The organism is Streptomyces sp. NPDC055400 (genome assembly GCF_053644375.1).
On the sequence record NZ_JBSHLM010000026.1, the window covers coordinates 1 to 43870 of the forward strand.

36 protein-coding genes and 6 pseudogenes are annotated in these 43870 nt (G+C 67.6%); 16 read left to right on the plus strand and 26 right to left on the minus strand.

The features are described from left to right. A pseudogene (locus ACWIGU_RS43485) lies at positions 1-194 on the minus strand (methylmalonyl-CoA carboxyltransferase); the annotation flags it as partial. A 125-nt stretch (positions 195-319) separates the two neighbouring features. Then, on the minus strand, positions 320-511 hold the full coding sequence (locus tag ACWIGU_RS43490; protein WP_454407433.1) for an acyl-CoA carboxylase epsilon subunit: 192 nt from the start codon (positions 509-511) through the stop codon (positions 320-322). A gap of 295 nt (positions 512-806) precedes the next feature. On the opposite strand from ACWIGU_RS43490, the gene ACWIGU_RS43495 reads away from it, so the two are divergent. Continuing rightward, complete coding sequence (locus tag ACWIGU_RS43495) at positions 807-1799, plus strand: ScbA/BarX family gamma-butyrolactone biosynthesis protein (RefSeq protein WP_454407435.1); 993 nt, start codon at positions 807-809, stop codon at positions 1797-1799. A 98-nt stretch (positions 1800-1897) separates the two neighbouring features. Here the strand turns inward: ACWIGU_RS43495 and ACWIGU_RS43500 are convergent, their stop codons facing one another. Then, the gene (locus ACWIGU_RS43500; protein ID WP_454407476.1) at positions 1898-2776 is read right to left on the minus strand and encodes an NAD(P)H-binding protein; all 879 of its coding nucleotides are present in this window, start codon (positions 2774-2776) and stop codon (positions 1898-1900) included. A gap of 201 nt (positions 2777-2977) precedes the next feature. On the opposite strand from ACWIGU_RS43500, the gene ACWIGU_RS43505 reads away from it, so the two are divergent. Beyond that, complete coding sequence (locus ACWIGU_RS43505; protein WP_454407437.1) at positions 2978-3649, plus strand: ScbR family autoregulator-binding transcription factor; 672 nt, start codon at positions 2978-2980, stop codon at positions 3647-3649. Here the strand turns inward: ACWIGU_RS43505 and ACWIGU_RS43510 are convergent. Then, positions 3642-5150: an FAD-dependent monooxygenase gene (locus tag ACWIGU_RS43510; RefSeq protein ID WP_454407439.1), complete on the minus strand. Its 1509-nt coding sequence runs from the start codon at positions 5148-5150 to the stop codon at positions 3642-3644. The genes ACWIGU_RS43505 and ACWIGU_RS43510 overlap by 8 nt on opposite strands. A 130-nt stretch (positions 5151-5280) precedes the next feature. Further along, positions 5281-5682 carry a DUF6009 family protein gene (locus ACWIGU_RS43515; RefSeq protein WP_356290839.1) on the minus strand — a complete coding sequence of 134 codons (402 nt, stop codon included), beginning with the start codon at positions 5680-5682 and terminating at the stop codon, positions 5281-5283. A gap of 86 nt (positions 5683-5768) precedes the next feature. Between ACWIGU_RS43515 and ACWIGU_RS43520 the strand changes: the two genes are divergently transcribed. Continuing rightward, entirely contained in the window at positions 5769-6965 is a 1197-nt protein-coding gene (locus tag ACWIGU_RS43520) for an RNA-guided endonuclease InsQ/TnpB family protein (RefSeq protein WP_454407440.1), read from the plus strand. Positions 6966-6996: 31 nt separating this feature from the next. Here ACWIGU_RS43520 and ACWIGU_RS43525 read toward each other — a convergent pair whose 3' ends face one another. Then, a complete protein-coding gene (locus tag ACWIGU_RS43525) occupies positions 6997-8505 on the minus strand; it encodes a DNA primase family protein (protein WP_454407441.1) in 1509 nt (502 codons plus the stop codon). Continuing rightward, positions 8502-9590, minus strand: coding sequence for a bifunctional DNA primase/polymerase (locus ACWIGU_RS43530; RefSeq protein ID WP_454407442.1), 1089 nt, complete (start codon positions 9588-9590; stop codon positions 8502-8504). Before ACWIGU_RS43530 ends, ACWIGU_RS43525 begins: the two co-directional genes overlap by 4 nt. Before the next feature lie 590 nt (positions 9591-10180). Here ACWIGU_RS43530 and ACWIGU_RS43535 point away from each other — a divergent pair. Both ACWIGU_RS43535 and ACWIGU_RS43540 read left to right on the plus strand, forming a co-directional pair. Continuing rightward, positions 10181-10414 carry a hypothetical protein gene (locus ACWIGU_RS43535; RefSeq protein ID WP_199842103.1) on the plus strand — a complete coding sequence of 78 codons (234 nt, stop codon included), beginning with the start codon at positions 10181-10183 and terminating at the stop codon, positions 10412-10414. Position 10415: 1 nt separating this feature from the next. Then, entirely contained in the window at positions 10416-10793 is a 378-nt protein-coding gene (locus ACWIGU_RS43540; RefSeq protein WP_454407443.1) for a toxin Doc, read from the plus strand. Positions 10794-10846: 53 nt separating this feature from the next. On the opposite strand, the gene ACWIGU_RS43545 is transcribed toward ACWIGU_RS43540, so the two are convergent. The 6 genes and pseudogenes from ACWIGU_RS43545 to ACWIGU_RS43570 form a co-directional block, all read right to left on the minus strand. Next, positions 10847-12901 (minus strand): hypothetical protein, encoded by a 2055-nt coding sequence (locus ACWIGU_RS43545; protein WP_454407444.1) that lies wholly within the window; start codon positions 12899-12901, stop codon positions 10847-10849. 372 nt (positions 12902-13273) lie between these two features. Continuing rightward, the gene (locus tag ACWIGU_RS43550) at positions 13274-13750 is read right to left on the minus strand and encodes a hypothetical protein (protein ID WP_100598863.1); all 477 of its coding nucleotides are present in this window, start codon (positions 13748-13750) and stop codon (positions 13274-13276) included. 374 nt (positions 13751-14124) lie between these two features. Further along, positions 14125-14646 (minus strand): hypothetical protein, encoded by a 522-nt coding sequence (locus ACWIGU_RS43555; protein WP_454407445.1) that lies wholly within the window; start codon positions 14644-14646, stop codon positions 14125-14127. A 463-nt stretch (positions 14647-15109) separates the two neighbouring features. Next, complete coding sequence (locus ACWIGU_RS43560; RefSeq protein ID WP_100598861.1) at positions 15110-15994, minus strand: ParA family protein; 885 nt, start codon at positions 15992-15994, stop codon at positions 15110-15112. A 1509-nt stretch (positions 15995-17503) separates the two neighbouring features. Continuing rightward, positions 17504-18830, minus strand: a pseudogene (locus tag ACWIGU_RS43565) (RNA-guided endonuclease InsQ/TnpB family protein). Between the two features lie 272 nt (positions 18831-19102). Then, positions 19103-20227, minus strand: a complete 1125-nt coding sequence (locus tag ACWIGU_RS43570) for an NAD(P)/FAD-dependent oxidoreductase (RefSeq protein WP_454407446.1) — start codon at positions 20225-20227, stop codon at positions 19103-19105. 912 nt (positions 20228-21139) lie between these two features. On the opposite strand from ACWIGU_RS43570, the gene ACWIGU_RS43575 reads away from it, so the two are divergent. Beyond that, complete coding sequence (locus ACWIGU_RS43575; protein ID WP_454407447.1) at positions 21140-21304, plus strand: hypothetical protein; 165 nt, start codon at positions 21140-21142, stop codon at positions 21302-21304. 348 nt (positions 21305-21652) lie between these two features. On the opposite strand, the gene ACWIGU_RS43580 is transcribed toward ACWIGU_RS43575, so the two are convergent. The 3 genes and pseudogenes from ACWIGU_RS43580 to ACWIGU_RS43590 form a co-directional block, all read right to left on the minus strand. Then, complete coding sequence (locus ACWIGU_RS43580; RefSeq protein WP_454407448.1) at positions 21653-22882, minus strand: ParB/RepB/Spo0J family partition protein; 1230 nt, start codon at positions 22880-22882, stop codon at positions 21653-21655. Continuing rightward, positions 22879-24120: a ParA family protein gene (locus ACWIGU_RS43585; RefSeq protein ID WP_454407449.1), complete on the minus strand. Its 1242-nt coding sequence runs from the start codon at positions 24118-24120 to the stop codon at positions 22879-22881. Before ACWIGU_RS43585 ends, ACWIGU_RS43580 begins: the two co-directional genes overlap by 4 nt. A 175-nt stretch (positions 24121-24295) precedes the next feature. Beyond that, positions 24296-24754 (minus strand): annotated as a pseudogene (locus ACWIGU_RS43590) (ATP-binding cassette domain-containing protein); the annotation flags it as partial. 183 nt (positions 24755-24937) lie between these two features. Between ACWIGU_RS43590 and ACWIGU_RS43595 the strand changes: the two are divergent. The 5 genes and pseudogenes from ACWIGU_RS43595 to ACWIGU_RS43615 all read left to right on the plus strand — a co-directional run bounded on the left by ACWIGU_RS43595 (position 24938) and on the right by ACWIGU_RS43615 (position 29225). Then, positions 24938-26209, plus strand: a pseudogene (locus ACWIGU_RS43595) (RNA-guided endonuclease InsQ/TnpB family protein). A 7-nt stretch (positions 26210-26216) separates the two neighbouring features. Further along, positions 26217-26474 (plus strand): annotated as a pseudogene (locus ACWIGU_RS43600) (MarR family transcriptional regulator); the annotation flags it as partial. Between the two features lie 361 nt (positions 26475-26835). Beyond that, positions 26836-27087, plus strand: coding sequence for a hypothetical protein (locus tag ACWIGU_RS43605; protein WP_454407451.1), 252 nt, complete (start codon positions 26836-26838; stop codon positions 27085-27087). Continuing rightward, a complete protein-coding gene (locus ACWIGU_RS43610; protein ID WP_454407452.1) occupies positions 27087-28649 on the plus strand; it encodes a helix-turn-helix domain-containing protein in 1563 nt (520 codons plus the stop codon). The genes ACWIGU_RS43605 and ACWIGU_RS43610 overlap by 1 nt, the downstream gene beginning before the upstream one ends. Further along, a complete protein-coding gene (locus ACWIGU_RS43615; protein WP_454407453.1) occupies positions 28650-29225 on the plus strand; it encodes a transcriptional regulator in 576 nt (191 codons plus the stop codon). Positions 29226-29356: 131 nt separating this feature from the next. Here ACWIGU_RS43615 and ACWIGU_RS43620 read toward each other — a convergent pair whose 3' ends face one another. Continuing rightward, positions 29357-30025: a methyltransferase domain-containing protein gene (locus tag ACWIGU_RS43620; RefSeq protein WP_454407454.1), complete on the minus strand. Its 669-nt coding sequence runs from the start codon at positions 30023-30025 to the stop codon at positions 29357-29359. Between the two features lie 252 nt (positions 30026-30277). Here ACWIGU_RS43620 and ACWIGU_RS43625 point away from each other — a divergent pair, with 252 nt between their 5' ends. Together ACWIGU_RS43625 and ACWIGU_RS43630 are read left to right on the plus strand one after the other, a co-directional pair. Then, positions 30278-30562 carry a hypothetical protein gene (locus ACWIGU_RS43625; protein WP_454407455.1) on the plus strand — a complete coding sequence of 95 codons (285 nt, stop codon included), beginning with the start codon at positions 30278-30280 and terminating at the stop codon, positions 30560-30562. Next, complete coding sequence (locus ACWIGU_RS43630; RefSeq protein ID WP_454407457.1) at positions 30559-30687, plus strand: hypothetical protein; 129 nt, start codon at positions 30559-30561, stop codon at positions 30685-30687. Before ACWIGU_RS43625 ends, ACWIGU_RS43630 begins: the two co-directional genes overlap by 4 nt. Before the next feature lie 36 nt (positions 30688-30723). Here the strand turns inward: ACWIGU_RS43630 and ACWIGU_RS43635 are convergent, their stop codons facing one another. From ACWIGU_RS43635 to ACWIGU_RS43665, 7 genes and pseudogenes are all read right to left on the minus strand, one after another. Then, on the minus strand, positions 30724-31101 hold the full coding sequence (locus ACWIGU_RS43635) for a hypothetical protein (RefSeq protein ID WP_454407458.1): 378 nt from the start codon (positions 31099-31101) through the stop codon (positions 30724-30726). A 165-nt stretch (positions 31102-31266) separates the two neighbouring features. After that, positions 31267-31602: a hypothetical protein gene (locus ACWIGU_RS43640; RefSeq protein WP_454407460.1), complete on the minus strand. Its 336-nt coding sequence runs from the start codon at positions 31600-31602 to the stop codon at positions 31267-31269. Between the two features lie 11 nt (positions 31603-31613). Beyond that, entirely contained in the window at positions 31614-32279 is a 666-nt protein-coding gene (locus tag ACWIGU_RS43645) for a hypothetical protein (protein ID WP_454407462.1), read from the minus strand. Between the two features lie 189 nt (positions 32280-32468). Continuing rightward, positions 32469-33122: a LysR substrate-binding domain-containing protein gene (locus tag ACWIGU_RS43650; RefSeq protein ID WP_454407464.1), complete on the minus strand. Its 654-nt coding sequence runs from the start codon at positions 33120-33122 to the stop codon at positions 32469-32471. A 435-nt stretch (positions 33123-33557) separates the two neighbouring features. After that, the gene (locus ACWIGU_RS43655; protein WP_454407465.1) at positions 33558-34370 is read right to left on the minus strand and encodes a class I SAM-dependent methyltransferase; all 813 of its coding nucleotides are present in this window, start codon (positions 34368-34370) and stop codon (positions 33558-33560) included. A 1254-nt stretch (positions 34371-35624) separates the two neighbouring features. Then, positions 35625-35960: pseudogene (locus ACWIGU_RS43660) on the minus strand (transposase); the annotation flags it as partial. Positions 35961-36007: 47 nt separating this feature from the next. Then, on the minus strand, positions 36008-36832 hold the full coding sequence (locus ACWIGU_RS43665) for a helix-turn-helix domain-containing protein (RefSeq protein WP_454407466.1): 825 nt from the start codon (positions 36830-36832) through the stop codon (positions 36008-36010). A 252-nt stretch (positions 36833-37084) separates the two neighbouring features. Here ACWIGU_RS43665 and ACWIGU_RS43670 point away from each other — a divergent pair, with 252 nt between their 5' ends. The 3 genes from ACWIGU_RS43670 to ACWIGU_RS43680 are packed head-to-tail and all read left to right on the plus strand — an operon-like array spanning position 37085 to position 39537. Further along, the gene (locus ACWIGU_RS43670; RefSeq protein WP_454407468.1) at positions 37085-37747 is read left to right on the plus strand and encodes a DUF4097 family beta strand repeat-containing protein; all 663 of its coding nucleotides are present in this window, start codon (positions 37085-37087) and stop codon (positions 37745-37747) included. Positions 37748-37783: 36 nt separating this feature from the next. After that, positions 37784-38749, plus strand: a complete 966-nt coding sequence (locus ACWIGU_RS43675) for an ATP-binding cassette domain-containing protein (RefSeq protein WP_454407469.1) — start codon at positions 37784-37786, stop codon at positions 38747-38749. Continuing rightward, complete coding sequence (locus ACWIGU_RS43680; protein ID WP_454407470.1) at positions 38746-39537, plus strand: ABC transporter permease; 792 nt, start codon at positions 38746-38748, stop codon at positions 39535-39537. Before ACWIGU_RS43675 ends, ACWIGU_RS43680 begins: the two co-directional genes overlap by 4 nt. Positions 39538-40252: 715 nt before the next feature. On the opposite strand, the gene ACWIGU_RS43685 is transcribed toward ACWIGU_RS43680, so the two are convergent. Together ACWIGU_RS43685 and ACWIGU_RS43690 are read right to left on the minus strand one after the other, a co-directional pair. Then, on the minus strand, positions 40253-40582 hold the full coding sequence (locus ACWIGU_RS43685) for a hypothetical protein (protein WP_454407472.1): 330 nt from the start codon (positions 40580-40582) through the stop codon (positions 40253-40255). Positions 40583-40800: 218 nt separating this feature from the next. Beyond that, positions 40801-43416 carry a Helicase associated domain protein gene (locus tag ACWIGU_RS43690; RefSeq protein WP_454407474.1) on the minus strand — a complete coding sequence of 872 codons (2616 nt, stop codon included), beginning with the start codon at positions 43414-43416 and terminating at the stop codon, positions 40801-40803. Positions 43417-43870: the final 454 nt, after the last annotated feature.

Below are 43870 nucleotides of genomic sequence, written 5' to 3' on the forward strand. Positions count from 1 at the left end.
ACCTCGTTGAACGACCCCGCGTCCAGCAGCAGCTCGATCCGCTCACGCGCGGTCAGCTTGCCCTTCGCACGCTGGGCCTCGGTCGCCTTGTCACTGGGCCCGCGCAGCGCCTGCTCACGGATCGCGTGCAACTCGGCCACGCGTCCACACGCGTCGCTGGGCCCCGCCTCGGTCGGTGCAAGGGCAGTCGTCATCGCCATGTCAGTCCCCTCCTGGGACAAGGCCGCGGAGGTCCCACCCCGGGTCCATGCAGCACACATTAACAAACCGCGTACGCGGTTTTAAGGTGGGAACTCGAGGATTACTACAGGCCGTGCGGCTACCGCCAGCTTCCGGGCGGCACAAAGCCCTCGGGCCTCCTCCACCAGGAGGTGGCAACGGCCGCCTCGAGTTCGTCGTCCGGCTTCTCGCGCGCCCGCTGCAGCGCGAGCAACACGGCTGTCAGGGCCGCGAGTTCGGCATCGTCCGCCCGCCCCCGCTCGACACGGAGTACGGCTTCGCCCCTGCTCATCGGTCGCCCTCCTTCCGCAGTCCGTGGAAGAACGGTCGACCGGGGCACTCGAGAGTCGCTTTGGCTTCACTTGAGATGCGGCCGCCCCTGGGTGCACGGCCCGGCCGTCACCACAGGAGCCGCACGTCAGACGCCAGTCGAGGAAACCCGAGAGCTCCGGTCCGCCCGATTCGGAGCAGATCACTCCATATCTCGAGCCTCAGGAGTTCGCGGATCCCTGGAAATTAAACCGGATGGTATGTATCTTTCTCGCTCAGTGAGACACACCCGGTCTCGTATCCGCGCAGGGGGAAGCATGTCCGTGATCACGTTCCGCACCGAGCACGCGTCGATCGACACAGCTGTCGCACCGTCCCTCAGCACAGCGCCTCACCGCGGCGACATCAGCCGCTTCCCCTCCTTGACCACCACGGTGCCCAAGGAGCTCGTGCACCGCGCCGGCGTCGCCGAAGTACTGCTCACCGACTGGGCGCGGCTGGACGACACCCACTTCGTCGCGTCCGCCCAGTGGCCGCGCGGGCACAGCTTCTACACCAACGTCGACGGCTGCCACGACCCGCTCATCGTGGCCGAGACGATCCGCCAGGTCGGAGCTCTCCTGTCGCACGCGGAGTTCGGCGTTCCGCTCGGCCACCACTTCCTCATGTGGGACCTCTCGGTCTCGGTGCGGCCGGAGCACATAGCGGTCGACGGGACACCGGCCGCACTGGACATGGAGATCGTCTGCAGCGACGTCAAGCAGCGCTGCGGCAAGCTGACGGGCTTCCACTACGACGTCACCATCCGCCGTGACGGCCACATCGCCGCGACCGGGAGCGCCGGCCTCACCTGCACCACCCCCAAGGTCTACGAGCGACTGCGCGCCGAACGCCTGAACAGTGGCCGCCGCCCGCTCCCCCTGACCAGCCCGACCGCGCCGCAGAACGTCGGCCGCACCTCCCCCATGGACGTCGTGCTGTCACCCACGGGAGAGCCGGACAGCTGGCAGCTCAGGGTGGACACCCGCCACCCGGTCCTCTTCGAGCACCCGGGCGACCATGTGCCGGGCATGGTGCTGATCGAAGCCGCCCGCCAGGCCACGGCCGCGGCCCTGGGACGCTCTTCCCTGCCCCTCGACGTCACCAGTGAATTCAAGCGCTACGCCGAACTGGACACACCCTGCCTGATCGAGGCGCGGCGTCTGCCGAGGGCGAGCGAGGACAGCACGGAGTCCGTGGTCGTGACCGGCCACCAGGAGGGCGAGCTCGTGTTCTGGTCCACCGTCACCGTGGCAGCGAGCCCGGCCTGATACCGCACAGCGAGCTGCCGCGCGGTGTCCCCGGCGATGTTCCGGCACTCCCCGGGGATGCCGGACCCGCTCCGTGTCACGCCTGCTCCACCCGTCGCTCAGCCCAGCACCCGCGGGCGGAGCGCGGCCGAGTCCGGGGCGAACGCGGCGAGATGGTCCCGTGCCCAGGCGCCGAAAGTGCCCGCCTGGCGCCCGGTGACCGCGCGAACCGTGTCGTCCACACCGGCCTTGGCCCCGCTGCGCTGGCGTTCCGCGCTCTCCAGCAGGGCCTGGACCACCGGCGCCGGCCAGCGCTCGGCCAGGCCGTTGCGCGCCTCGTCGGGAGTCAGTTCCTCGAAGCCCAGCGGGATGCCCAGCAGTCGGCTGAGCTGATCCGTCTGCTCGACCGCTGTGATCGCCTCGGGCCCCGTCAGGGTGTAGGCCTTGCCGGCGTGCCCCTCCTCGGTCAGGACGCGCACCGCGACCTCCGCGATGTCCCGGGGATCCACACAGGCGTTGGCCGAGGTCCCATGGAGCGTCCGTACGACGCGCTCGGAGCGGATGGACGCCGCCCAGGACAGGGAGTTGGACATGAACGCGCGCGGCCGCAGCAGGGTCCACTCCATGCCACAGGTGCGCAGCAGCTCCTCGTTGGCACGCTGCCACCGCGTGATGACGTCGTCGGCGTCCGGGTCGAGGACGGCCGCCGCGGAGAGTTTCACCAGACGCCGCACTCCCGCCGTGGACGCGGCGCGGACAAACCGGGCGTCGTCGTCACCGGCGATGCGGTTGGTGACGAGAAAGGCCGTCCCCACACCCTCCAGGGCGCGGGCCAGCGACTGCGGATCGCCGTGATCCGCAGCGACCGTCTCCACGGTGGCGGGCATGCCCGTGATCCTCGCGGGATTCCTCGTCATGAGCCGGACGCGCAGGCCGGAGGGGAGCCGCCGGACCAACTCCCGGCCCACCGTCCCGGTCGCCCCGGTCACGAGGATCACCGGATCGTCCCCGCTCTCTCTCCGCTGCGACCCCACAGCCGTCGATCCGCTCACCGCAAGTGCCTCCTCATTCGTGGCCGTTTCATGTCGATTCCGATTCCTGCACGGCGGATGGTTCGCGCGAAGCGCCATCCGAAGTAAGATACAAACTGGACGGTTTTTTTATTGGGTCTCCGGGCTCATCGATCGGAGGAGGCCACGATGGCGCAGCAGGATCGAGCCATTCGTACACGGCAGACGCTGCTCTCGGCGGCGGCAAGGGTCTTCGAGGAGCGCGGCTACCAGTCCGCGACCATCAGCGAGATCCTCACCACGGCCGGTGTCACCAAGGGAGCCCTGTACTTCCACTTCCCCTCGAAGGAACACCTGGCGGAGGGGGTCCTTCAGGAGCAGGGCCAGCGGCTGCCCATTCCCGATCGCGCCTGCAAGATCCAGCAGCTCGTCGACACGGTGATGGTGCACGCCTACCGCCTGCAGACCGACCCGATGGTCCGGGCAGGTGTCCGGCTGTCGCTCGACCAGCAGGCCCATGGGCTCGACCGCAGCGCTCCGTTCACGCAATGGGGCGGGATCATCCAGATGCTGCTGGACAAGGCCCAGAGCCAGGGCGAGCTGCTTCCCCATGTCGTGCCGGCGGAGACCGCCGAGGTCCTGGTGGGCTCCTTCGCCGGAGTCCAGGCCATGTCCCAGGCCATGCGCGACTACCAGGATCTGCTGTTCAGGGCCTCCGCCCTGCTGCGCCACGTGCTGCCCAGCGTGGTGCTGTCCTCCGTACTCACCTCCGTGGACCTCACCGAGAGCCGGGGCGCGAAGGTCTCCGCCGAACTGCAGGCGCTGGAGGCCGAGCAGACCGCGCCGACCAGGGTCAGCTGAGCGCCCGCACACGTCCCCTCCCGGCCGGCCGGCCCGGTCCCAGGTACGCCGTCAGGGCCGAGGCCAGCTCGTCGCCGTCCGGGGCCCAGGCGATGTAGCCGTCGGGCCGTACGAGCAGCGCATCGCAGGAGATCTCGGGCGCCGGGGCGGCATGGACGACACGCAGCGACCCGGACCAGTCCCGGACCTGCTCCGCATACCGGCTGCCCCGCTCCCCGAGAAGCAACAGCACCGGCCGGCCCTCGCGGAGCAGCCCGATCACATCGGTGGGCCCCTCCCCCGTGGTCAGCGGAACATTGCGCAGAAACCTTCCTTCCCAGGCGGAGGAATGCCCCGTGCGGCAGGGCAGCACCGTGTCCTGGGCACTGATCATCGCGCCGAGCCTGCTGTTCTCCGCTCCCCTGGACAGCAGATCGCCGAACAGCTCCCGCAGCGGGTCGAGTTCGGCTCCCGGCCGCATCAGGGCGAGCTGGGCCCGCGTGTTGTCGACGACCCGCTGCGCGGCGGGCCTGCGCTCCTGGTCGTAGGTGTCGAGCAGCCCCTCCCCCGCATTGCCGCACACCGTGAGCGCCAGCTTCCAGCCGAGATTGACGGCGTCGAGCAGCCCCGTGCTGAGCCCTTGGCCGCCGATCGGGAAGTGCACGTGCGCCGCGTCGCCCGCCAGCAGGATGCGTCCGGCGCGGTAGGTACGCGCGATCCGGGAGAAGTCGCTGAACCTGCTCAGCCACCGCGGTTCGCTCATGGCGATGTCACGCCCGGCGATCCGGCCGACCTCGCAGCGCAGCTCGTCGAGGGTGGGCGGCCGGTACCGGTCGCTGTGCTCCCGTTGGCAGTTGAGCGTCCGCAGGTGGACCCCGCCGTCCGGGTCCGCCTTGGCGACGATCCAGCCGCGTCGGGTGCGGTGCCAGCCCGGGCGCAGCTCGTCCGGCCGCTGGAGGCGGACCCGGCCCATCATCGCGGACACGGTCGCCGGATACGCACGGCAGCCGATGCCCGCGAGCTCGCGCACCGTGCTGCGCGCACCGTCCGCCCCCACCAGGTACTCGGCCCGCCAGCTCCAGCACCCCTGCGGCCCGCGGGCCGTGATGCGGACCGCGTCGTCCTCCTGCTGGACGTCCGTCACCGACACGCCCCGCAGGATCCGCGCGCCTGCGGTACGGGCCCGCTCTTCGAAGCGCCGCTCGAGTTCGGCCTGCGGGCACTTGAGTACGGGCTCCGGCTCCCCGGCCGGAGCCGAGATCGCGAGACCGGGAATCCCCGCGAAATGGAAGGGACTTGTGGCGGCCCCGCCGGCGGATATCAGGCCCGCGAGGTGTCCGCGCCGGACCAGGGACTGCACCGTCCGGGCGTGCAGCGTGGTCGCCTTGGGGCGCAGGGACACATCGGTACGGGACTCCAGTACCAGGACGCGCACCCCGTGCGCCGCCAGCTCGGCGGCCAGGCACATGCCGACCGGCCCCCCGCCGACTATCGCCACCTGCACATGAATACGACTCGCCACCCGTTCCCCCTACGGTAGGTGCCCTGCAGTCATGCCCTCGGCGGAGAAATATACCGGGCGGACGGTTCTTTGCAATGTCCGTGCGGCACTCCACAGGCTCTCTGACCGGAAACGAAGGGTGCCTGTGGCGTTACAGCGGCAGCGTGATCCCCAGCGCCCGCATGGCCGAGGACGGCGGCCCGCCCTCCGAGCGCTCGGTCTTACGGCCCTTGTCACCGGGCCCGAGCGTGCGCGGGTCCACGGCCTCGGCCGGGGCACCCTTGGCATACAGGCCCTCGGGCTCGCTGTCCCGGTCGTGCGGCAGCAGCCAGAAGACACGGCGGCGGAACGTACCCGAGGACCGCGACGGCTTGGCCTGCGTGCCGAGAACCGCGTAGCCGACCATGCGGCCGTCCCGGTGGTAGGCGGGCCTGCCCCGGCGGGTGGGCAGCCGGTCCAGGCTCTGGCGGACGTAGTCCAGCGTGTCGATGTCCTCGAGCCAGACCAGATCGGTCTCATGCGCGATCTCGTACTCGGTGATGAGGGCGCTCATCGCATACCTCCGTGGATACTCCGCCCTGCAGGGCGGAGAGGAAACGCAGGATTGATGTTTACGTGATCCCGTTCTAGTTTGTGAGCGTGACCGGGGGCCATGTGAAGCGGGCGTTCAAGTACCGCTTCTATCCGAGTGATGCGCAGGCAGCCGAGCTGTCGCGCCCGTTCGGATGTGTGCGCAGGGTCTACAACATGGCCCTGGCGGCCCGTACCGAAGCCTGGGCGCGGCAGGAGCGGATCAACTACAACCAGACGTCCGCACTGCTCACCGAGTGGAAGAAGACCGAGGAACTCGCCTACCTCAGCGAGGTGTCCTCGGTACCGCTCCAGCAGACGCTGCGGCACCTTCAGACGGCATTCGCGCACTTCTTCGCCAAGCGGTCGAAGTACCCGCGGTTCAAGTCCCGGAAGAAGTCGCGCAAGTCGGCGGAGTACACATCCTCGGGGTTCCGCTACCGCGATGGTGTCCTGAAGCTCGCCAAGATGTCCGAGCCCCTGGACATCGTGTGGGCCCGCCCCCTGCCCGAGGGTTCGGTTCCGTCCACGGTGACCGTGTCCTGCGATGCGGCGGGCCGCTGGTTCGTGTCCATGCTGTGCGAGGACCCCACCGTCAAGCCGCTCCCCACCACCGACACGGCCATCGGCATCGACGTCGGCCTGACCCACCTGCTGACCCTCTCGACGGGGGAGAAGATCGCCAACCCCCGGCATGAACGCCGTGACCGGACCCGGCTCGCCAGGGCCCAACGGGAGCTGTCCCGCAAGACGCCGGGCAGCAACAACCGGACCAAGGCCCGCCGCAGGGTTGCCCAAGTGCATGCGAAGATCACCGACCGCAGACGGGACCTGCTGCACAAGCTCACGACTCGACTCGTGCGTGAAAACCAAACGCTCGTCATCGAGGACCTGACCGTCCGGAACATGGTCAAGAACCACACCCTGGCGCGAGCCATCTCGGACGCGTCGTGGGCGCAGTTCCGGAGCATGCTGGAGTACAAGGCGGCCTGGTACGGGCGGGAAGTTGTCGCAGTCGACCGCTTCTTCCCCTCCTCCAAACTGTGCTCCCACTGCGGCGCCTTGCAGGACAAGTTGCCGCGCAACATCCGCACCTGGACGTGCGAGAACTGCGGAACGACCCACGACCGGGACGAGAATGCAGCGAACAATCTTCTGGCCGCCGGGCTGGCGGCATCGGCCTGTGGAGCCGGCGTAAGACCTCAACGGAGAACTCCGGGCGGGCAGTCGGCAGTGAAGCAGGAAACCCCACGGCGCGAGCCGTAGGAATCCTCTCCCTTCAGGGAGACGGGGGAAGTCAAGCTCTCTCCTCGTCGGCCAGTGCCGTCAGTCCGATGCCCGGGTAGTACTTCCGCTGGTTGGAGAGGATCATCGCCTTGGGCGATGCCAGTCCCAGCACTTCGCGGACCCGGGCCGCGAAGGCGCGTGACGAGATGGGCGGGGCTCCCTCATTCTGGCACCACGTCTTATAGGCCGTGTACAGCCACGCTTGTTCGGCCCTCAGTTCGGTGTCCAGACGGCAGGACTCGCTCAGGAAGCGCCCGGTGTGGTCCTCGGTCTCCGCGTACGCGGTGGTGGCGATGCGGACGCGCTCGGGTCCGGTGAGGTCCCGCTCGCCGCCGAGATAGCGACGGGCGCCCTCGATCAGCCAGTTGAGGATGCCGGGGCCCTCCTCCGTGACGAGGAGGTCGGCGAGATTGTCGATCTTCCGGTGGTCGGGCACGACGCGCTCGAACGGGATGAGACGCATCCGCCGCCAGAACGCGAAGCCGCCCGAGCCGACTTCGGGCCGGTGATTGCCCAACAGCCACAGTTTGTGGGTCGGCTGGAAGCTGAAGAAGTCCTGGCGCATACGGCGCGCCTTGATCCGGTCCCCGCCCGTGAGCAGCTTGACCCGCGCCTCGTCGAACCGGTCTCCGGGCTTGACCTCGCTGCACACGATGACGCGGCGGCCGTGGAGTTCGGCCAGGTCGGTGGGGTGACCCTCGTAAGGGCGGGCCATGAGGAAGCCGGGCGGGGCGGCATCGGCGTAGTCGCCGATGAGTTTCATCAGCACATCGAGCAGCACCGACTTGCCGTTCTTGCCGGAGCCGAAGAGGAACGGCATGACCTGCCCGCCGACGTCTCCGGTGAGGGAGTAGCCCAGCAGCAGATGCAGGAAGTCGATCATCTCCGCGCCCTCGGGATCCGCACCGAAGGTGTCCCTGAGGAAGCGGTCCCAACGCGGCGTCGGCATCGCCAGCGGAGCCGCCGTGGTGGAGCGCGAATGGAAGTCCTTGTCGGGGTCGGCGCGGTGGATCGTCCCGGTCCGCAGGTCGACGACTCCGGACGGGGTGCACAGAGCGTACGGATCGGCGTCAAGGCGGGCGGCGTTGAGGACCATGCCGGGCGCGGACTTGGCCTGGGTGAGCATCGCGTTCATGCCGCTGGTGCTCAGCGCGCGTCGACGGTGCTGCTGCAGCGCCTGCGGAGCGAACACACCGCGCGGGTCGCCGGTGGCCAGCGACTCGGCGAGATCACCCGCGGCCCACAGCACGGTGTCGTCCTCGTCGACCTGCCAGCGTGTGCCGTCCCAGCGGAACCAGCCAAGACCCGGCACATGCCGGTAGTCACGCGCGTAGAGACGGACGAAGAGCTTGGCGTTGCCGCGGTCGCTGAGGGTGTCGGGCAGCAGCCCTTCGGCCGTGGCGACCACGCCCTCACCCGGTTCGTGGCGGGGTGGCGGGAGCACCGGATTGGCGAGGATCTGCGTGGCCACGGCCTGGGCATCGAAGTCGAACAGCGTGTCGTTGTCGCGTGCGCTCACTTTCGGCCCCCCGGATGCAGCGGGTGCAGCTGACCCGCACGCAGCCCGCTGCGGATGATCGACGCGCAGCGCCTTTCCTGTCCGCCGCGGGCCAGCGCCGCGGCCTCGGTCAGGGACCGCTCGGCCTCGTCCGCGTCGAGGTGCCCGGCGGCGACAAGCCCTCCGGCGATGTAGGCGGCGCGGTTCAACTTCTCGGAGAACGCGGCCCCTTCGGGTACGGCGGCACACGCGCTCACGTCGGCGAGCGAGGCCCGCAGGACCCGGCTCGCCGTGGTCCGCCCGCCGCCCGCCGCGATGACGGCCTGCCGCGCGCGGGGAACGACCGGCCGGGGCGCGGGCGGCCGCGGCAGATGCCCGGTACGGTCCAGCTCGCGGGCGAGCCAGGCGGGCAGCGCCGCGGGTTCACGCACGGGGCCCATCACTGTGTACGCGCCGGCGTCGGTGACGGTGCCCGGGGCGACGATGTAGCCGCCGTGCGCCCGGACATCGACCTGCCAGACCAGGGCGCGGCCACCGCCGGACCCGGTGGAGCACTGATACCGCCGGCCCGGCTGGGCCCGGTACCACACGTGCAGGCCGCCGGAAGGGGTACGTACGCGCATCGTGGATGTGTCCTGTGCCGGGCTCGTCGCGCCGCGCAGGGCGGCCAGGACGCCGAGCGTGTGAAAGCCGTTCGCGAGGCCGGTCAGATCGACCTGCTCCGCGATGGGGATCCCGGGCAACAGGCTTGTCCTGTCCGGGAGTTGTCGCTCATGCGCGTCGATGTCGATGACGACCAGGCCCGCCGGACCGCAGGAGACCCCCACGCCTAAACGCGGGTTGGCCCCCCACCACCGGTTGATCCGGGCGGCATCGAGCGTGGCGGCGCGGAATCCATGACACCAGCGGCCCTCGACCAGGCAGCCGCATCCTTCGTAACTGTGCCCGGGCGCACGGCAGTCCGCGCAGCTTCCCGCAGGCGTCTTGCGGCCCGGCGACAGCGGATGAACGGGCCAGCCACGACCGGCGAACCAGCGGGCCGTCGCCAGCGCCCGGCGCGCTTGTCCCCCTGAGTCGCTGTCCGGAACCAGCAGCTCAAACGCCATGTGCACCCCCATGCAGCGACTGAAGCGACCGAAGCCGCTGGGACAGATTAGCGAAGCGGGAGATACGCACGAGGTCAGTGAGGAAACAAAGATCGGCAAAGGATCGCTCGGCCGAAGCGACCGTCGTCATCACGCAGCGACCGGCAGGTGCGTGTCCAGCCACCGAGACCGCCCCTCAAAGCACAGCTCAGAGGGGGTACAGCAGAACCAACAGCGACTGAAGCGACCCAAGCTCCCCATATATGACGCACACGCACACCCACCTGCCCTAGGCGGCACCGTCATATATCTGCACCTTCAGTCGCTTGGGTCGCTGATTCGCCGGACCACAACCTCTGACCTGCACTTTTACCCGAGCGACCGACAGTGACCAAAGGCCTGGCCCGTAGCTGGCGCCCGCGTCGCCGCCCCGCGCCGGGCAGCGACCAGCAGCTAACGCACCGGGTCCAGCGACTCAAGCGACTCTGCAGCGAACATGCACTCACGCGCCCCGGCCCGGACAGCAATGTCCTTATTCGGGTCGCTACGGTCGCTCACATCACTGTCCCCGCTCCGCCGCACAGCAGGTACCAATTAGGTACCATGGCGGTATGCCGTCTCTCAATGTGTCCTTCACCGACGAGGAAATGGAAGCCGTACGCGCGGGTGCCGCCGCCGAGGGCAAGAGCCTCAAGGAGTACCTGCACGACCTCGGCGTACGCGAGCTGCAGCGCAAGCAGTTCGTCGCCGGCGCCTCCGCCTGGGCCGACAGGCTGCGCTCCGAGTTCGACGAGGCGTTCCCCGACGAGGCCCCGTCACCCGGCTCCCCGGCAGCGGCCGCCTGACATGATCTTGTACGTGGATGTGGCGTGGCTGCTGGACGTCCAGGAGTTCGCCGTCGGCCGCCAGGACATGAGCGTGTCCGACTACTCGGCGCTCGTGGCGGCCGTGGCCCGCCACAAAACCAGGATGCCCACCCTCGAGGAGTCCGACCCGGACAACGCCTGGCGGGCAGCAGCCCTCCTGCACACCATCGCCCGCCTCGAACCACTCCCCCACCACAACAGCCTGTACGCGGCGTTCGTCGCCGCCCAGTACATGGACCAGTCCGGCGAGACCATCGACCCGCCCTACGGCGCCCTCTCCGACCTCGTACACAAGATCCGCGACACCCGCCTCGACGTCTACACCGTGGCCGGCCACCTGCGCACCTGGAAAATCTGAAGGCGCGCCGGGAGCCCCTCGCGGGGCCACGACGTCCGGTACCTCACCACCGCTCACGCCTGCCCCCAGGCGGTGTAGCCGAGGTCCAGGTGCCCGAGGCCGGACAGGCGCCGCACCTGCGACACGAACGACCTGGTGAACAGGCGCTGCGCCGACCTCTCGCCGTAGCGGTCGATGTGGTCGAACACCACCTGGTGGTCATGAGCTGCGCGATCGCGCCAGTCCAGAACCTGCTCGCGGGTCAAGTCCTCGAGAACCAGATCATGGTCGACTACGACCGGAGCCGGGCGCGGCGCAGGCACCACGACCAGGGCCACAGACGCGGGCGGAACCTCGTCGACAGGCCGGTGTGCCGCAGCTCCGGTACGGGCCTGCGCTGCAGCCGCCTGCCGGGCACGGACCTGCTCCCACTCCCGCTCGCGGGCCCATGCCCTGGCCACGACCGTCTCGTGCAGCTGCTGCTCGGCGGCCGTCCGCCGCTCGGTCTCGGACGCTGAAGGCATCGCGGCATCCACGGCGGCCGCGACCGCGCGGCGCTGCGCACGGCGGTCGGCTCTGCGGTCCTCACAGCGAGGGCAGTCCCGGCCGGAGTCGAGCAGCGCGCCGTCGTCGCACCGCACGTCGCCGCACTCCTGGCGCTGCGGCATGCCCCGGCCGATGAGCCAGCCCACCGGATCCGTGATCGGCCCGCCGAGGCGCAACTGGTCCTCCAGCCGCCGGGCCAGCCGGTCAGCGAGGATCTGCGGGGCGTCGGCGGGACCGGCGAAGCCCACGACCCGGGCCAGCTCCGTACGGGCCCTGGCTTCCACCAGGCGACGGGCGGCCGGACGCTCCAGCTGTTCCCAGACCAGCCGGACCGGAGCCAGGACGGCCAGCAGATCCTGCGAAGGCAGGGCCACCCTTGCCTGCTGCTGCTGCCTGCTCTGGCCGTAGGGGGCCCGCACGCTTGCGCCAGTCACCTGGCCGCGGCCGACCGTCCCGCCTTCGACAACCGGGGATTTCTTCGGCTGTTCCCCGCGCAGCGGGCCACCTTCGGAGTCGACCGGCGTCAACCGGGCAACAGCGTTGCCGTGGCCGGGCCTGTCCTCGCGCGGGCACGCGCGGTCCGGCAGATCACCGTTCCGACCACGGCCTTCGCCGGAAAAGCCACGAGAGAGCGCAAGACACCCACCAGCAGTCACCACAGAAGCGTGGAGAGCGTGGTGCTGTGCAGTTGCAGCGAGGTCTGCCGATCCCGCGATGTCGCCCTGCCCAGGTTCTTCCACGCCAGCAGCCACAAGGGTCTTGCTCGTCTGGCCGGGCTCAAGATCTCCGGATGCAGTAGCGGCGTGCTCTGAAAACACCGCACCGGCCGCCCGGCGGGCCTCCCGCACGGCGAGGCCGTGGGCCCCCGCCACCGGCACCAGGCGCACCCGCGACTTCGCGTGCAGACCCGAGCCGGTCTTGTGCCGCACCACGTCCGCGACGCCGTGCTCCTGGAGCCGCTTGAGCACCTTCGCCCCGGCCGCCGCCGTGCAGCCCAGAAGCCGGGCGACCGTAGCCGCCGGACGCCCCCGCCCGCTGTCCACCGCCCCGGGGCACAGCCTCAGCCAGCCCGTCGAACCCGTCGTCAGCACCATCAGCAGCAAACCGAGCCGGTCCGTCGCCGCACCCCGGCCCGTACGGCCCGCGAGCAGCCCGGCAGGCACCGGATCCTTGCCCTTCGGCGCCCACCCCGGACCGAACAACACCTCGCACAACCGCAACAGCACCGAGAGCTCCGAGCGGGACAACGCCAGCGCGTGCCGCCGGTCGCCGGCCTTCTGCGCCCGGTACACCGGCACGACCCAGCACTTCAGGCCCGTTGCATGCCCTAAGGCGTTGGTCGCGACGCTCGAGGCGAGCACGCCGGAACGACGAAGCTCGGGCAGCACGGTGTGCGCGACCGTTGACTGGGATACGCCGAGCCACCGACCCAGCTCCGATGCCCAGATCGATGTCCGGTACCCGTCCCGGAACTGGGCTTTCGCAGTGAGTACGACGGCCGCGAGGCGGGCACCGTCCGATGCATCCCGCAGGGCGGGGTCCGCCACCAGCGCACGAACCGCTCCCAGGAGGCGGTTGCGCATCGTCTTCGTCAGCTGGAGCGGGTTGCCCAACTCGTATCGAGTGATTTGTGACGTCTTGGGGTGGTTTTCAGAGCCTGTTTGAGGCAGCACTGAACCAGCCCACGCATGGGTAGCTATAATCTGCTCCGGTAGGAGATAGGTGAGTTGGCAAACCCTCATCGCGACTCGGCGGCCCGGCCAAGGACACATGACGAGTTCGGTGAGGCGGTATTCAGCTGGAAGCGTCTAGCTGGCTGTCATCTCCTTCTACTGACGCGCGCGGCCTGGGAATTGCAGATCCCAGGCCGCTTCGCGTCGGTGGGCCGTGGTGGGTTGTGCCGGTCTGGAGCGGCGGCGCGAGGAGCTTGGCGACTGCCCGCGCGTACCACTCCCCTAGGCCGCGGTTGCTGCCTTGGTGCTGGAGCGACGGCGGCGAGTCTTGAGTGAAGCCATGGCGTCGGGAAGTTCTGCCACCCACAGCCCGACGGGGATGCGGATGGCGACCCGGCCCTCAAGCTGTTCCAGGTCGAAGGCCGCCCGCTCACCGGGTGTTGTGACCAGATGAACGGAATCCTCCAGAACCCACAGGACGGTCTGGGGCGTGGTCTTTGAGTCGGAGACCGCCTGGCGGGCGGCTTCGACTGCGGACGACTGCCACAACTCGAGGTCCTGGCGGGCACTGCGTGGTCGGCGCGTCCCGGGCCAGACGATCTGAGAGACGAACGCGTACACGCGAAGGGCCACCACCGAGTCCTCGAAGTGAGGCTCATGGAGGACCCCTTGGTCGCGAGCTTTCCAAGCCCAGGACTCACTGAGGCCTGCTGCTGTGGCAACGGCACTGGTGCTGAGTTGGCCATGGTTCAGCGACATCGCTGGACTCTCCTGACAAGTCTGTTGATCGTGAACACACCCTAGCGCAAACAAGACACACGAATCTGGCGTCACTAGAGACTCGGCGTGTCGCCCATAGCGCAATTCCCGGCCTATGACCGGGTTTTGAGCGGACATCACCTTCAAGTGCCCCTGCCGTCACCCCGTGAGTTCTAGTGACACATGGATCGTGAGATCGCTAGTCTGCTCGTTCGCATGATTGATTGCTCGTCACATCGTTGGTTGCAGCGTTGCAGATAACGTTGCATAGATCGTTGCCGCCGCAGGTTCTGCCTGTGAAAAAGGGGCTGGGGAGAGACAACCGTCTCTCCCCAGCCCCTTTTTCACAGGCCACGCCGCTTCTGGTGGTGCGTCTAGTGGCGACGCCGTTCCGGACGGACCAACGGCCCCTCGGACTCAAGCGCATCCAGGTAGAGCTCCACCTGCGCCGAGATCACCAGAGTGCCCTTGCGCCCGAAGTCGGCCGACTGCAGTGCGTTGCTGAGTCCGGAGACCCACGCGTGAGCCACACTGCCCACACGATACGAAGAAGGCTGTGTCGACTCCGAGTCCCACAGCCGCTCAGTGGCGAAGTCCGTGGCCTGATCGATCCACTGCGGCACGTCTCCCGAGACATGCCGCAAAGCAGCATCCAGGTAGTGGCCGAGCGCGAGCTGCCTGTTTCCGCTGCTCATCCGGTCTGCGCTGAGACGCTCCTTGAGGCGGGCGAGGACATCGGGAGCGATGCGAAAGCCGTAGGACTTCCATTGGTTGGATCGCATCTTGGCATCGGCGAAGGACTCATGCAGTGCAGCGTGAGCCCAGTCCGTGCCGCGTTCCTCCTGCGCCGGTCGGGCGGAAGCCGTACGCGCCTCCCCCTGAGCCGGCTTGTGCACCGCCTTCGCTGACTTCTCCTGTGCTTCTGTCGCGGCTGCGGAGACAGCCGCCTCCTCGGGCCTCGGCTCGGCCGGTGCGGGAGAGGCAGAGCGAGAGGAAACTTCGCTGCTCGGAGAGGAAGCGCGGGTACGCGCGCGCTGACGCGTTGGTTGCGGGGCAGGCGCCTCGTCTTTGGCCGGTGACGCAGAGTCCTCTGCTTCAGGTGCAGGACTTGAGTCCTTGGCCTGCGGTGGAAGACGCAACTCAGCGGGCTCGGCTGTCGCTGTAGGAGCGCTTTGTGCCGCGGGAACAGAGGCAGAAGACGGAGCTGAAGACGGAGCTGAAGACTGTGTGCTGCCCTGTCCCCCGCCGATGAAGGACCGCGTTGCCACGTCGTCGGCGCCTGAGAGAAGGCCTTGTACGAGAGCGGCACCCGCCGGCTTGAACTTCTTCTTCTTCCTCTGGGCCGGAGTCTGTTGCTCCTCAGTCACCGGAGTCCTCGCTCTCGATGCGTTCCGGTGTCTGCCACTTCTCCGCCGGCAACTGCATGCGCTCCACGATCTGGCCCATCAGCTCGCTGTACATCTTGCCGGGTGTGTGGCTGGCGAAGCGGATGACCGAGGGCACCCCGTAGGCGAAGGAGTCGCTGATCCGGTTGTCGAGGCGGATATCGGTCTGGAAGGGGAAGAGGTCTGCATCCAGCATGCCGTTGCGGATGTTGACTTCCTGGGCCTTCCACCTGGACGGAGGGTTCGACCGGTTGAGTACGGCGCCGAGGTACTGCGGCTCACACTCCCCGCCCGTGCGGTCCTTGACGTACTTGACAGTGCCGCGCGTTGCCGCGGCGCCCTTGAGTGCCGGGTACTCCGGGATGCACACAGTGATCACGAAGTCGGCCGCAGCCAGGGCCGTCGCTGACAGGGATGAGACGGCGGGCGGAGTATCGATGACGACGAAGTCGAACTGATCCTCGATCTCCACCAGCATCCGGCGCAGTATGGGGGTCGACTGAAAGCCCTTTTTGTGGATGAGGTCCTGAGCCGACGTCATGGTGGACTCCTCACACGCGAGGAGATGCAAAGTGCCGGCGTCCTCCCACTCTTCGAGCAACTCGCAGCGATCGAACCAAACGCCGGCCAGATCCATGCGCATGCCCTGAAGCCGGGCCTGAAGCACCCAGCCCAGGGAGCGGGCCAACTGGTCCTCCCCGACCAGGTTCACACCGACTGCCGTTCCGGCCTGGGCCTGAGGGTCCAAGTCCACGATCAGCACCCGGGCGCCGGCGAGGGCCAGGCCAGCCGCCAAGTTGACGGTGGTGCTGGTCTTGCCCACCCCGCCCTTCTGCGTTGCCACGGCGATGACCTTCAACGCGTGCCCACCTCTCTAGCGAGTCGCTTCCTCATACAAGTTCGCATCTGTCACCAGGGGAAGAAGGTGAACCTGGAAGGCGCAATGTCCGCTTGATCAGCCGAGTTCGGCAGTTCATCCGGGTTTGCCTACCACTTTCGCCACTACTTCCTCTAGTGACACAGGGATATCAGGCATGACGATAACAGGACTCACGTCACCCGTGCGGAGTGACGCGCGGCTTCGCCTCACTCGGTCCAACTCCCGCCGTCCCAGGCCAGTGCTGCGCCATAGGGGCGACACCACGGTCTGCATGCCGAACGAGGACGAGTCCCAGTGACGGCCATGGAAGGAACCGTCGTTGTGATCGATGGCTCGACTGTCTGCTTGCACGTTGCACACATCGAGCGCATGACCGTGCGTCAGCTCGTACGCAACATAGTTCGCTCGCTCGCCGTATCGCTCGCTGGACTGATTGCTCCTTGGTTAGCAGGTGCGTAAGAAAGTCGGCTCGCTGGTTCGCTTGACGGTTAGTCAGGGCGATCGATCGCTGGTTCGCACGCAAGATGCATCGCTCGTTTGTTAGATAGATGGACTGATAGCTGCGTCGATCGATGGATCGTACGTTGCGTAGATCGACGTGTCGCTCGCTGGATCGCAAGTCCTATCGTTCGTCAGATCGCTTGCACGATCGCACGTCCTAGAGAACGAAATATCGTTGGCTGCAGCGTTGCAGACATCTAAATATTTGTTGTAGCGCGTGATGATGCACCACACGCATCACTCAAACGAGTAGCTGAAGTAGTAGATAACGAAGCAGTTATCGTTGCACTCAAGGTTGTGGTTGTTGTTGCAGTGACAGATCTTCGGCGGCTCTTTGGCTTGGCGAACATCGTTGCACCTGTCGTTGCAGGCTCAGTAGCAGCGTGCAGATTGCAAGGTCTGGTGAGGCTGCACCGACCGAGACCACCTGAGGGTGCGGATACCCCACACGCCAAAAGGGCCGGCCTCCCCTTGCGGCGAGGGAAGGCTTCATGGGCATCGCATGCTGATGGGCTTGTCGATGGGCACTCCCAACACGTCTTCCGCATCAGGAGATGCGCGCTCATGGCGCCGCTGTCGTAGGGAACTTCTTGCCGTCAGCCTCGTGACCGTCCGTGTCCCGCTCCGTCAGTTCGTGAGCCCTGGGCTCGGGGACTGTCTCGGGAGCCGTAGCCGTCGGGGATGTCGGCACCGCTGCCTGCGGAACGTCGCTCCGGGGCGCAGGCTCAGCACCCTCATTCTTTACCGCGGTAAAGCCGGGGGCCGGCTGAGCCGGCTCGGTTGCCGCCGTCGGCGACTCGGTTGTCCTCTCTTACTCAATCCAGTCGTTCTCTCAGCGAACCGAGTTGTTCGGGCTTCTGTCTCAGCGAACCTAGTCACGCGGCTGAGCGCGCTGGGAGTGCTGGGAGTGCTGGATGGCTGTACCGGCTGGGGTGGATCAGGCAGGGCCATGCATCGAGTCGTCGTACGTCGACGCGGTACACGGGGTCAACGACCCGGGACTAAACCCGGGTTTGCACAACGGGCGCCACTGGTTGTGGTGCTGGGTTTGCGTCCTGTCCCACGCCCGGTGTTCGGGGGTGGGTCTGGGGCGGTTGACTGCGCCCCGCATCTCCACAACTCTTCCGCACGGTGGCGGATGTTGCGGGAGCCGTTGCGGTCTGCGTGATCAACAAATCCGCAGGACCAGCATGCGAAGCGGGCCTGGGAGGCCCGGTTCGCCTTGTCGACGTGCCCGCATTGGGCGCAGGTGCGGGAGGTGTACGCCGGATTGACGTGCACCACCGGCACTCCTGCCTTGCGGGCCTTGTAGGCGATGAACTCTCCGAGCTGGGCGAACGCCCAGGAGGAGTGGGTGGCCCTCCCCCACTGCCTTAAGGGCGTGGGAGGTACCCCCAGGCTTGCGAAGCGGTACCCGTGCGCGGATGCCGGTGAGGTCTTCCAGGGCGATTCCGCGTCCGGTGCGTTCTGCCTCGGCCACCACATGTTTCGCGATCTTGTGGTTGATGTCCCTCACCCGCCGCGCCTCCTTGCGGCGCCGCTTCTTCAGGCGCCGTTTGGCGGAGGGAGTGTTCTTCTTCTGGAGTTTCTGACGCAGGACGCGCTCGCGCAGACGCCCGCGATTCAGCTGACGTCCGGCCATGATCTGGCCGTCCGAGGTGGTCGCGATGTTCACGATCCCCAGATCGATCCCGAGGAACTCCGTGATGTTGGTGTTGGGTTCGGCCTCGGGGACCTCGCAGGTGGCGGTGGCGGTCAGGAACCACATGCCGCCGCGGTACAGCAGGTCGGACTCGCCCTTGCGATACAGGGCCAGGCGGGCCAGATGTTCGGGGGCGGCGGTGAACGCCACCTCATTCATCCGGCCCGACAGGGTCCAGATCGACACGGTGCGCTGCGTGTACTGCCAGGACAGCATCCGGTCGTCGTAAGGCTGGGCACCCTCGGGCCGGAAGACGATCGGTTTTCTCGACCGCCCGCCGGTAGCGCTTGGAGGAGGGCTTGCCGAGGTTTCCTGCCTTCAGGTTGGCCTTGAGCGTGCGGTAGGCGTGTCGCAGGTCTTCTTGATGACGTGCTGGGCCGCCTGCGCTCCCAGGTTCCACCGGTCCTTGACCACCGCGTAGGTGTGCTCGCGCAGGGCGAAGTTGCGTTTCACATCTCTTTCGAACGCCACGGACGACACCCAGGTCGCCGCCCTGTTGCAGGCATGCAGGGTCTCCTCAAGTGCCGCCGCCTGCATGGGCGTCGGCAGGAGTTTCACCTGCACAGTCAACTTCACGACCGCGACGCTACCTGCCACCCGACGTACCGGCATTCAAACAGCGCACATTCCTCACCGGGCACTTCGGCCCGGTTTCTTGCGGACTCTCCGCGCCCGTTGTCGCGGCGATGCTCCGCATCGCCGTCACCGGATGCGATTCCTCCCGGGGGTGAACCCCCCGGGGCGCCTCGCAAGAGCCCGCTGAAGCCCGGTCGCCCCGAAGTCAACACCGTGACCAGAAGGGATCAGGGGAGGCACCGGTCACGAGCCTGATTCGGGCGCCGCAGACGCATCTGCCTGTTCGGTACTGGCGTCTCCGCACGCTGTCACTGAGGAAACCGTTCCGGGCGGAAGTCCGCAAGCATCTCGTCCCTCTTCCCGCTGAAGATCTCCGCAGCAAGCAGCCGGCCGATCACCGGCCCGAGCGTGATGCCGCTGTGGGAGACAGCCTCGTAATAGCCCGGCACAGAAGGCACCGCACCCACTGAGGGGAATCCGTCGGCTGGGATAGGCCGGTGGGCTACCCGTGTCTGCGCGATGAGGGAGTTGCCGAGTTCCGGAACGACGTGCTTCGCCGATTCGTGGAGCAGCCGTGCAAGTTCCGCTGGCTCTTCACCGGTGTCGATGAGTGCGTCGATCTCGCGGCTGTGAAGGACTACCGACGCATCTCCGTCAGGACGGATTTCGACGTGGGGCGCGTGCATGGCTCGGCGAACCGGGACCCGAGCACAGTCGATCCGAGTGACGGCGCCGAGTTCCCGGCGCATCGGCAAGTGCCGAGCGATGAGCCGGGCGACCCGGGAAGCGCTGGGCCCTGCCGCGTTCACAACGGCGTCGACGTCGAGACGGCTCCCATCCGACAGAGTCACGGTCCGGATGCTCCCGTCGGCGCCGATGCCGATGTCGCAGACCGCAGTGCCGGACCTGCGTTCGGCGCCGGACTCAACGGCTCGATCGACCAGGCGGCCGACGAGTTGCCGTCCGTGCACCCATGCCTCGTCGGGATAGAACAGGACCGGAGTCTTGCCGGGCACCGCGAGAGCAGGTTCGAGGCGGCGGCGTACCTCGGCCCCCGTGCACACCTCGACCCTGTAGTCCCAACTAGCCAGCAGCTCGGCTGTTTCCAGGAGCTTCGCCTCCGCCGCGGGGTCCCCAGCCCAACGCAGGTGGCCGCTGGGATGCCACCATGAGTCTGGCCCGATGGTCTCTGCAAGCTCCCGGTACGCCGCCATGCCCGCAACGTTCAGGTCGAAGTAGGACCTGCGCCCGGTCTTGTTGCTGGCGTTGACCCACGAGAAAGACCAGTTGGTGACACCTTCGCCTGGCTGGCTGGCGTCGATGAAGACCACCTCGGCCCCGCGCCGCGACAGGTTCCAGCCCACGCTGGCTCCGAGAATGCCCACTCCGATGACAGCAACACGTTCAGGCCGCTGCACGCACCCGACGCTCACGAACGGCCCCCTTCCAGGGTCGCGGCCCAACTCCCACTTCCTAGCATGCCTCGCCCCGTTCGGTGATGAGCGTGTGTTGAGCGGCGATGCCCGGCCAGGACATCGGCCTTCGGATTCTTTACCGCGGTAAAGCCGAGAGGCTTCGCTGCCGACAGGGATTGATCTCTCCTGGGCCCCACTGGATCCACTTGGCCAGCTTCTCCTCGGCCCGGGCCGTCGGCTGGGCGAGCCCGTGGTCATGACTGCCGAAGGCGACTACGGAACCTGGTGATCGGGTTCGATCCCGCGGCCGACCGCGTGGTGCTGCTGGCAGATCCCCTCGGAGTTCAACTGCGGGCTGCAGCGGGCCGGGACTGGCAGAAGGTGCTGACTGGCAGGAGGTGCCGTCGCGGAGCGTGGCGAACAGAACGTCGACCCTGTCCGGTCACAGAGAAGGTTGCTCGCTGCGTGTCGATGATCTGGAACTGCGGGGCGCGGGGGCGGTTCGGCGTAGGAGACGAAGTGGGCGGCGGTCGGAATGCGCTCGTGTCGCTGACGTCGATCCGGACCCGGGCACCGGTTCCATTCCGATGCCGGGCAAGGAGGTCAGGATCTTCGACAGAGGGTGCTCGGCCGCAGTTATTGGATGCGCATCTCCAGGAGCTTGCGCTGGTCCAGGACGCGCGCAGCGAGCGGGCCAGGCCCGGCACCATCAGCGCGGCCGCGTCGGTGCCCGGGACGATCACGGTCGCGCGTCGGGCGTGATGAGGATGTTCTCTACGCGGCGCTTGAGCATGCGCGGCGTCAAGGGTCGGGCGACGGCGCCCGGGCTTGTGCCGGGCGGCCGCGGAACCGAACCGCTCAAGCAGGGGCCTGGACCGCCGCGTAGTTGAGCCGGGGCTCGGGACGCGTTCCAGGTGCGGGTGGATCTGGGTGAGCACGCCTGCGCAGCCGGTTGGCGATGTGGGTGGCCTCGCCGGCCAGGTCGTGGTCGAAGCCGACGATCATTTCCAGTCGGGCGATGGTCTCGCCGGTGGCTCGACGTCGCGCGGGGCGTGCGGCATGGTGCTGGCAGCGTGGGCGTCGGAGATGACGTAGGCGTCGCGGGTGGCGCTGTGGCCTCGGCGGAGTAGAGGTCGGCAGTCGCTTGTTTGGAGTCCGGCTTGCCGCGGGGGATACCGAGTTCCTTGGTGCTCGCCCTTGGCCTTCGGCCCGGTGACATCCCGCGGATCATCCGAGCTACAGGCGGACAGTCATGCCGGACGGGAGGCTGGGAGCCCATTTGCGGGGCCGCAAAAAGGGGTCGAGGGCACCGAGCGAGACCACCTGAAGTTGCGGATGTCCCCATACGCCAAGAAGGCCCGCCTCCACTTTCGATGGGAGCTGGGCCTCCTTGGGCTGAGCGTCGGGCGTTGGCGGGCGTGTCGATGGGTCAGGCCCGACACGTCAGACTGCGGGCCGCTTCCGCAGCTTTGTCGCGACCAGGATGTCGACCATCTTGAAGAACTCCTCATCCGTCTCCATCTTCCGGATCAGGAGGTGCGCGCTCATGGCGCCGCTGTCGTAGGGGAACCTCTTGCCGTCAGCCTCGTGGCCGTTCGTGTCCCGCTCCGTCAGTTCGTGGGCCCTGGGCTCGGGGACAGTCTCGGGAGCCGTGGCCGTCGGGGATGACGGCATCGCTGCGTGGGCAACGTCGCTTCGGGGCGCGGGGTCAGCACCCTCATTCTTTACCGCGGTAAAGCCGGGGGCCGGTTGAGCTGACTCGGCCGGTGCGGTCGGCGAGTCGGTCTCCGGATTCTTTACCGCGGTAAAGAACGGCCCCGGCTGAGCCGGTTCGGTCGGGGCGGTCGGTGGCTCGGTCGGCGGATTCTTTACCGCGGTAAAGCCGAGAGCCTTCGGCGCCGGCGGGGACAGATCTCTCCGGTCTTCTACCGGATCCGCTGGTGCCAGCTTCTCCTCGGCCCGGGCCGCGAGCCGGTTCGCCCAGGCAGTGGCCTGCTCCTCCACCGGCAGCTTCACCAGGTCCCGAGTCTCCCGAACGGGCAGTACACCCGCACTGACGAGGTCCTGGAGTTCCGGAGCGAGCTTCAGCAAGTACAGCTGCTGGGTGACCCACCCGGCCGACTTGCCGAAGTGCTCCGCGACCTTGGCCTTGCCTCCGAGCTGCTCAACCATCGTCTGGATGCCGATGGCCTGCTCGACGGGGTCCAGGTCCTCGCGGTCGTTGTTCTCTGACAGGACCGCGTCCAGGAACGTGGCCCTGGACGCCGCGAGCGTGTCGTCGACGATGACTTCTAGGGTGCCGAGACCTGCCGCCTGGGAAGCGCGGAAGCGGCGCTCACCATTCGCGATGACATACCGATGGGTCCCCACCGCATCGGCTTCTTCCTCCCACAACTTCAGGTAGGCCTCGCGCGTGACCGCAACAGCCGGCTGAAGCTGCTTCACCTCCAGCTTGCGGCCAAACTCCTTGAGGTCCTCATCAGAGCCGAAGTTACGACGCGGGTTGAACCGCGTCGGCACGAGCTGCTCGAGCGGCAGCGTCTGCAGGCGGCTGTCGAGCGCGCCGGTGGTGGCGACGCCGGTCGCTTCCGCGACGGCCTGGCGCCGGGCGCTGACAGGACGCGTCTGGGTGTTGCCGAATCGTCCGCCGCCCAACTGGTCCTTCTTGCTCATGACAGCTCCCGCGCCATGGCCCGCATGCTGATCGCGATTTGGCTCTTGGGCGCGTACGACAGCAGAGGCTGTTTCATTCGGACGGCCTCCTTCTGTTCCTTGCGCTCACTGACGATCGCGACGACGCGCGGATCCTTTATGTCCATCCATCCCTCGAGGGAGGACGTGGCGATGTAGCCGCGCCGCGGGTCGTAGAGGTTGACGACCAGACCGAGGTAGTCGATATCGAGGTCCATGTCGTTGCGCAGGTCTTCGATCTGGTTCGTCAGCAGGTCGTAGGCATCGGCTGAGCTGTCCTCTGCCTGTACGACGACGAGGGGGCCGGACTGGCCGGGCACTTCGTCCTTCCGGCGCCGCCCGTAATAGACGGCGGCGTCCATGCTCAGGCCGAGGCTCGGTGGGCAGTCGACAACGATGACGTCGTAGTCGGCTTCCAGCGGTGCAAGCGCACGCTCCAACGCGGCTTCCCGGGCGCGGACTCCGGAGAGCCGGACATCGAGCAGGAACGCGTCGTTACAACTGGGCAGCAGGTGGAGACGGTCGCCGAACCGTTCCTCGTCGATGGTGACGATGAGATCCCGCAGGTCGCCCTTGGGGGAGCCGCCCATGTGGTTGGTGAGGCTGTCGCCGTCCTGCGAAATGGGCAGAGGTGTTGCACCGAGCTGGTTGGTGAGGTGGCACTGGGGGTCGAAGTCGACCAGGAGGACGCGCAGGCCGATACCGGGAAGGTTCTCGACGCCGAGCGGGTCCTCGTCACCGTCCGGCTCCGAAGCGAGTTGCTTGGCGATCTGGACCGGGTACAGGCTGTTGCGGTCCTCAGCCATGGCCTCACCGAGGCCGGCGGTGATGGCGGTCTTGCCCACGCCGCCCTTCTGGTTACACACCACGAACCGCCGGGTGACGACCGGCCGTTCGATATCCGGTGCCGGATGGCTGTCCAGCCACATGTGCACCGCCTGCGCCAGCCCCTGAGTGAGGGACACGCCGCGCTGCGTGGTGACCACCTTGAAGTCGTTCCACTGACCGTGCGGAAGGAAGGTGGAGAACGAGTCGGCACCGGCCGTGTCGACAGGTTCAAGCCCGGAGGCGAGCCCGGTCCAGGCCCTGACGGCTTGTTCGATGGCCGTCTGGATCTCGAGACCGTGCTGGGCGCACCTGACTTTGAGGCTCTGGCGGAGCCGGCCCGGCAGCTTGGATACGACCTTTTCCCGGTCGCTGGAGGTGGTGGGAGAACTCATGCGTGTCACCTTACTAACGCCGTAGATCAAGTTGCGCCTCGACACGTTAGTTTCTCGGAATGGATTCTTTACCGCGGTAAAGCCCGGGCTCACCCAACGAGTTCAAACCACCCCAAACTCCCCGAACCGCCCCGTGCACCTCCCGGAGCGGCCGGCGCCGCCGATACCGACGGTGCAACACCTCTGCCCAATCAGGTGCGCCCAGCACCCCACCGGAGTAGGTGGAGGCGGGCTTCTTCGCGGCGTCGGTCAGGTCGAACCGCTCCGGGAGTTCGGCGGCGACCCGCCGCCCCTCACGCTTGGACAGGTGGTGCAGGTCCGCCATGAGGAACATGTTCTCCTCGCCGGTGATCAGTGCGTCGACAGCGGAGAACTGCCCGGTGACACCGATCGCGGCGCGTACGGCCTGCGCCTGGGCGGTGAGGTCGTGTCCGCCGACGTGGATCTGGCCGGTGCCGGGGCCGGGGGAGATGAGGGTGGAGAGGATCTTGACGGCGGTGGTCTTGCCCGCGCCGTTCGGGCCGAGCAGCGCGAACACGGTGCCGGCCGGGATGTGCAGGTCGATGCCGTCGAGGACGGTCTTGTCGCCGTAGGACTTGCGCAGCCCGTTCGCCGCGATGGCCAGGTCGTTCATCGTTTCTCCTTCGTGGATGCCCCGGCTTTGGCCGGGGGAGGAGACGAAGCTCCCGCGTGAGTGGGGCAGGGAAGCAGATTCGCGGCCAGGGCGGATCGGCGTAGCCCGAAACCGCTGGCATGGGACACCACCGCAAAGAGCAAGTGGGCTCAACTGTCAGTCCTGCCAGGTAGGTTCCGATGCATGACGACAGAAGCGACCTCGCAGGCGGCCGGCCATTGCCGGTACACCTACCGCGTGCGTCTGTCGGCGTCGGCCCGGACCGCCCTCGAGGCTGAGTGGGACCGGGCGCGTTGGGTGTGGAACGAGTGCGTCGCCAAGTCCAAGGCCGTTCACGCGCACAACCGGGCGAGGGGCGAGAAGACGACGTGCGGGCCGGTCCAGCGCGCGGCGATGCTGACCGAGGCCCGTTCGCGTACGCCGTGGCTGGCTGATGGTGCCTGCGTTCCTCAGCAGCAGCTGATACGTGACTTCGGCAGGTCGCGTGCGAAGGCCCTCAAGGACATCAAGGCGCGGTTGCCGATGCGGCAGCGGGCGGGGATGCCGAAGTACAAGAAGAAGCGCGAAGCGCTGCCCACCCTCGAGTACACCAAGCGAGGGTTCCGCCTCAAGGACGGCCGTCTGCATCTCGCCGGCCAGATCGTGGTGCGGCCGGTGTGGTCGCGCCAGCTGCCCGAGCCGCCCTCGTCGGTGCGCGTGTACCGCGATGCGGTGGGGCACTGGTGGGCGTCCTTCGTCGTCCCCGCCCAGAGCGAGAAGCTGCCCGCGACCGGTCGCGTGATCGGCATCGACTGGGGCGTCAAGGAGACCGCGACCACCACATCCGACGACCACGACCTTCCCCATTCCCAGCACGGGCGGACAGCCGCGCACAAACTTGCCCGTTATCAGCGGATGATGGCCCGGCGCCGCCCTGCGAAGGGACAGGCCGGATCGAAGGGATACCGCGAGGCAAAGCGGCAGAGGGCGAAACTGCACCGCAAGGTCGCGGCCCAGCGGCAGGACACCGGCCGCAAGTGGGCCAAGAAGGTCGTCCGCGACCACGACGCCTTGGCCATCGAGGACTTCAAGCCGAAGTCCTCGCGAAGTCGACCATGGGCAGGAAAGCAGCAGATGCCGCGATCGGCGCCACCAAGGCGGCGCTTGTCGAGATGGCCAGGAAGCACGGCCGGACCATCCATCTGGTACACCCCGCGCACACCACGATGGACTGCGCGCAGTGCGGAGCGAGAACCAAGCACGCACTACCTCTTTCGATACGAACGTATGCCTGCACCGCATGCGGAGCCGTCTCGCCGAGAGACAAGAACTCCGCCCGCGTGATGCTGGTCCGGGCTGGTCTTCCACCCGGCTAGTGCTGATCGTGTAAGACCTGCACCCCCGCCGGGGGGCAGGCGACGTGAGCTAGGAATCCCCCTCGTCTACGAGGGGGAGGAGTCAAGTACCAGTCGATGATGGCCTCCTGGCCTCCGCCCGTTCCACCGCCCACGTCGTCGACATCGCACGACAAGGCGTCGGCGTCCTCGGCCCCGGCACCCCCGCCGCCACCCGCCTCGAAAACATCGCCCGTTTCCTCGACTTCGTCTCCGAAAGCATCGCCCGCGCCGCGGAGCAGGCCCGCGACATCCTCCACACTCAGCCCGAACCGCTCCAGGGCACCCCAGCCCCCTCAGGCCGCGCGCCGACGTCGTCTTCACCGTCACGGGCTCCGCGGTCCTGACCGTCATGCAGGCCGTGCTACGTACTGATGAACATCAGGGTGTGTGCGCAGGTGCCGATGCCGGCGGCCATCGACGATGCGAGGCGTCACGCACGTACCGCCCTCGGCGCGCTTTACCGGTGGTCGCAGTCCCCAAGTGGCCACGGCGGCCTGGAGAGTGACCTGCAGGACGCGTGCACGACCTTCCAAATGACGGCGTGATGCCCCGCTCATACATGTTCCGCACCCGACTACACGTCGAACGCGACCCGTACACCCTCAAGTCGCCCGGTTGATCACTCACTGTCCCGCGATGGCGTGGCCAAAAACGGCGACCGTCACGGATTTAATGTATGTCACTGAAAGTGGTATCGTCTGGAGTGTGTCAGAGGTGGATGACGAGCGTGAACTCGCGGATGCGGTCGAGGTGTTGAAGGACGCCGAGGACCGCGTCGCCGATGCGCTGCGCGCGTACCTGGCCCGTGATCCGGTCACCGGGCGGCCGGTCCACGGCCGGATCGGGCGGGCGGCGCAGATCACCGGGTGGGGCGAGCAGCGGGTCAAGGAGACGGTCACCCCGGCCCTGGCCGAGCGCCGCCGCGCCAGACGCTCGGACAAGGGGGCTGGTCAGTGATGAGCGAGTTCGACGCGATCGACTCCCTGCTCGCCTCGCTCACCCCGCAGGAGGAGCTTCCCGACACCGAGGTACGCCGGAGTCTGCGCGAGCGGGCGGGACTGTCGAAGGCACAGGTGGCCCGGGCGCTCGGCGTGAGCCCCTCCACGGTCACCGGGTGGGAATCGGGGCGCGACCCGGCGGGGGAGACGCGCGCGAAATACGCCTACCTCCTGGACGGCCTGGCCGCGAAGTTCGCACCGCCCGCCGAACCCGAGACCGACGAGGCGGCACCGGCCCCGGTGGCCGCGCCCGAGGCGAGCGAACCCTCACCCGCCGACGACGCCGACGGCACGGACGACGCAGACGACGTCGAAACTCTGGCCACGCCCGAGTCGTGCGTCCTGTGCGGCAGCCCGGCCCGGCAGCGTGTGGCCGGCTTTCCTCAGCACCTGGACCCCGCCGACTGCCGGCCCACCGCCAGCACGACGACGCCGGCGGCTCCGAGCGCTCCGCAGGTCCAGACGGCGCGCACGGTACGTACGGCGCGCCCGTCACACGCCACGCAGCGGCCGAAGAAGCCGGCCCCGCGTGGGCGGGCGTTCCAGGAGTCGTCCGGGCCGGCCGACGTGATCCACGAAGCCGTTCAAGCCGCGCTCGCCGCCCACGAGGGCGACGTCGAAGCCGCGAGTGCAGCGCTGCTCAAGCGGGCGATCCCGGACGCGATGGTTTTGCTGGACGAGACCCGTAAGGGCGCCCGCTACGACGTGATCGCCCACCCCTGGATCCCTGACATCCTGAAGAAGCAGACCGCGAAAGGCGCCGACCGGATCTGGGAAGCCCGCCCCAAGTGGACCCGCCACGAACTCCCGCCCGGTGAGCACGAGGTGACCGCGCTCGACATCAACGGCGCCTACCTGTCCGCCCTCAAGACTCACCTCCCGCTCGGGCAGCTGGAACACTCCACCGGCTTCCACCACGACCGCCGCCGCGCAGGTGTCCACCTGATCACCCCACCACACTGGGAACACGAAGCAGTACTGCCGAACCCGATCGGAAACCGGGACGAACCCGGCCCTCTGTGGGTCACCGAGCCCACCCTGCGCCTCCTGCTGCGCCTGTCCGGCCCGAAGTACGGCTTGTGTGACCCGCCTCAGATCCATGAGTCCTACACCTCCGGCGCCACCGAGAACCTCCTGGAAAAGTTCCGCATCGTCCTCAAAGACGCCCGCGAGCAGGCCATCCGCGAACAGGACGAGGTGACGCTGGAGTACGTGAAGGCGATGTACTCCAAGTTCGTATCCACGATGGGAGAGTCGAACTACAACCGGGAGCTGTACCGCCCCGACTGGATGCACATCATCCGCTCCCAGGCCTTCGCCAACCTGTGGACGAAGGCCTACAAGGCCCACGAAGAGGGCCTGACCGTGGTGCGCGCGATGGGCACCGACGAACTCCACGTCATCGGCAACTGGCACAGTGTCTTCCCCGAGGGCCGCGGTGTTACCGAAGTCAAGGTGAAGGACACCTACACCGCGGGCACCGCGCACGTCGCGGACCCGAGCCCGGGGGAGGGAGAGTAAGTGCCAGACAGAAATCTGGAGTTCGGCAAGTTCGGCGCCCGCGGAATCAAGGGATACCAGGCCGCTGCCCGCCAGCTCGACACCCTCGCCCACTTCATCGCCACGCCTGTCACTCAGCGCCGCGGCATGCTGGCCCGCCTGCACTACCTCACCCGCACCGACCACGCGAAGGCAGCTGCACGCGAGGCCGGCCTGACGGTCACCGACCGCACTCTCAAGCGATGGGCGGAGGGCAAGGCCTCGCCGTCGAGGAAGAGCCTCGCGCAGTTGGAGGACGCCTATCGGCAGGTGCGCCGCCACAACGTCGCCCGGCATCTCCTGCAGCGCCTCAACCGGCAAGGCCGGGGCACCCGCGTCGAGTTCCATCCCCTCAACCAGTCCCAGGTCCCCCGACCGCACCAGCGAGACGTATCTTTCCGCACCCTCAATGTGCGGAACTGGGACCGGATGGTGCAGGCGTGGGCGGCCGATGACGACGAGGCCATGGACGAGGCATGGTTCGACGAGATCACCGTCGACCTCGGCTCCGACTACGGCGCCTACGAGTACGTCATGAACATCGGCTTCGCTGCCTAAGCGGTCGCCCCCGGAGGTCCTTCGGGGGTTGACTGCGGAGGCGGCGGCGTGTGGGGCTGGTCAGATGCCGGGGGCTGCGAGGTAGAGGGAGCAGACGCAGTCCAGGGCGTGCCGCCTCCGGCGCCTGGTCCTCAGTCGGGGCGCTTGGCCATGATGACCACGCCCGGCCCGCTCCATTCATCCGCGGGGAGCCGGAGTTCGGCGACCGGGTGCAGTCCGGCTTGCTGGATCAGGTCCACGAGCTGCTCTGGCTGCCATTTGTGCGTGGTCCAGCGAACGGGTACTCCTCCGTAGGCCTCGGTGCGCACTGCGTCCTCGTCGCCGACGTGTGTGCCGGTGATGAAGTGCCCGCCCGGCTTCAGGGCGTGCGCGAAATGGGCGAGGACCTGCGGAAGGACATTGCGGGGGAGGTTGAACAGTGACCACCATCCGAGCACGCCGCCGAGCGACGCTTCACCGAGGTCGAGTTCAGTGGCGGAGGCGACGCTGAAGCGGCATTGCGGATGAAGACGGCGCGCGTTCTCGATCATGCGGGGAGAGAGGTCCACCCCGGATACGTCGAGTCCACGTTCGGCGAGGTAGCCGGTCACCGTGCCGGGGCCGCAGCCGACGTCGAGGACGGGCCCGAGCTCGGCCACGGTCTCGGCGAAGGCGTCGATCGACGCCTTGAGCCAGGGATGGCGACGGATGTCACCCATACCCGTCGTCTCCACCATGTGGGCGTAGTTGTCGGCCACCTGGTCATAGGAGTCGCGGACCACGTCGAGATCGGCCGGGCGGTCAATGTGGTGTGCGCGCATCAGCTAACAATAGGGCGGTGGCCTTGTGGAACCCGGGGGCGTGGGTATGACGCTCACCCTGCCCGGCGAGTCCCGGCACAGGCACGGCAGACTGCGGCCTCGGTGATCTGCTTCTGCAGTTCCTCTTGCCTGCCATGCCTGTTGCCCTGGCCTGTCCGATCGTCCTGACCAATGCCGAACGTGCGTGACGGTGGAACGTCGAGCCCGCCCCTGCGGCATGGATCAGCTGGGCACGCTGATAGAACCCCCGTCATGACGGACCGATTCACCGCCCGCGCCGCCAGAACCGAGATCGACCCTGACGGCTACGTCACCGAAGCCGCCCTTGCCGAGGAAGGGGACGGAAGCGGCTTCATCTTGATGTTCATGGCGGGAGAGGAAGAGCCCGATGACCAAGAGGTGGCCTTGGGGATGGACACACACTGCTTGGTCACAGCCGGACACGGGACCGCATACGGCTGTGTGCGTCAAGCCGTTCTGACAGGCAACGTCCTGCGGATCTCACTGGCACCTGAAGCGCTGGGGACCTGCGATTGACCGACAGCGAGATCGAGGCCGTTATTGAGGCGCCGGCTGAAGACATCGTCCTGTTCCGGGGAGTCCTCGCCCAGGTGCTCGGCTACGGACATGCGGATGCTGTGCCCACCCTCGTAGGCATCTGACCAGCTGTCTGGGCGTCATGCACCGTAGCTGTCGGATCATCCGGCGAGTCGTTCCCGGGCGTACTCGCGTAGCTCGATCATCGGCTGCTCGGTTCGGTTGTCCAGGCGGCGGATGAGTGTGGGGGCGAGGTCGATGCAGCGAGTGGCCTTGGAGTCGAGGGCGGTGTCGAGTGCGGCGCGGGCATCGGCCGCGGCGGTGGGGGCGTCGCGGTGATGGAGCGAGCCTTCGGCCCGGTAGGTCAGGAACACCGCTTTGGTGCGGGAGCGGCGTGGATCGAGTTCGCCCAGTCCGGAGTCGAGCGCGGTGCCGGCGCGGGCGGGGTCGCCGAGGTCGAGCCAGCAGCGTCCGGCATCGGCGTTGACGTCCGCCATCGACATCCAGGAGACCACGGGGGGTGTGTCGTGCGGGTGCATCCTGTCTAGTGCCGCGACCGGAAAGGTTCACCGGCTCGGGATGCCCGGCACGGTACCTCCCCGCTCGCATCACCCGAGTACATCCAGTGCATGGGCGATGCTCCGCCTTGCGATGCACCGCACCGGACGCCGCGAGCTTCTCGGCGAACCTTTCCGGTCACGGCGCTAGCGTCCGTCGGCGCGCTTCCGGGTGGCGATCACGGTGGCGGCCGTGCCCGCCGTTCCGTACAGCGTGTACAGCAGGCCCTGGCCCAGGAGGTTGCCGCGCTTCACCTCCTGGGCGTACTTGAGCTGGTTGTACGTGGCCGTGCCGGTCGAATCGCCGCCGTGGGTGTTGTAGTCGAGCGCGCAGGTATAGCCCTGCCGCATGGAGCCGGGGTGGTCCTCGCCGTCCTCGCCCAGCTGGAGCCCCGGGCAGTCCGGGACGCCGTGGGCCGCCCCGGCCCTCAGCAGGGTGATCACCCCCCACGCCAGCGGGACCAGGAAAAATGCGATGAACACTCCGCGCAACCTCACAGCGGCACCCTAGTGCCGCGAGCTTCTCGGCGAACCTTTCCGGTCACGGCACTAGCTCGTTCTCGGCTGACATGAGCGCGCGTTGGGTTGCGTGGCGGTCCTGGAGTACGGCGCAGGGCTCGTGTGCGGCGCACGTCGAGCAGGGAGCGGGCGGCTGCCGTGCGGGTGCGGGAGCGGGCGTGTTCCAGGACGCGGATGGCATCGGCGGGCCGGGAGAGCCAGGTGGCCGGGTAGGCGAGGTCGGACAGGGCGACGGCGGCGAGGTCGCGGTCGCCGGCCTGGTGCGCGGCGTGGACGGCGGCCTGCCAGTGGCGTTGGGCGTCGGCGTGCCGGTCGGCGTCGAAGCGCAGCCATGCGGCGCAGTGTGCGAGGTCGGCGGCGACGGCGTGCAGGCGGCGGCCTGCTGCCGGGGTGTAGCGGTCCTGGGTGATCAGGTCGATCGCGGTGTTCAGGTGGGCGTCGATGAGACCGGAGAGCTGCGGATGCGGCCCGGCAAGGGTGCGCAGTTCGCCGGAGCGTTGCTCCAGCCAGGTCAGGAGTTCTTCGTCGATGTGTTGTCCGTCGAGGGCCTGGGAGAGGTGGCGTGGCTCGATGCGGGCCCAGTCGGTGGCGACTTCGATGAGGGTGCTGCTGCTGAGTACCAGGAAGGATCGTCGGTCCATGCGGGTGATCTGCATCTCTCTGAGGGCGGCCCGGCTTCCCGCGGGGCTGAAGGGGGAGGGCTGTTCGAAGGCGGGCAGCCAGTGGGGCCAGGGGAGATGTTCGATCGCGGCGGCGGGAACGTCGAGGACGTCTGCCAGCAGCGACTGGCTCTCCTGGCTTCACCCGGGAGCTGGGGTTCGGGGGCTCGCTCAGTCGCCGAGCAGCCTGAACGCTGAATCGCAAAAGACGCGGACGCGGGCCGTTGCGGAGTCGATGCGCCAGTACAGGGACCATTCCAGTGGTGGCGCGTCGCGTAGGGGGATGTAGGCGACGTCGGGGCGGACGTAGTAGCGCTGCACCTGCGCACCGACGGTGAAGCAGCTTTCACCGGCGCCGATGCGGGTGAGTATCTCGTTGAACGTTGCGGAGGCGGGGGCGTGTTCGATGGGGCGGCCGGTAGGGGTGGCGGAGGGCGTGCAGTCCCGCTGGAGGGTGTCGGGGACGTTTGCGGGCAGCCGCAGGAGTTCCACCCGTTCCAGGTCCTCCAGGCTCGCCGACTCCTGATGGGCGATGGGATGTCCCACGGGAGCAGCCAGCATGCGTGCCTCGCGCACGAGCGCCGGGCTGCAGGCGAGCCCGGGTTCGGCTGCGGAGCGGTGAACCAACGCGGTGTCGGCCTCACCGTCGCGGAGCCACGGAAAACACCTCGCCGATCTGAGCCTCGCGCAGCTGCACCTCGCACCCAGGCTCGCGACCACAAAACAACTCGGCTGCCCCGGCCAGGAGTTGACCGCCCGCGGCGCCGACGGTCGGCGGGATGCCGAGGCAGTCGAAGGCCGGCGGTCCGCCGTCAGGAACCGCACGCTTCGCCGAACGGATCTACATCCGTCTCAGCCCGGCGACGAGGACGCCCGCCGCCTGTACCTGTCCGAAGGCTTCTCTCCCGCCGGGGAGAACGAGACGCATCATGTGCTGCGCAGGGCTGCCGGGAGCTGAAGCCGTCCAAGCCACCGGGCACATTTGCGGTCCGATTGCTGCCACGGGGTTGAGTCCCGGATGGCGCGAACAGGCAGGGCTGTTCGCGCCATCCGGTGATTCAGCTGATGGGTTTCGGCTTTCCCGTCCAGGTGTCGCGGGTCCCTTTGCGGGTTAGCCGCCGGGGCACCCTCATGACCAGGCGCCTCGCTCGGAAAGGCGCGATCCCCAGCTGGCCGGGCAGACCGACGGCTGTCGACGGCTGGCCCACGAAGGTCGGCTGAACGAGAGAAGCCTCAGCCCGTCCGCTTGGGCAAAGCAACTCAAGCCTGGCCATGCGCCATCAGGGCTGCGTGAGGCAACGTCAGTACACCGCCCGGGCCGGCAAACTCCGTGCACAACGACTCGAAGTGGTTTTTGATCTCGGCAATGACCACCAGGTCCTGACTCGTCACAATCTGGCCGATCGTTGCCACTCCGGCGGCCGGTCCGCTCCACCACTCCTCAAGCGTGGTCCGGTGGTCCCAGGTCAAGGTGTCGCACAGGGCGTCCGTCAAACCCGCCTCACCGAGCAACGCGGCGAACCCCTGTTCAGTACGGGGGAAGTCGTCCTCGGGAGCAAGCGCCGGCAGGTGAGCTGGACGGGTGACGCCTGCCGCCTGGACAGCCCTACCCAGCAGGGCCTGCCCGGCGGCTGTGGGAACCGCCCAGATCGTGACGGCTATCCGCCCGCCAGGACGCGTCACCCGTCGCAACTCCCGCAGGGCTTCCCCAGGCCGTCCGACATGGTTGACAACGAAGTTGCCGACCACGGCATCGAACTCGTCGTCGGCGAACGGCAAGCAGGGCAGAGCAGCAAGCCGCACGTCAGCTTCCGGAGCCGCCAGCGCGGCCTGGGCGACCATGCCGGGTTCCGCATCCACCGCGGTCACCTTCGCTCCCCGATCACATGCAACTGCGGCGGCGGTGCCCGTGCCCGTCCCCACATCGAGGACCCGTACGCCCTCCCTGACCCCGGCAGTGTCGAGGAGCCCAGGCACCGGATACGCGCAGAGTTTGGCGAAACTTGCAGCATAGGCATCGGCCTGCCCCGCCCACGCCCGCCGCTCGGACTCATCAAACGCCGTCTGCACCACTCGTCCCCTCCCCGGAACCACTACCGCCGAGACAACAACCCGGCGGCCCCGACGCTAACCCTTAGCTGATCAACAGCGACCGGAGATCAGAAGTACTAACCGACCTGAGGGATGCTCAAGCCCTCCTGGAACAACCGCCAGGACCTTGTCGCCGTCGACGTCACTACTGAACTTGAACTCGTGATGTCGGGTGTTGGCAAGGCTGACCGCGAAGTGCCCCGTGGGTGAGAACGGGGCCTGCTGGTGGATCCGACAGACCGTGCGGCTACTCTCAGCCCACCGCGGCCTCGGTCGTGGCCAAACCAAGACTTTGGTCTGTGAGGAGCACGTGCGATGGTTCGCACCACCCCGCCACGTCCGCTCGATGTCGAGACGCTGTTCCCGGAGGTCGCCACCTTTCGGAAGGCGGCCGTTCGGCTGCATCCGCGCCTCGGCGATCCGAGCGCGCGGGAAAGCTCGCTCGGCGGCCCCGTGCTCTGGCCGCTCTCGGAGCCCTGGCCCCACGGCAAGGACGACCACCCGCGCACGGCGTTCTCCCCTCCCGCCCAGGGACCGATCCCGCTCGTCCCGGTCCTCCAGCTATTCGCAATCGACGTGCCTGACCTGGCCTTCCCCAGCGCCGCCGATCTACTGCAGGTGCTCTGGTGCCCCTTCGACCACGAGGACGGCTACGTTCCCCGCCCCGAGACGTATTGGCGGGACAGCTCCCTGAGCGACCTGCAGCCGGCCAATCCACCCTGCCCGACCGGCGCTGACAACGACTACCTTCCGGACCCGTGCGTCCTGCACCCTGAGCGCGTCACCGAGTACCCGAACTGGGACCTCCCGGACGAGGTCGCCGAGGGGCTCGAAGTCAGGTTCGAACAGTTGGAGGAGGAAACCGGCTGGTCTTACTGGTCCCACCTCTCTGTGTCGGACGGCGTCAAGGTCGGCGGGTACCCCACGTGGACGCAAGAGCCTGACTGGCCGACGTGCCCTGCATGCAGTGTGCGCATGGAGCATCTCCTGACGATCAACAGCTCCGAGTTCGACGGCGAGAGCTGGCGCACGTGGCTGCCCCTCGAGGACTCCCCGGCCACGGGAACCATCTGGGACCTTCCTTACGAACAACGCACCGAGATCCAATGCCCCCCTGGGCTCACGCTCGGCGACATGGGCGGCATCTACCTGTTCGATGCACCAGCTGCCCCGACAGGCCCTTCGCCTACCGCTCAGACTGTTCTTGACCGCGCGCGGTTTCAATCGAAGGGCCGTACCGGTGTCCGCGAGGCAGCCGTCGATCACTTCGGGGCGGTACTGCAGCATCTTGAGCTTGCGTTTCACGGCTCGGGTGATCTGGCCGAGGTCCGCGGCGGCGAGGTTGCCGATGTCGCGCTTGACCAGCGGCCAGATGCCCTCCTGGGGGTTGAGGTCTGGGGCGTAGGTGGGTAACTGGAACACGGTGAGCCAGTCGGCGTTCGCGGTGATGAAGTCCTTCATGCCAGTGGTCAGGTGGAGGTGGGCGTTGTCCCGGACGAGCACGATCGGGCCACCGAGCTGGATGCGGGTGCGGATGATCAGGTCACGGAAGTCGCGTCAGCCGAAGCCCTTTTCGCTGTTGAACCACTTCACGGTGCCGCTGACCATTCGTCTGTCCTTCACATCATCCGATCGTGGTCCGTGTCCGTGTCCGTGTCCGTGTCCGTGTCCGAACCCGTCTCCGTGTCTGGGTCCGGGTCCGTGTCTGGGTCCGGGTCTGGGTCTGAGTGTGGTTCTGGTTTTGTGTAGAGGATGTCGCGGGCTTGTTCCGCGGCGCGGGTGAGGCTTTCGGCGACGTAGTCGAGGAAGCGGGCGATGTTTTCGAGGCGGGTGGCGGCGGGGGTGCCGGGGCCGAGGACGGTGACGCCCTGGCGTGAGACGTCGACTTGCTGGATGAGGGCTTTGGAGCTGGCGAGCATCGACTGGTACCAGAGGTCGTCGTCGATGACGTAGCGCTCGCGGCGGCGTTCGTCGCGTTCTCTGCGCACGAGGGTCTGGCTTTCCAGGAAGGCGATCGACTTGGAGACGGTGGCCGGGCTGACCTGGAGGCGCTGGACGAGTTCGGCGGCGGTCAGGCTGCCGGAGTCGGTGGTCAGGAGGCTCGCCATCACCCGCGACATCATCTTGGGCAGTCCCGACTGGATCATGACGGTGGTGAACAACTCCTCGTACGCGCGCACCGCTTCAAGGTCGCGTCCGTGGGGGAGCGCGGGTGCCTGCTGTCCCCGGGAGGCGGGCTGCTTGCGCCGGTGGGCGCGGCGTTCGGTGGCGCGGTGGGCCTTCTCGGCGCGGTAGGAGGTCGGGCCGCCGTTGCGCATGACCTCACGCGTGACGGTCGAGGTGGGGCGCTCGAGCCGCCTGGCGATCTCCGCGTAGGCGAGGCCGTCGGCAAGGCCCAGAGCGATCTCCTGGCGTTCGTGCTGGCTGAGTCTGCCTCCCGGCATCGCGATCTCCTCCGTGTCCGTGATCCGTGGTGTGGCCGACCTTAGCGTTCACTCTCATTTCAATGCAACGTTCGGCTGACTGTCGTTGCGTTAGAGTGCAGGATTGTTGCAACGAAATAGGTGTTCTGGCCTGCAGTTACTGGGTTTTGGCGCAACAAGCTCATTGCGTGATCCTTGAACGCTACGTAGCGTTTCCCTCGTCAGAAAGAGAAACCGAGGGCCGGAGACGGCACCCGATCAAGGAGCACAGTGATGCAGAAGTTCGCCACCACCGCCCCCGTCACCGCCCACCTGGACATCCCCGCCGGCCGCATCCAGCTGATCGCCGCCGACCGGAGCGACGTCACCGTCGAGGTCCGGCCCGCCAACGCTTCGAAGAGCCGGGATGTGAAGGCCGCCGAGCGGACCACCATCGCCTACGACAATGGTGTGCTCCGGGTCGTGAACCCCGAGGGCGACCAGCACTTCAGCCCGTCGGGCTCCATCGAGGTGACCGTCCAACTGCCCGCCGGCTCCCGCATCGAGGCGAAGGCACAGGCCACCGAACTGCGCGCCGTGGGCCGCCTCGGTGACCTCGTCTTCGACGGCGCCTACCAGCACATCAAGGTCGACGAGGCCGCGGGCCTGCGGCTGACCGCGACCGACGGCGACGTCGAGGTCAAACGGCTCACCGGGCCCGGTGACATCAGCACGGCCCGTGGTGACATCACCGTCGCCGAGGCCACCGGCGGCAAGCTCACGCTGACCACCCAGTCCGGCGACATCACCGTCACCGCCGCGGCCGGCGTCTCCGCGGCCCTGAACGCGGGCACCTCTCACGGCCGCGTCACGAACAGCCTGAAGAACGACGGCACCACGACCCTCGACATCCGCGCCACCACCAGGCAGGGCGACATCACCGCCCGCAGCAACTGACCCCCCTCACGCAGCCCTCAAGAAGGAGCACTTCTCATGACCAGCTTGGCCATCGCGGCGAACGGGCTGCGCAAGGCGTACGGTGACAAGACCGTCCTCGACGGCATCGACCTGCACATCCCGGCCGGCACCGTGTTCGCCCTGCTCGGCCCGAACGGCGCGGGCAAGACCACCGCCGTCAAGATCCTCTCCACGCTCATCGGTGCCGACGCGGGTGAACTGCGCGTCGGCGGACACGACCTCACCGCCCAGGCGCAGGCCGTACGCGCCGCGATCGGTGTCACCGGGCAGTTCTCCGCCGTCGACGCACTGATCACCGGCGAGGAGAACATGTTCCTCATGGCGGACCTGCACCACCTGTCCAAGCGTGAGGGGCGGCGGGTCGCCGCCGAACTCCTGGAAAAGTTCGACCTGGTGGAGGCAGCGAAGAAGCCCGTCTCCACCTATTCCGGCGGCATGAAGCGCCGCCTGGACATCGCCATGACGCTGGTCGGCAACCCGCGGATCATCTTCCTCGACGAGCCCACCACCGGCCTCGACCCGCGCTCCCGCCACACCATGTGGGGCATCATCCGCGAGCTGGTCTCCGACGGCGTCACCGTCTTCCTCACCACCCAATATCTGGAAGAGGCCGACGAGTTGGCGGACCGTATCGCCGTACTGAACGACGGGAAGATCGCCGCGGAGGGCACCGCCGAGGAGCTGAAGCGGCTCATCCCCGGCGGACATGTACGGCTCCGCTTCACCGACCCGGACGCCTACCAGCAGGCCGCCACCGTCCTGCACGACGCCGCCCGCGACGACGAAGCCCTCGCACTGCAGCTCCCCAGCGACGGCAGCCAGCGCGAACTGCGCTCGATCCTCGACTGGCTGGACTCGGCCGGCATCGAGGCGGACGAACTGACCGTGCACACCCCCGACCTCGACGACGTGTTCTTCGCCCTCACCGGCAACGCCCGCATCCCCAGCCAGCCCAGCCAGCCCAAGGAGACCGTCCGATGAGCTCCCTGACCCTCGCCGTACGCGACTCGTCCACGATGCTGCGCCGCAACCTCCTGCACGCCCGACGCTACCCGTCGCTGACCCTGAACCTGCTCCTCACGCCGATCATGCTGCTCCTGCTCTTCGTCTACATCTTCGGCGACGTCATGAGCGCCGGCATCGGCGGCGGCGGCGCCGGCCGCTCCGTATACATCGCCTACATCGTCCCCGGCCTGTTGCTGATGACCATCGGCTCCACCACCATCGGCACCGCGGTCTCCGTCTCCAACGACATGACCGAGGGCATCATCGCCCGCTTCCGCACCATGGCCATCCACCGCGGATCCGTCCTCATCGGCCATGTCATCGGCAGCGTCCTGCAGGCGATCGCCAGCGTCATCCTCGTCGGTGCCGTCGCCGTCGCCATCGGCTTCCGCTCCACGGACGCCACCGTCCTGGAATGGCTCGCCGCGTTCGGCCTGCTCGTCCTGTTCGCCACGGCGCTCACCTGGATCGCCGTCGGCATGGGCCTCAGCAGCCCCAACGCCGAAGCCGCCAGCAACAACGCCATGCCCCTCATCCTGCTCCCCCTCCTGTCCAGCGCCTTCATCCCCGTCGACACCATGCCCGGCTGGTTCCAGCCCATCGCCGAGTACCAGCCCTTCACCCCCGCCATCGAAACCCTCCGCGGCCTCCTCCTCGGCAGCGAGATCGGCAACAACGCATGGCTCGCCATCGCCTGGTGCCTCGGCCTGACCGTCCTCGGCTACCACTGGTCGAAGACAAAATTCAACAACGACCCGAAGTAGCCGAGATGGCCACGCGGGCCATCCCCCGCAACCCGTCCCACCCCTGGGCGGCGTACACCGACACCACGTCGGGGGTACGCCGCCCTTCGGCGTTCCCGCCCCATGCATCAATGGACGGCACGGGGTTCGTCTGGCGGCCCGTCAGGGTTTGAGCAAGGTTTCATCACCTGGACTTCGGATTCCGAGAGCCAGACTTTCCGCACCTCCCTCACATGGCTCCCCTCCCCACGTCGCCGAACGAGACCCACTCCACCACCCTGCCGGCCAGCATCAACGTCCCGGTGACCGACGGCTCAGGCGGCGCCACCACACCCCGCAGCGCTGCCGCCTGCGGTCGCCCCCGCACCTGCGGGGATGGGGTCCGATCGCCACGGACATGATGGTGTCAGCGGAGTAGCCGACCCCGCCACCCGCGGGGATGATCCGTACAGCGCGGAGGCCTGAGGCCGCGAGACGTGGCCGCCCCTGTGTTCGCAGGGATGGTCCGAACCTCGCCCAACTCGTCCGCCAGGCATCCACGTTGCCTACGCGCCCGCGGGGATGGTCCGCCGAAGCCTTGCGCATCACCACCCGGCAGAGGTCCGCCCCCGCGCCTCATGGGTACAGGCTATGGGCGTGAGAATCGCTGTGAGCAGGGGGTTTTGTTCCCAGCCGGACCCTGGCCCTTCGAAGCGAGGACAACGCAGTCTCGACGCCGTCTCTCCGTTAGTCGTTCTTAGTCGCCCTGGAGGTGGAGTTCCAGGCTCGCGGTTTCCGCGCAACGCTCGGCCAGCTCGCGGATCTGCCGCAGAATGTCCCGCTCCCGCGGCCCGTTCACCAGATCACAGGTGGCGTCGACCTCGGAGATGAACTGAGGCATGTCGACCGAGGTAAGGATCTGGGTGCGATACGGGTCCACCCGGTTGAGCATCGGCAGACTGCTGTGAACGCAGATACCAGAGAACAGATCCGCCCCGTCCTGTACGAATTCCACCGTGGTCAGCCGACGCTTCTTGGGACTCGTCCCCCGATGCGTCACCTGCATCAGCACTACGTCAACACCCATGCCTCATGCTCCTTCCAGAATCCGGGACACTCGCCCAGGGCTCAGGACCGGCACCAGGGTTCCGTCCACGATCAGGACGGGTCTTGACCACACCAAGATCATCTCATTCGTGACCCCTGGTTACGGGACACCTTTTACTCGTGAACAAAGCCAGGCCCCTTCGTAGCGGGAGCGCTAGAGACGCTGCGAAGCACGACGCGCACACGCGGTCCGGTACCTCACCAGCGCATGCCCAACGCATCCAAATCCGCCCGGCGTTGCTCAGTGAGTTTCGTAGCGCGCCGTCGTGTGTTGGCGATCCACATGCCGAGTGCGACGGGCACACCGCCGTCCTCGCTGCCGGCCCCGGCGCTGGTCTCGGCGCCTGCCGCGCCCTGTCCGGCGGGTCCGGCCTCTGCTAGGGGCACCAACTCGGTGTGCTCCCGCGGAACCTGCAGGTGTCCTTCCCTCGCGTGGAAGCGGCCTGCGGCGGTCAGGTTCAGCGTCCATTTGTCGTCCTGCGTGCGCCGTACCAGCCGCTCGTCCTCCCCGGCCTCCTCAACACCCAGCACGCTTTCCAGCAGCCACTGCTGTGCCGCCCCGAGCTTGCCCCACCCCCGCCGCTGCGCCTTGACCCACGCGCCGAGGTCTTCGCCCTGCACGACCAGGACCCCGGGCCCGGCCGGCAGCGCACCGCCGGCATCGATGTGGTTCTTGGCGAGGCGGAAGCAGCGTTGCCAGCCGGTGTCCCACGCCACCGGGCACCAGCCCGGGTCGATAGCGTCCAACGCATCCAGGCGGCTCTGGGACAGCCCCCACCCTCCCGGTGGCACCGGCTGGCCCTGATCATGCGCGACAGCAGCCTCCATGGCCCGCCGGGCGGCAGCCCGCTGGTTCTTGAGCCACACCCCGACCGGGAACCCGCCTTCGCCCACGGCGCTGACTGGCGCCAGCAGATGCCCGTGCACCCCGGCCCACGCCTTGGCCGCCATGAGGCCTTCATCAAAAGCACTGTCATGCACGTTCCAGACCATGCCAAGCATGTCCAACTGCCGCACCCGCTCGGCCTCGAGCAGCTCCGCGTTGTAGTGCTTGCGCTGGTCTGCCAGCCACACTCCGAGCGGGAACGCGGCAGGGGACCAGTCGTCCGGTGTGACGTACCGGTACGGCACCTGCAGGGCCTGCGCGCCGGTCTCCTTCAGGTACTGGATGCACGCCTGGATCCCGCGCCGCCAGTAGGCGTTCTCCGGATCGATGATCCGCAGGCGGATGAACTGCGCGATCAGCGCCGGATCTCGCAGCGTACTGAACTTCAGCAATTCCGCAGCTGGCCCACTCACCACCAGCTCGGCCGTCTCCTCACCGTCCTCCGCTTCGTCGAGAACGGGTCCACCGTCGCTTCGGTCGCTGTCCCCGTCCTCGAGGTCATCGTGATCTACAGCTTCGTCGCCGTCCTGGCTCTCGCTGTCGACCCAACTCCCGCTGCGCACACGGGGATCGGCGAGCGCCTCGATCGTCTCCGTGTCGTGTGCCCGCAGGGCTCCAAGAACCTTACTGAGGGTGTCGTAGGAATTCGAAACCAGCATTTCCCCGCCTTCTTCGCCCGGCCCGAGAAATACCGGAACGACCAAAGTGGCGAGTTTTCCCTCACCCGGACGAATACGCAACGCCCGCCCGACCATTTGCACAATATCCACCATCGAACCCCGCGCATCACAAAAAGCAACAGCATCACACCGGGCCGTATCGACACCTTCCCCAAGAACTTTCACGGACGCCAGAACCTGTACCGCAGCCTTCACCTCACGACCGCTGGCTCCCAAAACGAAGTCGGAAGAGAACTGCTGCAGCACGCTCTGGCGGTGGCCCAGGGAGTGCTCGCCATACAGCCACTGCGCCCACACCCGACCCGGCGCCGGGAACCGCTCAGGGTCATCAGCGTGCAACTGCCCGGCAATGGCCGGCACCCCGGCCGCCATCGCCTCCGCCTCCGCAACCCGACTATGGAACGTCAGGATCCTGCGCAGCTTCTCCTCCACCGCCGCTGTCAGCAACCCCGTCTGCAAAGCCGCCAGACGCGCGCCGCGCACATGGTCGGCCCCCAACGGAGCTTCCTGCAACGCCTGGTGGACGTCCTCGTCCCGGATATCGACACACACGACCTGATACGGCGCCACAATGCCCCGCCTAATCGCCTCGGACAGCTTCAACTCATACGCCACCGGCCCGAACACCTCGGAGTCCCTGTCCATCGACGCCACCAACCCTGGTGTCTCACCGCCGGCCTCCCACACCCGCGGCGTCGCCGTCATATACAACCGACGCTGCGCCGGAATCTGCTGCTGGTCATGCACCGCAGCCCACGGCCTACCCGCATCACCACTCGTCCGGTGCGCCTCATCGACAACCACCAGGTCCCACACTCCAACCCCGGACGCATGAGCTTGCTGCAACGTCCGCAGACCCAACGACGCATACGTCGCGAACACCGTGACCTGATCCAAGCCCTGCAGCCACAACCGCAGCTCCTCCGCGCTGGTCGTACACGGCACACCCTGACTGTCCGCGGCACTGAGCGAGCACACCCCGACGATCGCCCCACCACGGCCGCCGGCGCGCCACGCGGCAGCCATCTGCGTCAACAGATCCAGAGTCGGCACCAGCACCAACACACGCCGCGCTTTCAGACGGCGCGCCGCCTCCACCGCCATCAGCGACTTACCCGAGCCGGTTGCCGAGACGACCTGGGCCCGTAGCCCCAGTGCAGGCATGCGGCCAGCAGCAGGTTCCTGAAGTGCCCTCAGAATTCCGTCGACAGCCTCGATCTGATGCGGTAAAAGTTTCATTGTTGCCATTGCTGGCTCCCGTGGAATGTGCACTCGGTAAGCGTCCCGGCACTGAATAAGTGACGCTGAACAGTGAAAAAATGGTGACGTGATCCAGGGCTAACGAGGACGGTCGATGGTAAGCATACAGGCCATATTTTAGCTCACCTATAAAATGACGCACACGGCCGATCAGGAGAGCCAGGCATGTCCGATTCTGACCATAAACATGACGGGGCATCAAGCTCCATTCAGAAAACCTGGCAGATGCACCGTCACATCCAACCCCACCCTGCAGTCGGCCGCTTTTGCAGGACCGCGCGGAGCGTGGGCCTGCCAGGCCGGATCGCGGAGCGATCCGAGCCGCCGGGCCGCGGAGCGGATCCGGCAGGCGTCACGGAGTGACGCCAACTCCCCGACGAAGTCGGGGAGTTCCTTCCCGCCGCGTAGCGGCGGCGCGTCGTGTCTGCGGAGCAGACCTGTC

Excerpts from the sequence above, each read along its gene's own strand:
- ACWIGU_RS43490 (WP_454407433.1), bottom strand. The coding sequence starts at position 511 with ATGAGCAGGGGCGAAGCCGTACTCCGTGTCGAGCGGGGGCGGGCGGAC.
- ACWIGU_RS43495 (WP_454407435.1), top strand. The coding sequence starts at position 807 with ATGTCCGTGATCACGTTCCGCACCGAGCACGCGTCGATCGACACAGCT.
- ACWIGU_RS43505 (WP_454407437.1), top strand. The coding sequence starts at position 2,978 with ATGGCGCAGCAGGATCGAGCCATTCGTACACGGCAGACGCTGCTCTCG.
- ACWIGU_RS43515 (WP_356290839.1), bottom strand. The coding sequence starts at position 5,682 with ATGAGCGCCCTCATCACCGAGTACGAGATCGCGCATGAGACCGATCTG.
- ACWIGU_RS43530 (WP_454407442.1), bottom strand. The coding sequence starts at position 9,590 with ATGGCGTTTGAGCTGCTGGTTCCGGACAGCGACTCAGGGGGACAAGCG.
- ACWIGU_RS43535 (WP_199842103.1), top strand. The coding sequence starts at position 10,181 with ATGCCGTCTCTCAATGTGTCCTTCACCGACGAGGAAATGGAAGCCGTA.
- ACWIGU_RS43540 (WP_454407443.1), top strand. The coding sequence starts at position 10,416 with ATGATCTTGTACGTGGATGTGGCGTGGCTGCTGGACGTCCAGGAGTTC.
- ACWIGU_RS43545 (WP_454407444.1), bottom strand. The coding sequence starts at position 12,901 with ATGCGCAACCGCCTCCTGGGAGCGGTTCGTGCGCTGGTGGCGGACCCC.
- ACWIGU_RS43550 (WP_100598863.1), bottom strand. The coding sequence starts at position 13,750 with ATGTCGCTGAACCATGGCCAACTCAGCACCAGTGCCGTTGCCACAGCA.
- ACWIGU_RS43580 (WP_454407448.1), bottom strand. The coding sequence starts at position 22,882 with ATGAGCAAGAAGGACCAGTTGGGCGGCGGACGATTCGGCAACACCCAG.
- ACWIGU_RS43585 (WP_454407449.1), bottom strand. The coding sequence starts at position 24,120 with ATGAGTTCTCCCACCACCTCCAGCGACCGGGAAAAGGTCGTATCCAAG.
- ACWIGU_RS43610 (WP_454407452.1), top strand. The coding sequence starts at position 27,087 with ATGAGCGAGTTCGACGCGATCGACTCCCTGCTCGCCTCGCTCACCCCG.
- ACWIGU_RS43620 (WP_454407454.1), bottom strand. The coding sequence starts at position 30,025 with ATGCGCGCACACCACATTGACCGCCCGGCCGATCTCGACGTGGTCCGC.
- ACWIGU_RS43625 (WP_454407455.1), top strand. The coding sequence starts at position 30,278 with ATGACGGACCGATTCACCGCCCGCGCCGCCAGAACCGAGATCGACCCT.
- ACWIGU_RS43635 (WP_454407458.1), bottom strand. The coding sequence starts at position 31,101 with ATGCACCCGCACGACACACCCCCCGTGGTCTCCTGGATGTCGATGGCG.
- ACWIGU_RS43645 (WP_454407462.1), bottom strand. The coding sequence starts at position 32,279 with ATGGACCGACGATCCTTCCTGGTACTCAGCAGCAGCACCCTCATCGAA.
- ACWIGU_RS43665 (WP_454407466.1), bottom strand. The coding sequence starts at position 36,832 with ATGCCGGGAGGCAGACTCAGCCAGCACGAACGCCAGGAGATCGCTCTG.
- ACWIGU_RS43670 (WP_454407468.1), top strand. The coding sequence starts at position 37,085 with ATGCAGAAGTTCGCCACCACCGCCCCCGTCACCGCCCACCTGGACATC.
- ACWIGU_RS43675 (WP_454407469.1), top strand. The coding sequence starts at position 37,784 with ATGACCAGCTTGGCCATCGCGGCGAACGGGCTGCGCAAGGCGTACGGT.
- ACWIGU_RS43680 (WP_454407470.1), top strand. The coding sequence starts at position 38,746 with ATGAGCTCCCTGACCCTCGCCGTACGCGACTCGTCCACGATGCTGCGC.
- ACWIGU_RS43685 (WP_454407472.1), bottom strand. The coding sequence starts at position 40,582 with ATGGGTGTTGACGTAGTGCTGATGCAGGTGACGCATCGGGGGACGAGT.
- ACWIGU_RS43690 (WP_454407474.1), bottom strand. The coding sequence starts at position 43,416 with ATGGCAACAATGAAACTTTTACCGCATCAGATCGAGGCTGTCGACGGA.